Below are 57,488 nucleotides of genomic sequence, written 5' to 3' on the forward strand. Positions count from 1 at the left end.
GTGTCGACCATATGCTCCACCACGCGGGGGCCAGCGATCTGGCCTTCCTTGGTGACATGGCCCACGAGGATCACCGCGACCCCGCGGCGTTTGGCGAAGCTGGTCAACTCATGCGCCGCGGCGCGGACCTGACTGACCGATCCGGGCGCGCTTTCGACGTTGTCGGCCCACATGGTTTGGATCGAGTCGATGATGGCAAGCTGCGGGCGCTCGGCCTCGAGCGTGGTCAGGATGTCGCGCAGGTTGGTTTCCGCCGCGAGTTTCACCGGCGCTTCGGAAAGGCCAAGACGCTGCGCGCGCATGCGGACCTGCGCGCTGGCTTCTTCGCCGCTGACATAGATCGTCTTGAGGCCGGAGTTGGCGAAATGCGCGGCGGCTTGCAGCAGAAGGGTCGATTTCCCGATGCCGGGATCGCCGCCCACGAGGATCGCCGAGGCGGGCACCAGCCCGCCGCCCAACACGCGGTCCAACTCCGCAATGCCCGACTGTGCGCGCGGGGGCGGGGTTTCTTGTGTGGCAAGATCGGTGAGTTCAATGGCAGAGCCGCGCCTTGCGCCCAAGGATTTGTTGGGCGGCCCTGCGGAGATGCCTTTGTCTTCGACGATGGAGTTCCAAGCGCCGCAGGCGTCACAGCGCCCGGACCATTTGGAATGTTTCGCGCCGCATTCGGCGCAGGAAAAACTGGAGGAGGATTTGGCCATGGGCCCTTTTCGCGCAGGTGCCCGATGGCGTCAAAGGAAAAGCATCCGGCCCTTGGGTGATGATCCCGGGGGGGAACCCAATGGGCCGGATGCCGCCGCTGGAATTACTCAGCGGCTTTGGGCGGCAGGTCGATCACGATATTGTCGAGCGATGTCGTCTCAGGCTTGCGCTCAGGTGTTTCGGTCTGGACCACACGTTCAAGGCCAAGCTCAGGCATAATCTCACGCATTTCCTCGCGCAGACGCTCAAGCTGGGCCACGGCGACGCTTTCTTCGAGTTCGACTTCATGCAGCCAATGTTTCATCTCGGTCGAGATCGCTTTGGCCTGATCGAGGCGGCTGTTGAAGAGTTCGACCTCTTCCTGACGCTGCTTGAGGAAGCTGCGGGCGCGGGCCAGTTTCTCATCCGAATAGACTTCGGCCAGATCGCGGGCCACGTGGCTCATCTGAGCGGCCATTTCCAGCACGGCAGGCTCCAGCGTGGCGAGGTCGGGATGATCGCGCAGATAGGCCAGACGCTCGCGCACCGAATCGAATTCCGAGCTCATCTGAAAGGTTTCGGCCCGGTCGGCGGCGTGCACGGCGGCATAGGCGCGGGCCACGTCCTGCATGCCGACATTGAACTGACGGTGCGAGGTCTCAAGCTGCATGACACGGCGGTTGGTGGGCAGGAAAAAGCACAGGCCCACAGCAAGGACGGTCAGCGCCAGTTGGGCGTACATCCCGGCGTTTTCGACAGGCTCACCGCCGTATTGCAGATCAAGGCTGATCCAATTCCAAAGGCCAAGGGCCGCCATGATGCTGGCCCCCGTAAGGGCAAGCGCGGCGAGGGCAAAAACCACAACGGCGAGCCGCTGAAAGGCGAATTGAATGAGGTAGGCAAAGGAACGAAGCTGGGACATACTTTCTCCCCCCTGGAAGAGCTACTAAGCAAGTTTCTGCCGACCAACGCCTCCTTATCCTTCTTTGTTCCCATTCCCTGCGGGATTATGCTGAGGATTTAACGTAGTTTTGCCAAGATTATGGCACAACCGCAGGTTTTTCGGAAGTTATTTGCGCCTGCGCCGTGCAATTCGTGATCGGCAGCGCAGGGCAGGGGCGATGCGTACCGTGGGGGAACGCCAGTGAGTCGCGCAGCGACTCTCTCGGCGGCGTGCTGCGATGCGGGGGAAAATCGCCGACCTAACCGGCGTAGTTTCGCGCGTATCTTGCGCCCAATGAGGTGAGCACCTCATAGCCGATCGTGCCCGCCCAATCCGCCAAATCGTCAATGCCTTGGCTTTGCCCCAGCAGTTGCAGGGTCGCGGGCACCTCCTCCAATGCAGAGACATCCACCGTGATCAGGTCCATTGAGACGCGGCCAAGGATGGGCAGGGTAACACCCTCATGCTGGAAACAGGCGGTGCCGGTCGCATTGCCCATCGCGCGCAGAAGGCCGTCGGCGTAGCCCGCGGCCACGGTGGCGAGCTTCACGGTGCTCTCCGCAGTCCAAGTGTTGCCATAGCCCACAGTCTCCCCGGGGGTAACGCTGCGGGTCTGGATCACCGGCACGTCGAGGATGACCACGGGCCGCGCCTCTGTGAAAGGGCGCCCGCCGTAAAGACCGATGCCGGGCCGGGTGACGTCGAAATGATACTCCGGCCCCAGCAGAATGCCGCCCGTTGCGGAGAGCGAGCGCGGCACCTCGACCCCTTGGGTCATGTCGCTGAAACTGCGCAGTTGCGCATCGTTCATTTCATGATCCGGCGCGTCCGAGCAGGCCAGATGCGACATGATCAGCCTGGGGTTCTGGCTCAGCGCGATGTCGCGCAGGGCCGCCCATTCCGCGGGCTCCATCCCCAGCCGGTTCATCCCGCTGTCGAGTTGGATGCCGAAAGCATGGCCGGGCAGGGTCTCTAGCTGGCGCAGCAGTTGCTCGGTCGAATTGATCATCGGCGTCAGCGCGGCACCGGCAATCGCCTCCGCATCTCCCGCCATATGACCGGAAAAGACATTGATCACCGGGCCTTCGCCCAAGGCTTGGCGCAGGGCCACCCCCTCTTCGGTAAGGGCCACGAAGAACTGCCGCGCCCCGGCCTCGGCCAATGTCTTGGCCACACGGGCGGCGCCCAGCCCATAGCTGTCGGCTTTGACCACGGCGGCAGTCTCGGCCTTTGTCATACGGTCGAGAGCGCGCCAGTTGTCGGCGATGGCTTGAAGGTCGATGGTCAGGGTCGATTTCGTCATGCGCGGATGTGGGCCGGAATGAGGGGGGAGGTCAAGCGGCCAAGGGCACCTAACGTCATGCGCGACAGGGAGGCGGGGGATTTGTTACAGTTTTGCCTACCGGATGCGCAGGATGGGGAGGTCAGGCGGATGTCAAGGATCAAGATCATGTTCGGCCATGCGGGCGTGTCGCTCATGGCGCTGGCCGCTGTGGTGGCCTTTGTTGCGATGCTTTGGGGGGCGCCGCTGTGGTCTTGGCCGCTGGTGCCGCTGGGGGGCGCGGCGCAGATGCTTAATGAGTACAACCTGCACCGCCATGTCTTTCACCTTGCCCCGCCCAAGCGGCAGTGGGCCTTCGATCTGCTATACCGCGCGCATTATGGGCACCATGACTTCCCGACCAATCACGGGCTGTTCTTCGTGCCGCTCTGGGTCGCGCTGCCGATGCTCGTGGGGAATTTCCTTCTGGTCTGGGGCATCGCGGCGCTTTTGGGGGTCGAGGCGAGCATCTGGATCGCCACGGCGATCGTGCCTCTGGGTGGGGTGCTGACCTTTCTGGGCTATGAGTGGTTTCACATGACGGCGCATCTGACGGTGCCGAAAACGGCGGTGGAGCTGCATGTCACCCGGCTGCACAACCAGCATCACTTTCGCGACTTCAACAAGTGGTTCCACGTCAGCCCGGGCGGGGAGATCATTGACCGGGCCATGGGCACCGATATCGACACCGAGGCTTTGAAACAGCAGCAGCGGGTGGCTTTTATCCGCACCTTGGGGATGCAGCCCGACGATCCAAGACTGCTGGCCGCCCGAGCGAAATTCGCCGGGAAATACGGGCTGAACGAGGCCGAAGTGGCGCGCGCCGCGCGGGGATAGATGTGAAACTTCCGTAACGTTACCCGAAGGGCGCTTGCCTGTTCCCGTGGCCCGGGTAGGCTTGGCCCAATTCAAGGGAGGACGAACCATGCACCGACATATGACCACCACAGCCCTGCTTGCCGCGGGCCTTACCGCTGGCGCGGCGCAGGCGGAGAACCGGATCGACCGGCAATTGCCGAATGCGCCCGAACTTGCGGCCTATGGCGACTATGCCGTGGGGGTGCGGACACTGGAGATGGTCAACCCCGGCCAGATCGACATCCTCGCCATCGACCCCGCCGCCGACAAGCCTGAGGAGATGCCGCGCTATGACCGGCCGCTCACGGTCGAGATGTATTATCCCGCCGCCGAGGGGGCGGAGGGCGAGACCTCCTTCAAGGCTTATCTCCGCGACGGCACCACCGAGGTCACGCTCGAGGGACAGGCCATGCGCGACGTCGATCCGGCGGAGGGCGAGACCTTTCCGCTGGTACTGATCAGCCATGGCTATCCGGGCAACCGGTACCTCATGTCGCATCTGGCAGAGAACCTCGCCTCCAAAGGCTATGTCGTGGCCTCGATCGACCATACCGACAGCACCTACCGCACGCAGGCGGCTTTTGGCTCGACACTGGTGAACCGCTCGCTGGACCAGCTTTTCGTGCTGGAGCAGATGGCGCAGAAGGCCGCGGAGGGCGGTGACTTCGCGGGGCTCTATGATGCCGAGAACACAGGTCTGATCGGCTATTCCATGGGCGGCTACGGCGCGATCATCACCGCCGGGGGCGGGGTGACGGAGGCATCGGTCGGCTACACTTGGGGCGGGCCGCACGGGACGCTAGGCATTCATCAGGCGGGCTCCGAGACGCATGACGCGCTGCCCGGTCCGCGCATCAAGACCGCCGTGGCTTTCGGCCCTTGGGGCATGAACCGCGGCTTCTGGGATGCAGAGGGGCTGGCGGGGGTCCAGAACCCGATACTGTTCATCGCAGGTTCGCAGGACGATACCTCGCTCTACGAAAACGGCATCCGGGCGATCTGGGAGAACACCTCGAACGTGGACCGCGCGCTGCTGACCTACATGAATGCGGGCCACAACGCGGGCGCGCCCATGCCGGCGCCAGAGGAAGCCTATTACTTCAGCGAGGACAAGGGCTTCAACATTTCCGAGCATTACACCGACGCGGTCTGGGACACGGCGCGGATGAACAACATCGCGCAGCATTTCGTGACCGCGTGGATGGATAGTCATTTGAAGGGTGAGAGTAAGAAGGCGGCGTATCTCGATCTGGTAGAGAACTCGAACGACGGCGTCTGGTCGGTCGAGGAGGATGGGACCGAGAAGGAGGACCACAGCTACTGGAAGGGTTTTCCGGAAGGGACCGCGAAGGGGCTGATGTATGAGGTGAAGTCGGCGGCTGAGTGAGGCTGGGGCCCGGTAGCGTTGCCGGGCCCTTTTGCCACCGGGCCCGGAATCAGGCCGCAGGCGCCGGGCCATAGCCTGCTTGGCGAAAGGGGGGCCACTAGGTGAAGTTCGGCATGGCGTTCCTTAAGACCGATCATGGCGGCAAAAGCACCAGTCGAGGTTGCCACGCAGCCCGGAATCAAGCCGCAGGCGCCGGGCCATCGCCTGCCCGCCCGGACGGGTAGGCGATTTGGCTAGGCTGGGTGAGACCTCGCGGCACGCACATCATAGTTGAAAGATAAAGTGGTACCGAACTTTTGTTGCATCGCCCACCCGCAGGCAGGCGATGGCCCCAGGTTCTTTAAAATCGTTCCTCAGGGAAAACGGAAGGCTCTCCCCTCAAAACTCCTGATCGTCCCCGCCGCCCTGCTGCCAAGGCTGCACGAGGTTGCCGAAGCGGGTGAACTTGCCCTCGAAGCTGAGGTCTACCGTGCCGATGGGGCCGTGACGCTGCTTGCCGATCACCACCTCGGCGCGGCCGTGTAGACGCTCCATCTCTTCCTGCCAGACCGCCATCTTGTCGAGCTCGTGATCGCCGGGCTTCTCGCGTTCCTTGTAGTATTCCTCGCGGTACACGAACATCACCACGTCGGCGTCCTGTTCGATCGAGCCGGATTCCCGAAGGTCCGAGAGCTGCGGCCGTTTATCGTCGCGGCTCTCCACCTGACGCGAGAGCTGCGACAGGGCGATCACCGGAATGTCGAGTTCCTTGGCGATGGCCTTGAGGCCCATGGTGATCTCGGAAATCTCGTTCACCCGGTTCTCGGATTTGCCGGTGCCGCGCACGAGCTGGAGGTAGTCGATGATCAGCACGTCGAGCCCGTGGGTCCGCTTCAGGCGTCGCGCGCGCGCGGCAAGCTGGCTGATCGGCAGGGCAGGCGTGTCGTCGATGAAGAGCGGGCAGGCTTCGAGCGCCTTGGCGGCGTCGACAAAACGGCGGAACTCGGCCTCGGTCATGTCGCCCGAGCGGATCTGGTGGCTGGGGATCTCGGCGGCTTCCGAGAGAATCCGAGATGCAAGCTGTTCGGCGCTCATCTCGAGGCTGTAGAAGCCCACGACGCCGCCGTCGATGGCACCCTCGGTGCCATCGGGCTTCATCCCGCGCTTGTAGGCCTTGGCCACGTTGAAGGCGATGTTGGTGGCAAGCGAGGTCTTACCCATCGAAGGGCGCCCGGCGAGGATCAGAAGGTCCGAGCGGTGCAGACCGCCCAGTTTCTTGTCCATGTCGATAAGCCCGGTGGAGACGCCCGAAAGCCCCCCGTCACGCTGGTAGGCGGCATTTGCCACGTTCACCGCGTCGGTGACGGCCTTCAGGAAGGACTGGAAACCGCTTTCCACCTGACCCTGTTCGGCAAGCTTGTAAAGCTCCTGTTCGGCCTCGACGATCTGCTCGCGCGGCTCGGAGGAGACATCAACCTGTGCCGCCTTGGCCGAGATGTCGCGACCCAGCTGGATCAGATCGCGCCGCACGGCGAGGTCATAGATCATCTGTGCGTAGTCACGCACGGCGAAAGCGCTGATCGCCGCACCCGCGAGACGGGCGAGATAGGCCGGGCCGCCCAGCTCCTTCAGCCCCTCGTCGTCTTCCATGAAGGCCTTGAGCGTGACCGGGGAGGCGAGGTTGTTTTTGGCGATCCGCTGAGCCGCGATGTCGAAGATGCGGGCGTGGACCGGCTCGTAGAAATGCTTAGGCCCGATGACGGACGCGACACGGTCGTAGACGTCATTGTTGGTCAGGATCGCGCCCAAAAGCTGCTGTTCGGCCTCGATCGAATGCGGCATCGATTCCGGTGCCTGCACGGCCAATTGGTTCGCGTTCAGCGATGTAATCTCGTTCATGACCTCACCCATTTCTACCCAGATGGACCTCATAGCCAGTGGGTTCGCCCGGCGCAAATTGTATCTTTTGTGGATATCTTTACCGACAAAAGGCCCCACCACATTTTGCCTTGTGGTGGGGCCTTCGGTCAACATCTTGCGAAAATTCGGTTAACTTTTGCGGGATTCCTGCCAATCGCGCGGGGCGTTCAGGAAGGCTTCGACCTCCGTCAGCGTGGCCTCGTCAAAGGCCCCTTGGGCGCGGGCCTCGGCCAGCACGTCCCACCATGTGCAGAGCGCGTGGAGTGTAACGCCATGGTCGCCAAGGGTCTTTTCGGTCTGGGGGAAGATGCCATAGTGAAAGATCACCGCCGTATGGGCGCAGGTCGCCCCGGTTTCGCGAATCGCGTCGACGAAGCTGAGTTTCGAGCCGCCATCGGTGGTCAGGTCTTCGACCAGTAGCACGCGCTGGCCCGGCGTCATCTCACCTTCGATCCGCGCGTTGCGACCGTAGCCTTTGGGCTTTTTGCGCACATAGGTCATCGGCAGGGCCATGCGTTCGGCGACCATGGCGGCGAAGGGGATGCCCGCCGTCTCGCCCCCGGCGATATTGTCAAAAGCCTCGAAGCCCGCGTTGCGCATGACGGTGACGGTGAGGAAATCCATCAGCGTGGACCGGATGCGCGGGTGCGAGATCAGTTTGCGGCAGTCGATATAGGTGGGGGACGGCAGGCCGGAGGCCAGCGTGAAGGGCTCATCCGCGTTGAAATGCACCGCGCCGATCTCCAGCAACATGCGCGCGGTGAGGCGGGCCATTTCTTGGGGGCTTGGGTGGCTGGTGGGAATCATGGCAGGCGTCCTTGGGTGGGGAGAGGTCGGAGCGGTATTTAAGAAAGGATGAAGATCAGGTGGTCCAGTGCAGATCGAAACCGGGGTCGAAGACCGTGACCGGGCCGTCGGGCGTGTCGATTCTGTCGGGGTGCTGGGGCGCTTCGCGGCGCAGGGTGATCTGTGTTTCGTTCGGCGGCAGGCCGTAGAAGGCAGGGCCGTTGAGCGAGGTGAAGGCTTCGAGCTTGTCGAGCGCGCCGTCTTCTTCGAACACCTGAGCGAGGATCGCCATCGTGTTAGGCGCGGTGAAACAGCCCGCGCAGCCGCAGGGTTGCAGTTTCGCGCCGTCGGTATGGGGGGCGCTGTCGGTGCCGAGGAAAAAGCGCGCGTCGCCTGAGGTGGCGGCTTGGCGCAGGGCGAGGCGGTGGGTCTCGCGTTTGGCCACGGGCAGGCAATAGTAATGCGGGCGGATGCCACCGGCGAGGATGTGGTTGCGGTTGATCACCAGATGGTGCGTGGTGATCGTTGCGGCGAGGCCCGCCTCGGCGCTGCGGACGTAGTCCACGGCGTTTGAGGTGGTGATATGTTCCATGATGACGCGCAGCTTAGGGTGCGCGCGGCGGATCGGGTCGAGCACGCGGTCGATGAACACGGCTTCGCGGTCGAAGATGTCGACCTCGCTGTCGGTAACCTCGCCGTGGGTGCAAAGGGGCAGGCCGATTTCGGCCATGCGGTCGAGCACCGGGGCGACATTGTCGAAGTTCGACACGCCGCTAGCGGAGTTGGTGGTGGCGCCTGCGGGATAGAGTTTGACGGCGTGGATCAGCCCTTCAGCATGGGCGCGGGCGACATCGTCGGGGTCCGTCTCCTCGGTCAGGTAGAGGGTCATCAGGGGCGTGAAATCCGCGCCCTCGGGCAGGGCGGCCATGATCCGGTCGCGGTAAGCGGCGGCCTGAGCGCCTGTCACCACGGGGGGCACGAGATTGGGCATGATGATGGCGCGGGCAAAATCGCGGGCACTGTGCGGGACCACGGCGCGCAGCATATTGCCGTCGCGCAGGTGCAGGTGCCAGTCATCGGGACGGCGGATCGTGAGGCTTTGTGTCATGGGCGCGGGGCTAGCACAGAGCGAGGCCGCGCGCCAGATTGAAAACCTATCAGGTGGCGGTCGCGGCCTCGGCCACGCGCGCCTTGCGTCTGGCGCGGATGCGTTCTAGGCGGCGGGCAAAGCGGGGGGCTTTCATCCGGGCTGAGACATTGGCGCAGAGCGCTTCGAGCAGCAGTTCGCGCCCTTGGGTGTTGATCGCTTGGCTGAGGTTGCGCAGATAGGGCAGGTAATCGCGCCGCGCGCGGTAGAGAGCGGCGAAGCGGGCTGCGTCCAGCGTGCCTTCGGCGGCGGCTTGCAACAGCGGGTCTAGCTGGTCGATCTCAAGCAGGTCGGTTTGCAGCGCATCGCCCATGAAGGGCATCCGCAATTTGGTGACATTGGCGCGGGTGAAGAGCGCCGCATGCATCGCGTCGAGCCTCTCGCGCGGATCGTAGAGGACGAAGACCCGTTCGGCGGCGTCGAGCATATCGGGCGCATAGCCATAGCGGGAGGTGAAATCGAGGATGCGCATATCTGCGAAACGGTCATCCCATTCGGTGATGCGCGGGTTCAGCGTGGCCTGCGGTTGGATCGCCACCACTGCCGCGCCGGGCGCGGCCACGGAATAGGCGGCGGCAGCATAGGCGCAGGGGCCCGCGCCGTAGAAGAGCACTTGGTCGAATTCGTCGAAGAAGCCGTCGTCAATCAGCCGGTCGAAATAGGCATAGACCTCTTCGGCGCGGAACCATGTGTCACCGTCGCTGGCAAGGCACAGATGCGACCAGTCGTGATTGCGCACCATGTCCCAGCCCAAGGGCTGCGCCTTGTCAGAGAGCGCATGCATGCCCTGATAGGTCTCGAAGGTGACGAGCAGGGTCGTCTCACGCTCGATGAAGGCGGAGAAGTGGCTTTTGCCCAGAGATTGGAAATAGCCGTCTTCTTCGGCGACGGCCTCAATCGCGCGCAGCCATTTGCGTTTGGGCATATCGGCCAGTGAGCTTTCGATCGTGGGCGTCTCGCGCGGCATCGGGCATCCTCGGGCTTGTCGGGGCGGGGCAGAACCGCCGTTTCAGCTGGGTGTAGCCGGATATTAGGGCGAAAATGCGGAAAATCCGTGAGAAATTGAAGAGAATGTGACGGTTTTCCGGGGGCGCGACTAGGGAGGGGGCGTTACCACCTACGGCGGAAAGCCACGACTTTGTTGTGCGAGCCGCGGTGATAATAGGCCAAGCCCGCTTGCATGAAGGCGGCGAAGACCTTGTTGACGCCCTCGGGGCCGATCCATTGCGGGTGTAATTCGATGATCGCGGCGCGGAGGGTGTCGAGGGGCAGGGTGGGAATGAGATCGACCTCGGCCCCTTCGATGTCGCAAATCAATACGCTTGGGGTGAGATCGGCAAAGACTTGAGCCGCGTGGAGAACCTCGATCTGATGAGTCTCAGGTGGGTCTTCGTCTTTGAAACGGGTCAGGGAAGACGACAGGATGCGGTCGCGCACATAGAAATCCGCCTTGCCGGGGGCGGGGCCGAGGATCGCGTTGGTGACATGGGCGTTCGACAGTCCGTTGGCCGCGTGGACCCGCCGGATATAGGGGATGAGGTTGGGGTTCGCCTCAAAGCTATGGACCGAGGCGACATTGCGTTTGCTGGCCACCAGCGTCGACATATAGCCAACCCCGCCGCCCAGTTCGATCACCCTGTCGCCTTCGCGGACGACGCGCAGCGCGGCCTCACTCTCCTTGGCTTCATAGGCGTTCTGTCGCAGCAGCTTGCGGATCCGCCCGCGCAGGATCGCCGGATCGTCGGGAAACTTCATGCCGCGGGAGTGGATGAAATTGGGTTCAGACGGGGGCGCGGCCTGTGTCACGGGTCAGCTTTCCATATCGAGGGCAAGGGCATAGGCGGCGCGCTCTGTCGCGGTTAACTTGATGTTAAGCGCTTGGCGGTAGAGATCACGGAACTCCGGTGTCTGGCGCAGTTCTTCGGCCTTGGCGCGGTGCCAGTCGAGGCCCGCTTGGTGATGTTTGCGGAGTTGGGCGTCGGTGAGGAGGTGGTTCATCTCGGCGCGCAGGCGGGGCAAATTGCGCTGGATCGACAGGTCGCGGTGGTCGTTCCAGTCCATTCGGATCCAATAGTTGATCCCGATGGAGCGGTCGACGTGAAGGGCGCGCCCGCGCTGGCGTTTGATGAGGAAGGAGTCGGCTGACCGGAGGGCATAATGGTTCAACTGTAGCAGATCATAGCCGACGTTGCTGCGCGAGGACCGCCAGCCGTTGCGCAGCGCGTCGCGCGTCATGTCGCGGCCCGCGCCGTTGACCCATTTGATCTTGGACACCGCGGCCTCGTCCAATTTGTTTGGTCGGTGGCAGGATAGTTTGCCATAGGCGCCGAGGTTGCGGAACATCGTTTTAAACCCCCATGCGGTATGGGGTTTGGGGCAAAAGCTCGGTGCGCAGTGTTCGAATTGGCCGATCACGGGGGCCTCCGACAGGGCGGCCACGCCGTTGTGGCCGAAGAGGCGCCACGTCATCGCGATATTCGTGGCCTCGGGGGCGGCGGCGAAGAAGTCTTCGAGCCTGCCGTTGCCGGTGCGGATGTTGACGAATTCGTCAACGTCGATATGCGCGATCCATTCCGCTTGGCGGACGAGCGGTTCCTCCAGCGCTTGGTTCAGCGCGTGTTGTTGGGGGGAGTTGCCTTTCCAATTGTCGTTGTTGCGGTGCTGGAGAATGCCCATGTCTTGCAGACGCCCCAAAACGGCATCGGTGCCGTCGCTGCAATCATTGGTGTAGATCAGGAAGTTATCAAAACCCACGGCGCGGTGATAGGCCACCCATTCGACGATATAGGGCGCTTCGTTTTTCATGCAGGCGACGATGACATTGCCGCTGTTGCCGGACGGCAATGTGCGCGGGGGCACGGCGGTATAGGCGGGCGCGGGTTGGTCTTCGCCCGCAGGGGCTGCGCCGTTGTGGGGGCGGAAAGGGCCGCGCAGAATGGTTTCGTGGTTGACCTTTAGTCGGGTGAGGAGCCGATCATTGGCGGCGCGCGTCTCTTCGGGGGCGTCGGGATCGTGCAACAGCGCCTCGAACCTCGCGGCAGAGCGGCGGGCCTCCTCGGCATCTGCGCGTTTTTGCGCGAGCGGGGTCGCGGTGCTGCGGATGCGGTGGGCGAAGGCGGCGAGGTATTGGGTGGCGCGAAAGCCGAACTGGGGGTCGGCTTCTTGCCACGGGGCCTCGGGCGCGTCGGGGGTAAGCGCCTGATCCAGCGCTGGAAAACGGGTGATGAGTGCGGCGTTGTCGCGGGCGAAATGGACGGAGATCGCGGCGAGGCTTCCGGGTTTGATCACGGGGCCGCCGATTTGCAGCGCCTGCAACATCTGGCTCCATGTGCTGCGCGGACAGGCGAGGTCATGGGCCTGTTGGTAGCGGATCAGCACATCGTTGAACTGCCGCATCCGCGTCAGCCAAGGCGCGGGCAGGGCCGCGAGGGCGCGCCCGGGATCGACCGGGCCGAGGGGCGTGGAAAGGCCCAAGCTCTCGGTGATCTCCGTGGACCCGGACTTGGACATAAGATGGGGCAGGTCAAGCGGGCGAAACGTAATTTTCTCTGCGCCGAAGGCGGCGGCCCAATGGGCGTGCAGCGCTTGATAATCGAGCCAAAAGGGAGGGGCTTGCACCTCGGGGAAAAGGCCGAAGTCCGGCGCGGTCTCTCTCTGGGCAAGCGCGCCCTGCCACCAGTCGCCGCGCTCGGCCAAGGCCAGTTCCTGCGTCAGCGGATGACGGCGGCTTTCGGCCACGGCAAAGCCGTAATGCGCGACCAGCGTCCGTGCCTGTTCATCAAGATGCGCGATCACGCGGATGTCGTCGAAATAGGGGCGCAGCAGATCGTGCAGGGCGCGCAGCTCCTCGGGCTGCGACAGCAGGTTGCCCAGTTGCGCCGCGCTAAACACCACATGATCGGCGCGGGTCGCGGCCAGCTCATGGGGGATCAGCGCGTGAAATTCATCGCGCAGGGTGGTGCCGATCAGGGGGCTGTCCAAGCCGCGGCGGTGCCGTAGCAGCCCCACCGCTTCCGGGGCGGCGCAAGCGGCATAGAGGCGGACGTGGTTCCAGTCAGCGGCGAGAACCCCCTGCTTGAGCAACGCGTCCTTTTGCTGTTGCAGGATGTTGCGCAGCCGGGCGGCAGCGCGTTCGGTCGGACCGATGAAGAGGGTCAGCCGCATCACCCGGCCTCCGCCTTGCCGGTGTTGCTTTGGCCCCACCACGGCAAGTCGATCTCAAGATAATCCGCGATCTTGTCGCGCGCCTCGGGGTCTTCGATGTCGAACTCCAGAAAGTTGGCACAACCGGCGAAGACGCGGCGGCAGAAGGCGAAATGCCCTTCGATCCACCGGGCAAGCTCGGCCTCGTCGCGGCCAAAGCCGCGGGGCAGCCCCGGCACATCGGCCTGTGGCAAACGGCGGCGGCCCAGGTTGTTCCAGCGCATCATGCTGTTGGCCGTTCTGGCCGGATCACGGTGCGAGAGTAGAAACTTGACCTCGGGGTGGTGGTGCTGAATGGCGTTCAGCACGCCCCAATCCGTTTGTGGCCAAAGGCTGCGGTCATGGCGCACGGCGCTCATCTCATTGATCACGTCGAACTCATGCAGCCGCGCCAACGGGTCGCCGCTGGCGAAGTAGTCGGCATAGATGATCCGCCCTACATGCGCGCCGGTGATCTCGGTAGAGCTACTTTGGCCCTTGCGAATGCGCCAATCCGCGACCTTGAGCCCGGCGTGGCGCAGCGCATCCGTGAGCGTGGTGGTGCCGGTCTTGGGCAGGCCGAGGTTGACGATCCGCGGCCCCGTCATGTGAGGCCGATCTCGGCGCGGATCCGCGCCTCGGCGGCGCAGAACGGGCTGGCTGCGCGCAGTTGCGCCTGCATCGCGCGGTAGCTCGGATCGGTCAGCAGCGCGTCGCGGCGGGCGCGGTGGGCGGCCACGGAGGCGGCATGCAGATCGGCGACGCGGGGCAGCGCTTTTAGGCGGTCGATTTCTTCATTCAAGGCGGGCAGGTAGCGCTGGATCGAGCGATCCTCCCAAGCTGCATCGTTCCGGTCGCGCCAATAGCTGTCGTCAAAAGCGCGGTGTTCGCGGTTCACGTCGCCACGGTCGTTCTTGACCAGATAGCTGTCGAGGGAGCGCAGCGCGTAGTGGTTCAGCGTGGCAAAGCGCCGTGCGCCGCGGGCGGGAAAGGCGCGGATGCGCCGTTTGGTGGCGGCACTGCGAAAGGGCTTAGGCACCTGTCGGCCTGCGCCATCGGTCCAATGCGGCTGGTGCTTCGTGTCATGGTGGAAGGGCCGGTGCGCCCCGTAGTAGCCCAAGGGAAAGTCGTGCCGGACCAAGGTCTTAACCTCAATCGCCGTATCGGCGCACCAAATGTCGGGGTTATGGCTATGAGTGAATTGCGCGATGACGGGTGCGTCGGCAAAATCCTCGACCCTGCCATTGGCGAAGAACTGGAAATGCAGCGAAATCGCCTGCGGGTTGCCGCAGGCCGTGATCAGGGCGGGCAGTCGGTGGTCGCCGACATGAATGTTCAGAAACTCATCCACATCGGCGATCCAGACCCAATCGGCCTGCGTGACGATGGGGTGACGCCGCGCATCCTTGAGCGCCTGCATCTGGTAGTTTCGATTGGTGGCCGGGTTGGGCAGATGGGTGACGATACCGTGGCGGGCAAGCGCGTCGAGCAGCGCATCGGTGCCATCGCTGCAATCGTTGGAGTAGAATAGAAAATCCGTGACCCCGATCACCCGGTTGAAGGCGATCCATTCCAGCAAAAACGGGCCTTCGTTCTTGACGCAGGTGACAGCGGTGATGCGCATGTCAGACCCCGCCGCGCCGGATCGCGATGAAAATGCTCTGTCCCATATCCGCCCCTGTGACCCCCTTGTTGCCGGAAGCCGTCGTTTATTGCGCGGGACTATGCCAGCGCGGGGAAATCCCGTCAATCTGCCGCCGCGCGGTCTGCCCTCTTGACGGGGCGGGGCGGGAATGCACCACTGGGGCCATGAAAAACATTGATACGATCGACGCGGTCCAAGAGATGCTGAGCGCTGAGGGCTATGTCTGCGACCGCGCGCTTGGGGTCGTGGTGTTCCTGAGCCTCACGCTGGGGCGGCCCCTGTTTCTGGAGGGCGAGGCGGGCGTCGGCAAGACCGAGATCGCCAAGGCGCTGGCTGCCGGTCTGGGGCGGCGGTTGATCCGGTTGCAATGCTATGAGGGGCTCGACGCCTCCAGCGCGGTTTACGAATGGAATTTTCCTGCACAAATGGTGGCGATCCGCACGGCGGAGGCAGGCGGCGGCGCTGACCGGCGCGCACTGACGCAGGAGTTGTTCAGCGACGACTACCTGATCGAACGCCCGCTATTGCAGGCGCTGCGCCCGGATGAGAACGGCGCCCCGGTGCTGCTGATCGACGAGTTAGACCGCACCGATGCGCCTTTCGAGGCGTTCTTGTTGGAGGCGTTGAGCGATTTTCAGGTGACCATCCCCGAGCTTGGCACGATCCGTGCGCCCGAGCCGCCGATTGTGATCCTGACCTCGAACCGCACGCGTGAGGTGCATGACGCGCTGAAACGCCGCTGTCTTTACCACTGGGTCGATTACCCGGATGTCTCGCGCGAGATGGCGATCCTTGCCGCCCGCGCGCCCGAGGCGGCAGAGGCGCTTAGCCGCGAGGTGGTGGCCTTTGTCCAGCAATTGCGGACCGAGGATCTGTTCAAGAAGCCGGGCGTGGCGGAGACGATTGACTGGGCGAAATGCCTGCTGGCTTTGGATGTCACAACGCTCAGCCCCGAGGTTATCGCCGATACGCTGGGCGCCGTGCTGAAGTATCAAGATGACATCGCCAAGTTGCAAGGCTCCGAGGCGGCGCGCATTCTCGATCAGGCCCGCGCATCGCTGGCGCCTGGCTGAGCACGATGGCCGAAGACCTGCCTTTGGACCTGCCCGAGGACCCCAAGCTTGCGGGGAATATCACCCATTTCGCCCGCGCCCTGCGCCGGGCGGGGCTGTCAATCGGGCCGGGGCGGGTGGTAGAGGCGGTGGAGGCCGTCGCTGCCGTGGGCTTCACCAGCCGCCGCGATTTCTATTGGACGCTCCACGCCTGTTTCGTAAGCCGCCCCGAACAGGCGCGGGTCTTTGCGCAGATATTCCGGCTCTATTGGCGTGACCCGCGGTATTTGGAGCATATGATGGCCGCGATGCTGCCCGCGATCCGCGGCGTGCAAGAGGATCGCCCCGCCACGCCCGCCGAGAAACGCGCGGCAGAGGCCCTGTTGGACGGGGCCGAGGCGCCGGAGCGGGAGGACGCGCCTCAGCCCGAGGAGACCCTCGTCGAGGTGGATGCAAGCCTGAACATGTCCGCGCGGGAACGGTTGCGGACATTAGATTTCGAACAGATGAGCCTCGCGGAAATGGCCGAGGCGAAACGGATGTTGGCCAAGCTCGACCTGCCGGTGCCGCCGATGCCAAGCCGCCACAATGTGGCGGCGGCGCGGGGGCGGATCGACGTGGCGCGCACGATGAAAGCAGCGCTGCGGCGGGGTGGAGAGGCGGACCGGCTTTATCGGAAGACACCGCGCGCGCGCTATCCGAACCTCGTCGTGCTGTGCGATATTTCCGGGTCGATGAGCCAATACAGCCGAGTGATCCTGCATTTCCTGCACGCGGTGGCCAATCGCAAGGGCGAAGGCTGGTCGCAGGTGCATGGTTTTACCTTTGGCACCCGGTTGACCAATATCACGCGTCATCTCGCGACCCGCGATGTGGACGCGGCCCTCGCGGCGGCGGGGGCGCAGGCGCAGGACTGGGAGGGCGGCACGCGGATCGGCGCGGCACTGGCAGCCTTCAACCGCGACTGGTCGCGCCGCGTCATGGGGCAGGGCGCGGTGGTGCTCTTGATCACCGACGGGCTGGACCGGGACGATCCGGCGGAACTGGCGCGGCAGATGCAGCGGCTACATCTGACCGCGCGGCGGGTGATCTGGCTGAACCCGCTGCTTCGCTGGGACGGTTTCGCGCCCAAAGCGGCGGGCATCCGCGCGATGCTGCCCCATGTCGACAGTTTTCGCGCGGGGCATTCGATTGCGTCGCTGGAAGCGCTGGCCGAGGCGATCTCGCGTCCCGATGATCTGGGGGAAAAAGCGCGGATGTTGGCGGGGTTGAACGCAGAGGTTTAGGCGGTGAGGTGAGGGAAGCAGGCTGCGGGTCTCTCCAAAACCAGAAGGTTTCGCAGCCACCCTTGATTGATCCCGGCCTGTCACCCGCCTGTCGTCGGTTCAAGCGAAATAGCCGTATCCCCTGAAGGGGCCCCTCGGCGATTTAGCTTGTCCCGCCGCCCTGCGCGCGACCGTTTGGTCTCAAGCAAGGGCGGCTCCGAAACCAGAGGTTCAGGCGAAGGTCTGGGCGAAAGTGGTCCGGTAGACCTCGCGCAGGTCCGACAGGGGCGCGGAGGTATTGCCGAAGCTGATCTTGTCGCCGCCAAAGGCGCCGACGGCGGTGACCGCTACGCCCGCTTCCTTGCCCGCGGTGATCAGGGTTTCCGCGGCTTCAGCGGTGCAGGCGACGAGGTAGCGGGCTTGGTCTTCGCCAAAGAGGGTCGCGGTGTCATCGCTTTCGATCTCGACGCCGATGCCTGCGGTTTCGGCCAGTTCGAAGGCCGCGAGGGCGAGGCCGCCGTCGCCGAGGTCGGTGCAAGCGGAGATTTGGCTGGCTTGGGCGCGGATGAATTCGCCGTGGCGGCGTTCGGTGGCGAGGTCGACATGGGGGGCGTCGCCCTCGGCCCGGTCGAAGGCTTCGGCGAGGAGGGCGGATTGGCCGAGGTGGCTGCCAGTCGCGCCGATCAGCAGGGCCACATGGCCGTCGCGCAATTGGTTGCTGATGACTTGGTCGAGGCTGTCGATCAGGCCGACCGCGCCGATGGTGGGCGTGGGCAGGATGCCCTTGCCGTCGGTCTCGTTATAGAGCGAGACGTTGCCGGACACGATGGGCATGTCGAGCGCGCCCACGGCCTCGCCGATGCCTTTGATGGCGCCGACGAATTGGCCCATGATCTCGGGCTTTTCGGGGTTGCCGAAGTTGAGGTTGTCGGTGGTGGCCAAGGGTTTGGCGCCCACGGCGCAGAGGTTCCGATAGGCTTCGGCGACGGCCTGTTTGCCGCCTTCGGTGGGGTTGGCCTTGACGTAGCGCGGGGTCACGTCGGAGGTGAAGGCCAGCGCCTTGTCGGTGCCATGCACCCGCACGATGCCCGCGCCGAGGCCGGGCAGGCGGACCGTGTCGCCCATGACCATCGTGTCGTACTGTTCGTAAACCCAGTCTTTCGAGGCGTGGTTCACGGAGCCGATCAGGGCGCGCAGACCTTCGATCGGGTCGATGCTGGGCGCATCGGTCAGCGCGGCGGCGGCGGGTGTTTCCTCCCAAGGGCGGTCGTATTCGGGCGCGGTGGAGGCGAGTTTCGACAGCGGCAGGTCGGCTTTGACCTCACCATCGAGACAGATGAGGAAGCGGTCTTCGGGGAGGGTTTCGCCCACGATGGCGAAGTCGAGGTCCCATTTGTCGAAGACGGCTTTGGCCTCGGCCTCAAGCTCGGGGCGCAACACCATGAGCATGCGCTCTTGGCTTTCGCTGAGCATCATTTCATAGGCGGTCATATGCGGCTCGCGCGTCGGGACCTTTTCAAGGTCGAGACGCACGCCGAGGCCGCCTTTGTCGCCCATTTCCACGGCAGAGCAGGTCAGGCCCGCAGCGCCCATGTCTTGGATCGAAATCACGGCGCCGGTGGCCATCAGCTCAAGCGTGGCTTCCATCAGGCGCTTTTCGGTGAAGGGGTCGCCGACTTGAACGGTGGGGCGTTTCTCTTCGATGGTGTCATCGAATTCGGCGCTGGCCATGGTCGCACCGCCGACACCGTCGCGGCCTGTTTTGGCACCGAGGTAGACCACCGGCATGCCGACACCGGAGGCGGCGGAGTAGAAGATTTTGTCCGCATCCGCGAGGCCCGCCGCGAAAGCGTTGACCAAGCAGTTGCCGTCATAGGCTTTGTCGAAACGCACTTCGCCACCAACGGTCGGCACGCCGAAACAGTTGCCATAGCCGCCGACGCCTTCGACAACGCCGTGCACAAGCTGGCGTGTCTTGGGGTGGTCGGGGCGGCCGAAGCTCAGCGCGTTCATCGCGGCGATCGGGCGCGCGCCCATGGTGAAGACATCGCGCAGGATGCCGCCGACGCCCGTGGCCGCACCTTGGTAGGGTTCGATGTAGGAGGGGTGGTTGTGGCTTTCCATCTTGAAGACCAGCGCTTGGCCATCGCCGATGTCGACCACGCCCGCGTTCTCGCCGGGGCCGCAGATCACTTGGGGGCCGTCGGTGGGCAAAGTGCGGAGCCATTTCTTGGAGGATTTATAGGAGCAGTGCTCGTTCCACATGGCCGAGAAAATGCCCATCTCGGTGTAGTTCGGCTCGCGCCCGAGGATGTTGACGACCTCGGCGTATTCCTCGGGGGTGAACCCGTGGCTGGCGATAAGGTCGGGCGTGATGGCTGGATCTTGCATGGAAATTCCCCGGCTGGCGCGTTTGCGCCCTCATACAAGGGGAAGTGCCGGGGGGGAAGTGGCTTTGGCCGCCTGCGGGCTGAAAGAAGGCGATGGGCCAAAAAAAAGGCCGAGCTAAAAGCTCGGCCAAGTCCAACAGGGAGGTATGAAGCGACGCGCCCTCAGGCTGTCAATCTTCATGATGGTGAAATAGGAGGCAGGGCTGCTCAAATCAAGGCTAATTAACATGGCAAGTCATCATGGCCGATATGCACCTATTGCATGGCTGGCCATGGGCTGCGGTTCAGCCTTCGCCCTCCACCCGTTCGCGCCATTGCTTGCGGTAGGTAATGATCTCTTCTTGAACGAAATCCTTGAAGGCGGCGACGCGTTTGGATTGGCGCAGCTCTTCTGGATAGGCGAGGTAGACCGGCACCTCGGCGGATTCGATATCGGGCATGACCTGCACGATATGGGGGAAGTCTTGGATTAGGTAGTTGGGCAGCACGCCGAGGCCAAGGTGGTGCACCACGCCTTGGAGCACGCCGAAATAGTTGTTCACCGTCAAAAGCGAGCGCAGGTCGTACATCATTAGCTCTTTGACGAGTTGCAGTCCCGCGCCGACCTGATCGCTGTCGGTGTTCTGACAGATCAACCGATGATCGGTCATATCCTCCATACGTTCAGGCGTGCCGTGTTTTTCGAGGTACTCCGGGCTGGCGTAGAGGCCCATGCGCACCGACATCAGCCGTTTGCGGACCAGATCGGCCTGGCTCGGTTCCTTCATGCGGATCGCCACGTCGGCCTCGCGCATCGGCAGGTCGAGCACGCGTTCTTCGAGCATCAGGTCGACTTTGAGGTCGGGATATTGCTCGTAGAGTTTGGGCAGACGCGGGGCCAGCCAGAGGGTGCCGAAGCCGGTCGTCGTCGTGACGCGCAGCTCGCCAAAAACCTCTTCTTCGCTGTCGCGGATGCGCGCCGCGGCGGCGTCGAGGCGTTTGGCCATGGCGGAGGTTGCGTCGAACAAAAGCTCGCCTTGTTCGGTCAGGATCAGCCCGCGCGCATGCCGGTGAAAGAGGTTGGTGTTAAGCTGCTCTTCCAGCCCGCGAATCTGTCGGCTGACGGCGGATTGCGACAGGTTGAGCTTGTCCCCCGCATGGGTCAGCGACCCCGCATCGGCCACGGCGTGAAAAATTCTGAGTTTGTCCCAATCCATGGCCCGTACTTTCCTTGCCCAGCCTTTCTCCTACCTTAATAGCCGGGAGAAAACAGCACAAACCGTCGCCTGCGGGACCGCCGTTGCGGAATAACTGCTATACAGGTCAGCAACTGTGACCTATAATCCGGGCAATCATGCAAGACTGACGTGCTAGGGAGGGCCCGCCATGACGACGCAAAAGATTTCACTCAACGACCGTTTCGACCTCGACAAGAGCCCGGTGCTGCTGAACGGCACGCAGGCGCTTGTGCGCCTGATGATGATGCAATCGGCGCGCGACCGGGCGGCGGGGCTCAATACCGCGGGCTATGTGACCGGCTACCGCGGCAGCCCGCTGGGGGGCGTGGATCTGCAGATGCAGCGCGCACAGAAGTTCCTGACCGACTACAACGTGCGTTTCGAGCCGGGTCTGAACGAAGACCTCGCGGCGACCATGCTTTGGGGCAGCCAGCAGGCCGAACTGCGCGGAGAGGGTAAATACGACGGCGTCTTCGGCCTGTGGTACGGCAAGGGGCCGGGTGTGGACCGCACCGGCGACGTGATGCGCCATGCCAACATGGCGGGCACCTCGCCCCATGGTGGCGTGCTGATGGCCATGGGCGACGACCATACCGGCGAATCCTCTACCGTATTGCACCAGTCGGAATGGGCGATGGTCGATGCCTATATGCCCGTGGTCTCGCCCGCCGGCGTGCAGGAAATTCTCGACTACGGCATCTATGGTTGGGCGCTGAGCCGCTTCTCGGGCCTCTGGGTCGGGCTGAAGACCATGAAAGACACCGTTGAGGCCACCAGCGTGGTCGACGGCAATCCGAACCGCATGAAGCTGGTCATCCCGGAGTTCGACATGCCGGAAGGCGGGCTCAACATCCGTCTGAACGACACGCCGCACCTGCAAGAGGCGCGGATGATCGACTACAAGCGCTTCGCGGCTGAGGCGTTCTCTCATGCCAACAAGATGGACAAGCGGGTCTGGGGCAAACGCGGGGCCAAGATCGGCTTCGCCGCTGCTGGCAAGAACTGGCTCGACCTCGTGCATGCGCTGAACCTGCTGAACATCGATGCGAACGAGGCCGAGCGCCTTGGCATCACCACCTACAAGATCGGCCAGACCTTCCCGCTCGACATGCAGGGCTTCCATGATTGGGCCGATGGCCTCGATCTGGTGGTCGTGGTCGAAGAGAAGCGCAAGCTGATCGAGGTGCAGATCAAGGAAGCGCTGTTCAACGACACGCACCGCCGGGTCTACGGCTGGCACAAGGGTGGTGCGGGGATGGAACATGGCGAAGAGCTGTTCCCGACCCGCGGCGCGCTCGACCCCATCCTGATCGCCGAAAAGATCGGCGGCATCCTCTTGGAGGAAGGCCGCGAAACCGATGGCATTCGCGCAGGCCTTGAGGCGCTCAACGAAGCGCGCCGCTCGGACAATGCCGAGGATATCGCCGCACGCCTGCCGTATTACTGCGCAGGCTGCCCGCATAACTCCTCGACCAAGGTGCCCGTGGGATCCCGCGCCTATGCGGGCATTGGCTGTCACTACATGGTGCAATGGATGGACCGCGAGACGACGGGCTTCACCCATATGGGTGGCGAGGGCGCGAACTGGATCGGGGAGGCGCCGTTCTCGAATACCGAGCATGTGTTCCAGAACCTCGGCGACGGCACCTATAACCACTCCGGCGTGCTAGCCATCCGGGCGGCCATCGCGGCGGGGACGAACATCACCTACAAGATTCTCTACAACGATGCGGTTGCCATGACCGGCGGGCAGCACAACGAAGGCGACCTTGACGCCTACCGCATCGTCGAAGAGTTGAAGGCGATGGGCGTGAAGAACGTCGCGGTTGTCTACGACCAGAAGGAAGACGTGGACCTGTCACGCTTCAAGGGTGTCGAAATCCACGAACGTGCCGAAATGCCGAACGTGCAAAAGGCCTACCGCGAGCACAAGGGCGTGTCGGCCATCGTCTACATCCAGACCTGCGCCGCCGAAAAGCGCCGCCGCCGCAAGCGCGGGCTGTTCCCGGACCCCGACAAGCGCGTCTTCATCAACGAGGACGTCTGCGAGGGCTGCGGCGATTGCGGCGTGCAGTCGAACTGCGTGGCCGTGGTGCCGAACGAGACCGAACTGGGCCGCAAGCGCGCCATCGACCAGTCGCAGTGCAACAAGGATTTCTCCTGCCTCGACGGGTTCTGCCCCTCTTTCGTGACGCTGGAAGGCGCCAAGATCCGCAAAGATCCGACTACCGATCTCAGCATTCCCGACCTGCCGATGCCCGACCTGCCCAAGATCGACGGCACCCATAACGTCGTCATCACGGGCGTCGGCGGCACCGGCGTCGTGACCATCGGCGCGCTGCTGGCGCAGGCGGCACAGCTTGACGGCAAGGGCGCGGGCATGATGGAGATGGCGGGCCTCGCCCAGAAGGGCGGTGCGGTGCATATCCACTGCCGTCTGGCCGAACGCCCCGAAGACATCAGCGCGATCCGCGTGGCCACTGGCGAGGCACATGCCCTCATCGGCGGCGATCTGGTGGTCTCTGCCGGCCACAAGACGCTGGGTCTGACCCGTGCGGGCCAGACCGGGGCGGTGGTGAACTCGCACCAGATCATCACCGGGGACTTCACCCGCGATACTGAGTTCCAGATGCCCTATGACCGGCTGAGCCTCGCGCTTGAGGCGCGGCTGAAGGATGACGTGGCGATGTTCGACGCCTCGGATCTCGCTAAGGCGACTTTGGGCGACTCGATCTTTTCCAACATGATGATCTTCGGTGCCGCGTGGCAGCGTGGCCTGCTGCCGCTGACGTTCGAGAGCCTGATGCAGGCGATCGAGATGAACGGCGCGGCGGTGGAGCGCAACAAACGGGCCTTCGAGATCGGTCGCTGGGCCGTGCTCTACCCTGAGGACGCGCGGAAGGTGAGCCAGCCCGATAACGTGGTCGAACTGCCCAAATCGCTGGGGGAAAAGATCGCCTTCCGTGAGAACCACCTGACCGACTATCAGGGCAAGGGCTTGGCCAAACGCTATACCAAGATGCTCGACGGTATCGAGGATCGTGACGTCAAGGCGGCGGTGGCCTTGGGGTATCATAAACTCCTGAGGTACAAGGACGAATACGAGGTCGCCCGCCTGCTGATCACCAGCCGCGACAAGGCACGCGCGCAGTTCGATGGCGACTTCAACATGACCTTCCACATGGCGCCTCCGCTGATCTCGAAGATGGGGCCGAATGGCCGTCCGCAGAAGCGTGAGTTCGGCCAGTGGCTGGAAGGGCCGCTGCGGGTCATGGCGAAGTTCAAAGGGCTGCGCGGCACGCCGCTCGATCCCTTCGGCTATACCGCCGAGCGCAAGATGGAGCGTGCGTTGATCAAGCAATATGAGGCCGATATGGCCGAGGTGCTGCCAAAGCTGACCGACCAGACCCGCGACGCCATCGTGGCGCTGGCCGAACTGCCGCTGCAAATCCGCGGTTTCGGACCGGTCAAACAGGCCAATGAGGCGAAGGCCGCGAAACGGCGCGAAGAACTGCTGGCGGTGATCCGCGCAGGCGGCACGGCCACGGCCAAGGCGGCGGAGTAATACCGCTGTTACATCTTTGCCTTAAAGTGTCCGCCTAGACGATCCTGAGGCCGAGATGTGACCTACGCCCGTGACATAAGCTATGCCCATTCCGCCCGAACCCGGGGCGGGAGGGCGCTCATTCGATTGATGGAAAACACTACCGGGCGCGTGTCCTTGCTGAAACGGGCCGAAGGCTATGAAGACGATCTGGCCGCAGGGCTGGGATTTTTCGATGCGATGGTGCAGCGCTGTGGTTTGACGCTGGACGTGATGCGCGGCGCTTTGGCGGATATCCCGACGCGGGGGCCGGTCATTCTGATCGCCAATCACCCCTACGGCATTCTGGATGGGCTGATGCTGGGCCATATCCTGAGCCAGACGCGCGGCGATTTTCGCATCATGGCCAATGCGGTCTTTAGCCAAGCGCCGGATCTGGCGCATCACCTGCTGCCCATCAGCTTTGCCGAAGACCGCGCCGCACTGGCGCTCAACCTCGCCACCCGCCGGACCGCGTTAAACTATCTGGCGCAGGGCGGGGCGATTGGCATCTTTCCCGGGGGCACCGTCAGCACCGCCGCGCGGCCCTTTTCGCAGCCGTTGGACCCCGGCTGGCGCAGCTTCACGGCGCGGATGATCGCCAAGTCTGACGCCACGGTGGTGCCGATCTACTTTGACGGTCACACCAGCCGCTTGTTCCAGATCGCCAGTCACCTGCACGCAAACCTGCGCATGGGGCTGCTGATCAAAGAGTTCCGCGCACGTGTCGATACGCCCGTGCGCGTGGCCATCGGCGACCCGATCCCGCGCGCCATGCTTGACCCTCTGGCAGGGGACGCAAAAGCGATGATGGATTTCCTGCGCAAAGCCACCTATGAGTTGTCACCAAAGCCGAGCCAATATCTGGGCCTCGGTTACGAGTTTGAGGAACGGCATAGAGCCGACAGGTGACGACAGACCATGGCAGTTGGTATTTTCGATTCGGGGCTAGGCGGGCTGACCGTCTGGAACAAGGTGCAAGAACGGCTGCCGGAGGTGGATTTCGTCTATCTCGCCGACAGCGCCCATGCGCCCTATGGCGTGCGCAACGCCGATGATATCTATGAGCTGACCTGCGCCGCCGTGCAGCGGCTTTTCGATGCGGGCTGCGATCTGGTGATCCTTGCCTGCAACACCGCCTCTGCCGCCGCGCTGCGCCGGATGCAAGAGGGGTGGATCCCGCGCGACAAGCGGGTGCTGGGCGTTTTCGTGCCCCTGATCGAAGCGATGACCGAGCGGCAATGGGGCGACAACTCTCCGCCCCGCGAGGTGGCCGTCAACCATGTGGCGCTCTTCGCCACGCCTGCCACGGTGGCAAGCCGCGCGTTTCAGCGTGAACTGTCTTTCCGCGCCATCGGTGTGGATGTTGAGGCGCAGGCCTGCGGCGGGGTTGTCGATGCCATCGAAGAAGGCGACATGATCCTTGCCGAAGCGCTGGTGCGCAGCCATGTCGACGCGCTGAAACGCAAGATGCCCAACCCCGATGCGGCGATCCTTGGCTGCACCCATTACCCGCTGATGCAGGAGGCCTTTCAGGCGGCTTTGGGCGGGCAGGTCAAAGTCTTCAGTCAGGCCGAATTGGTGGCCGATTCCTTGGCCGATTACCTTGAGCGGCATCCCGATATGACAGGCACGGGTGAGGCGGCTTTTCTCACCACCGGTGATCCCGCCCGGGTAAGCGACCGCGCGACGCAGTTCCTGCGACGACAGATCACATTCACCGCCGCCTGAACTCCAATTACATTTCGTTCCGAACAAGGGGACAGACCATGACCCAGAACATCGCCATTCTTGGCGCCTCCGGCTATACCGGGGCAGAACTCATCCGGCTGATCGCTGGCCATTCTTCTATGCAGATCAAGGCTTTGGGCGCAAATTCCAAAGCGGGCCAGACCATGGCCGAGGTCTTTCCGCATCTGCGCCATCTCGATCTGCCCACATTGGTCACGATTGATGAAATCGACTTTTCCCAGATTGACCTGTGCTTTTGCGCATTGCCCCATAAGACCAGCCAAGAGGTGATCGCGGCGCTGCCGAAAGATCTGAAGATCGTCGACCTTTCCGCCGACTTCCGCCTGCGCGACCCTGAGGATTATGCCAAGTGGTACGGCAATGAACATGCTGCCCTTGAGCAGCAGAAAGAGGCGGTCTACGGCCTCACCGAATTCTACCGTCAAGAGATAGCCGCCGCGCGGCTGGTGGCGGGGACGGGCTGCAATGCGGCCACGGGGCAGTTTGCCCTGCGCCCGCTGATCGCGGCGGGGGTGATTGCCTTGGATGATATCATTTTGGACCTGAAATGCGCCGTTTCCGGCGCGGGGCGGTCGTTGAAGGAAAACCTGCTTCATGCGGAGTTGAGCGAGGGCTATCACGGCTATGCGCTTGGCAGTACGCATCGGCATCTGGGGGAGTTCGATCAGGAGTTCTCGGCCCTCGCCGGGCGGCCCGTGCAGGTGCAGTTCACCCCGCATCTGGTGCCTGCGAACCGCGGCATTCTGGCGACCTGCTATGTCAAAGGTGATGCGCAGGCGATCTATGAGACAATGCAAAAAGCCTATGCCGATGAACCCTTTATCGAGGTGCTGCCTCTCGGCGAAGCGCCCAGCACGCGGCATGTGCGCGGCTCGAACTTCTGTCATATCGGCGTGGTGGCAGACCGTCAGACTGGGCGGTCAACGGTGGTCGCGGCGCTCGATAACCTGACCAAAGGCTCCAGCGGGCAAGCCTTGCAAAACGCGAACCTGATGCTGGGTCTGCCGGAAACCGAGGGGCTGATGATGGCCCCGCTTTTCCCATGAAGAGCCTCAAAAAACAGCGCCGGATCCAGATCATCGCCGTGGCGGCGGTGGCCTTGGTCCTGTCGACCGCACTGATCGGCTATGCGCTGCGTGACGGGATCAACTATTTCCGCGCCCCGAGCCAAGTCATCGCCGAGCCGCCCGGCCCGACAGAGGTGTTCCGGATCGGCGGGCTGGTCGAGGAAGGGTCGCTCAAGCGCGGGCAGGGGGAGCAGATAAGCTTTGCCGTGACCGATGGCGGGGCCTCTGTCCCGGTGGTTTTCACCGGCGTTTTGCCGGATCTCTTTGAAGAGAACCAAGGCATGGTCGGCACCGGCAGCTATGTCGGCGGCGTGTTCGAAGCCACTGAAATCCTTGCAAAGCATGATGAGACCTACATGCCTAAGGAAGTGACGGACGCGCTGAAAGAGCAGGGCGTTTATCGCGAATCTGAGGGCTGACCGCTGCGCAACGCGCGGGGGCGTGAGCATCGGTTAACCAATCCGGCGGAGCCTGTTTGCATGCAAAACAGGAGAGCCGCGATGCAGTCCGTGCGTGAGATCGCCAGCGCCATCGTCGCCCGCGAGGGCGGCTTTGTGAATGACCCCGATGACCCCGGCGGGGCGACGAAATACGGGGTCACGATCCACACCATGCGCCGCTTGGGGATGGACCTGACCGGCGATGGGGCGGTCGATGTGGCGGATGTGCGCCGCCTTGGCCGCGCGCAGGCGGTCGATATCTTTGTCCGGCATTACTTCAATGCGCCGCGCATCGCCGAACTGCCCGCACCTTTGCAGCCGAGCGTTTTCGACATGTATGTCAACGCTGGCAGCAACGCGGTGAAAATCCTGCAAAGCCTGCTGTGCGAGATGGGGCAGGAGGTCGCGGTTGACGGAGCCATCGGGCCGCAGACGATCCGCGCTGCGCATACCGCATGGCAGGCCGCCCCCGAACATCTGGTCGACGCCTACGGCATCGCACGGCGCAACTATTACTTCCGCCTTGCTGACCGCCGCCCCGCCAGCCGGAAATACGCCCGCAGTCGCTCAGGCGGCAAGGGGGGGTGGATACGCAGGGCCGAAGAATTCATCTCGCCGCGGTATCACATGAGCGACGCCGATTTCGCACGGAGGGTGGCACAATGGGGCTGATCGAACGTATCTTCACGACAATCTTCGGCGGTGAGCGGAACGTCATCCGCGACACGGTCGAAGTGTTCCGCGAGAATGCCGAGGCCGGGGCGCAGCGCGCCCATGCGGTGCAGGGCCAAGCCATGGCGCAATATGGGGCCGAGTTCGCGCAAGCGCGGCAAGGTGGCTTTGACCGCTTCATGGATGGGGTCAACCGGCTGCCGCGCCCGATGCTGGCGCTCGGCACGCTCGGCCTGTTCGTCACCGCCATGGTCAATCCGCTATGGTTCGCCGAACGGATGCAGGGCATCGCCTTGGTGCCTGAGCCGCTTTGGTGGTTGTTGGGGGTGATCGTCTCTTTCTATTTCGGCGCGCGGCAGCAGGTGAAATCGCAGGAGTTTCAGCGTGCCATCGTTGGCACCATCGCGCGAGTGCCGCAGGTGGTCGAGAATATCGAAGCCTTGCGCGAGACGCGCGCCGACAGCCCTCAGGTGGCCGACACCGGTGCCGACAGCCGTCTGGCCCTCGCTGCGGTCGCGCCGTCGGAGAATGCGGCCCTAGATGCCTGGCGTCGCAGCCGGGGCTGACTGCGACCGATTGACCGTTTTTCACGTTTGATTTGCCATGGCTTAGGGGGCTTCGGCCCCCTATAGTCCGGCCCATGATTACAGAGCTTGGACATTTCGCGCTTGTGCTCGCCTTTGGCGTGGCACTTGTACAGATGGTGGTGCCGATGTGGGGCGCGTGGCGGGGCCGCGCAGGCTGGATGGCGGTGGCCGAGCCGGCGGCGGCGGCGCAATTCATCCTGATCGCCCTGTCCTTTGGCGCGCTGATGTGGGCATTCGTCACCTCGGATTTCAGCCTGCAACTGGTCGTGGCCAACAGCCATTCCGCCAAGCCGATGCTCTATAAAATCAGCGGCACATGGGGCAATCACGAAGGGTCGATGCTGCTTTGGGTGTTGATCGTGGCGCTTTTCGGGGCGATGGCCGCGTGGTTTGGCGGCAACCTGCCGCCGCGCCTGCGCGCGCGGGTGCTCTCGGTGCAGGCGGCGATTGGGGTGGCCTTTCTGGCGTTCATTCTTTTCACCTCGAACCCCTTTCTGCGCATGGGCACGCCGCCCTTTGACGGCCAAGACCTGAACCCGCTTTTGCAAGACCCCGGTTTGGCCTTCCACCCGCCGTTTCTCTACCTCGGCTATGTCGGGCTCAGCATGGCCTTTAGCTTTGCCGTGGCGGCGCTGATCGAAGGGCGCGTGGATGCGGCTTGGGGCCGGTGGGTGCGGCCTTGGACACTGGCGGCTTGGGTGTTTCTGACCATCGGCATCGCACTTGGGTCTTGGTGGGCCTATTATGAGCTTGGCTGGGGCGGTTTCTGGTTCTGGGATCCGGTCGAGAACGCGAGCTTCATGCCCTGGCTTTTGGCGGCGGCGCTCCTACATTCCGCCATCGTGGTCGAGAAACGCGAGAGCTTGAAAAGCTGGACCATCCTGCTGGCCATCCTCGCCTTCGGCTTTTCGCTAATCGGAACTTTCATCGTGCGCTCTGGCCTGCTGACTTCCGTCCATGCCTTCGCCAACGACCCTGAGCGCGGGGTCTTTATTCTGGCCATTCTGGGGGTCTTTACCGGTGGGGCGCTGGTGCTCTATTCGCTGCGCGCTTCGGCGCTGGAGGCGAAAGGCGTCTTTGGCCTGCTGAGCCGAGAGACGGCACTGGTGGTGAACAACCTGCTGCTCGCAGTGGCCTGTTTCGTGGTCTTCGTGGGCACCATGTGGCCGCTGGTGGCTGAGATGTTCCTCGACCGGAAGCTCAGCGTCGGGCCGCCGTTCTTTAACGCCGCGTTTACCCCTTTCATGGTAGCGCTCGGGCTGATCCTGCCGATCGGCAGCGCGATGCCATGGAAACGGGCCAAGATCATGCGCGCGCTCTACCCGTTGCGCTATGCCTTCCTGCTGGCGCTGGCGCTTGGGGGGCTGGCCTTTGCCATGCAGACCGGGCGCGGCCTGCTGGGGCCTGTGGGCCTGTTCCTTGGGGCGTGGCTGGTGATGGGCACCGTGGTGGATGTGATGCAGCGTCTTGGGCGTGGCTCGGGCAAGCTACGCCGTTTGCGCCGCCTGCCGCGTGCGGATTGGGGCAAGGCCACCGCGCATGGCGGGTTGGGCGTCACCATGGCCGGGATCGCGGGGTTGATGGCTTGGGCCGTGGATGACATCCGCGTGGCCCAGATCGACGCGCCTTTTGACGTGGGCAGCTACACGCTGACCCTGCGGGATGTGAGCGAGGTTCGGGGGCCGAACTACCTCAGCAGCATGGCCGAGATTACGCTGGCGGAGGACGGCACGGTGATCTCGACCCTGCGGCCTGAAAAGCGGTTCTACCCCGTGGCGCAGATGCCGACGACTGAGGCGGCGATCGACTATAACCTCGCGCGCGACATCTATGTGGTGATCGGCGATGCGCAAGACGGCGGCGGTTGGGCGGTGCGGACCTATATCAAGCCGATGACCAATTGGATTTGGATCGGCTGCGCGCTCATGGCGCTTGGCGGGGTGCTGAGCCTCAGCGACCGACGCTTTCGGGTCGCGGCGGGTGCGCGCAAGCAACCGGCGGGGGTGCCTGCGGAATGAAACGGCTGCTGCTGATCCTGACTCTGCTCGCCAGCCCCCTCTGGGCGGTGCAGCCTGATGAGATGCTGGACGACCCCGCATTGGAGGCCCGCGCGCGGGAGTTGAGCCAAGGTCTGCGCTGCCTCGTTTGCCGGAACGAAAGCATTGATGAGAGCAACGCGAGCCTTGCGCGTGATCTGCGCATCTTGCTGCGCGAGCGGCTGGTGGCGGGCGACAGCGATGAGGAGGCGGTGGAATTCATCGTCGACCGATACGGTGAATATGTCCTGCTGAACCCGCAGGCGACGGGGGCCAATTGGTTGCTTTGGGGGGCGGGGCCGCTGATGCTCTTGCTGGCCGGGGGGCTGGGCGTGATCTATCTGCGCGGCCGCGCCCGCAGCAAAACCCCAAGCGAAGCGCCCCTCTCGGCAGAGGAAGAAGCCCGCCTGCGCGATATTCTCGACCGCTGACGCCCCGTTGCACTGGCAGCGGCACATTGCTTTGATATGCTGCGGCCAAGCAATCGAGGATAGCAAGATGGACTATGAAACGATCACCTATGCGCTGACCGACGATGTCGCGCTGATCACGCTGAACCGCGCCGATAAGATGAACGCGCTCACCACCCAGATGCGGGCAGAGCTGACCCATGCGGTGACCGAGGGCGGGCGCGCGGCGCGGGTCGTGGTCCTGACGGGGGCGGGGCGTGCCTTTTGCTCGGGCCAAGACTTGGCCGACCGGGCGGGCGGCGTGGCCGATCTGGAGAAAACGCTGCGCGAAGAATATGCGCCGCTGCTGCGCGCCATCATCAACTGCCCGGTGCCGACCATCGCCGCCGTGAACGGCCCGGCGGCAGGGGCAGGGGCAAATATCGCACTGGCCGCCGATGTCGTCTTTGCGAGCGAGAGCGCCTATTTCATGCAGGCTTTCACCCGCATTGGCCTGATCCCCGACGCGGGCGGCACCTATGCGTTGCCGCGGCAGATGGGCATGGCCAAGGCAATGGGGGCGGCCCTCTTCGCCGATAAGATCACCGCCCGTCAGGCAGATGATTGGGGGATGATCTGGCAGGCCGTGCCGGATGCGGAATTCGATGCCCATTGGCGCGCCAAGGCCGCGCAATTGGCCGGCGGCCCCACGGCTGCCTATGCCGAGGCCAAGAAGGCGATCCGCGCGTCATGGGACAATGGGCTTGAGGATCAACTCTCGCTTGAGGCCCAAGCGCAGGGCCGCTGCGGCAAGTCGCAGGACTTCGCCGAGGGGGTTACGGCCTTTACCCAAAAGCGGAGCCCCAAGTTTCAGGGGCGCTGAGCGCTAGCAGCTTCGCTCAACCAGCAGCACATCGCTGGCCGAAGGCGCCGGGCCATTGGCCCGCGCCACCACCGCTACAGCGACGCCATCCGCCAAAACCGTATGGACCGAGTTCGAGACCTGCGCGATGGTGATGCGCGGCGGGGTCTGGCCCTTGTCATAGACCACGGCGATCTGGTCGCAGTCATGCAATGTATCGGGGACGAGCGCACCCTGAGGGCCGGGGACGTCTTCGGCCTTCGCAGGCGTCAGACCGGTGGCGCAGTCCCAGCGAAGCCCTTTGGTCCGGTCCGTTGCGGTCATCCTGCATCCTCTCGTCGCGGCCCGGCTGTACTGCTGGGCGTCTACAATGGGGTGAACGCCGGCCGGACTGCGAAAGAGCGAACCCCTTCGGCAGTGCCGCAATGATGCCCTTCCCACCCCGAAAAGACATCGTGAAGGGAGGCTACCGCCGCGGGGGGAATCCCGTCAAGCGGGGCGGGGGCATTGTCACGAGGTGCGAAACAGTGCCGCAATTTGGCCACATTTTCGGCTCCGGTGTTTCGCGTCCGGCAAAACGCTTGGAAACATTCACTGATTTTTCACGCCATTGCTGACAGTGCATAAAAGGGCACCGGTTTTCGCGATTCGGGTGCCCGGAATCAGTCGCCCCACCGGCGGCCCCATTGTTGCCCTAGGGTCAACAACCTCAATCATAGGTATTGCGGGCAGTGGCGGGCGAAACGCGAAACGCCCCGGAAATCCGGGGCGTTTGCATGGTCTTTGAAGGTTGCTTCAGCGGTTCTCGATATCGACATAATCGCGCTTGTCTTCGCCGAGGTACAGTTGACGCGGACGGCCGATTTTGAGCTGCGGATCGCTGATCTGCTCTTTCCACTGGGAGATCCAGCCCACGGTCCGCGCCAGCGCGAAGATCGGGGTGAACATCGACGTGGGGAAGCCCATCGCTTCGAGGATGATGCCGGAATAGAAATCAACGTTCGGGAAGAGCTTCTTTTCCGCGAAATACGGATCCTCCAGCGCGGCTTTCTCCAACTCCTTCGCAACCTGAAGGATCGGGTTGTTCTCCACGCCCAGCAGTTCGAGAACCTCGTCGGCGCTTTCCTTCATCACGGTCGCGCGGGGATCGTGGTTCTTGTAGACGCGGTGGCCAAAGCCCATCAGGCGGAAGGGGTCGTTCTTGTCCTTGGCGCGGGCGATGAACTCAGGGATGCGATCGGGCGTGCCGATTTCCTTGAGCATCTCAAGGCAAGCTTGGTTCGCACCACCATGCGCCGGACCCCAGAGGCAGGCGATACCAGCGGCGATACAGGCGAAGGGGTTCGCACCGGAAGACGACGCCAAACGCACGGTCGAGGTCGAGGCGTTTTGCTCGTGATCGGCGTGCAGGGTAAAGATCCGGTCCATCGCGCGGCTGAGGATCGGGTTGACCTCATGCTCTTCGGCCGGAACGGCAAAGCACATGCGCAGGAAGTTCGACGCATAGTCGAGATCGTTGCGCGGATAGACGAAGGGCTGGCCGATGGTGTATTTATAGGCCATCGCCGCGATCGTCGGCATCTTGGCGATCAGGCGGATCGTGGCGACCTCACGCTGGTGCTCATCGTTGATGTCGGTGCTGTCGTGATAGAAGGCCGACATCGCGCCAACCACGCCCACCATGATGGCCATCGGATGCGCATCGCGACGGAAGCCGCGGAAGAAATTCATCATCTGCTCGTGCAGCATGGTGTGGTTGGTCACCAGGCACTCGAAATCTTCCAGCGCCTTGGGAGAGGGCAGCTCACCATAAAGCAGCAGGTAGCAGACTTCGAGGTAATGCGACTTCGACGCCAGCTGCTCAATCGGGTAGCCCCGGTGCAGCAGCACGCCTTTGTCACCATCAATGAAAGTGATCGTGCTGTCGCAAGCCGCGGTCGAGGTGAAGCCCGGGTCATAGGTAAAGACACCCGCCTGCCCATAGAGCTTGCGGATATCGACAACATCGGGCCCGTCAGTGGGGCTGTGAATCGGCAGATCGAAGCTTTGATCGTCGATCGTCAGCGTTGCGGTTTTATTGTTATTGGTCATGAAATCCCTTCCCGAATGTAGGCTGCGGAGATGCCCCCGCCGTCTGGGCCTAGCCCCATATGGGGCTGTCCCGTTCAGTTATACCTGCCGCCCAAAGAAGTGGTGAACCAAAACTTAGGCCGCGGCGTCCGTCAGTCGGGCAAGGGTCTCATCGCGCCCCAGCACCAACATCATGTCAAAAACCGATGGGGTGACTGCCCTGCCAGCCAACGCCGCCCGAAGCGGCCCCGCCAGCTTGCCAAATTTGGTGTCATGCGCGGCAGCAAAGCCGTTCAGTACCTCCTCCAGCGTTTCTTTGTTCCAGCTAGCATTTTGCAATTGCGGCGTCAATTCCGACAGTATGCCACGGGATACCGTATCGAGATTCTTTGCCGCTTTCTCATCTGGGGTGATCGGGCGATCGGCCAAGACAAAGGACGCTTTTTCAAGCAGTTCGGGGAATTTCTTCGCGCGATCTTTGAGGCAGTACATCGCCCGCTCCAACCCCTCGGCCTGACCTTCGGTCAGCGCGGGCTCTCCTGCCGCTTCAAGATAGGCTTCGATCTCGCGCCGCAGCGCGGCATCATCGGCCTGTGCGATATGCTGACCGCAGAGGTTTTCCAGCTTTTTCAGGTCAAACTGCGCGGGGCTTTTGCGGATCCCGTCCAGATCGAACCATTCCTGCGCCTGTGCGTCGGTAAAGAATTCGTCATCCCCATGGCTCCAGCCCAGACGGGCGAGGTAGTTGCGCATGCCCGCCGCGGGATAGCCCATCACCTGATATTCCTGCGCACCCAAGGCGCCGTGACGTTTCGACAGCTTCTTGCCATCCGCGCCGTGAATCAGCGGGATGTGCGCCCAAACCGGCACGTCCCAGCCCATCGCCTCATAGATCATCATCTGGCGAGCGGCGTTGTTGAGGTGATCGTCGCCGCGCACCACATGGGTCACGCCCATGTCGTGATCGTCCACCACCACGGCCAGCATATAGACCGGCGTGCCGTCCGAGCGCAGCAGGATCATATCGTCGAGCTGGTCGTTGCGGATGGTGACATCACCCTGCACATGATCGCGGATTACGGTGGTGCCTTCCAGCGGCGCCTTGATACGGATGACGTAGGGTGCGTCCGGGTGGCTCGCCGGATCGGCATCCCGCCAAGGGGAGCGATAGAGCGTGCTGCGCCCTTCGGCCTTGGCCGCCTCGCGAAAGGCGGTGATTTCTTCTTGGCTGGCGAAGCACTTATAGGCTTTGCCGGCGGCCAGCAGTTCCTGCGCGACTTCCGCGTGGCGCGGGGCATTCTCGAACTGGCTGACGATCTCGCCATCGTGGTCGAGGCCGAGCCACGACATGCCCTGCAGAATCGCCTCCGTCGCTTCGGGGGTGGAACGCGCGCGGTCGGTGTCTTCGATGCGCAGCAGGAATTTACCCCCCCGGCCACGCGCATAGAGCCAGTTGAACAGGGCGGTCCGCGCCCCGCCGATATGCAGGAACCCGGTGGGAGAAGGGGCGAAACGGGTCACAACAGAGGCGTTCATGGCGGAGGGCCTTTCGGTCAGAGATATGGTGTTCGGAGCGGCGTTTACCAATTGGTAACCATCCCGGTCCTAGGATTTGACGCCTATCTACCCAGTGCGATCCGCGGGGGCAAGCATGGGCCTTTGGAACCAGTTCAGCGCCGTGATGCTGCGCCAGCGCGGGCATCTGTTTTGCTGGGTGCCGGTCTGCCTCGCCTTGGGGATGGGCTGGTATTTTTCGCTGCGGGCGGAGCCTACGGGGGGGGTGCTGGCGGCGGTGGCATGTGTCGTGGTCGTGCTGGCGGTCGTCGCGCGGGCGCTGCCTGAGATCACGGCCCCCTTTGCTGTCGGCGCGGCTTTGGTCCTGCTGGGACTGCTGCTGGCGGCGTTTCGGGCGCATTCGGTGGCGGCCCCAGTTCTCGGCTGGCGTTACTATGGCCCGCTCGAGGGGCGTGTCATGGCGCTTGACCGAAGCCAGTCCGACGCGCCGCGCGTGACACTCGATCAGGTGCGGTTGGATCGGGTGCCGCCCGCGCGCACGCCGCCCCGGGTTCGCGTTTCACTCCATTCGACGCTCCCCGGCGCGATCACGCCAACCCCCGGCATGCAGGTGATGACCACGGCGCATCTGTCACCCCCCGCAGGCCCGGTCGAGCCAGGCGGCTTTGATTTTCAGCGCTATGCTTGGTTTGCCGAGTTGGGCGCGGTGGGCTACAGCCGCGTGCCGCTCCTAGGCATGGCGGAGCCTGTGGAAGGGGGCATCGCGCTGATCCTCTTCCGATTGCGCATGGCCGCCTCCGCGCGGGTACGCGCCCATCTTCCGGGCGATATCGGCGGTTTCGCCGCCGCCATCACCACCGGCGACCGCAGCGCCATTTCGCAAGATGCCCTGCAAGACCTGCGCAGCAGCAATTTGGCGCATCTATTGGCGATCTCGGGCCTGCATATGGGCTTGCTCAGCGGAGTTGTCTTCGGTGCAACGCGCCTGCTTCTCGCGTTGCATCCGGTCACCGCCACCCGCTGGCCAAGCCGAAGCATCGCCGCGGGGGCCGCACTGATTGCCGCCACCGGATACCTCGCGCTGTCGGGCGGAAATGTCGCGACCGAGCGGGCCTATGTCATGTGCGCCGTGGCGCTATGCGCGCTGATGATCGGGCGGCGGGCGATCTCTCTGCGCGCGGTCGCCATGGCGGGCATCATCGTGCTGACCCTGCGGCCCGAGGCGCTGATGGGGCCGGGGTTTCAAATGTCATTCGCCGCGACCACGGCGCTTGTCGCCGTCTTTGGCTGGATCCGCGATTTCGAAGGCGAGGTCATTCCCAAACGCCTCCGCCCCGTCGCCGCGGTGGTGATTTCTTCGACCGTCGCAGGCATCGCTACAGCGCCCATATCCGCCGCGCATTTCAACACGATCGCGCATTACGGATTGGTCGCGAACCTGCTCTCGGTCCCCTTGATGGGGGTCTTGGTCATCCCCGCCGCCGTGCTGGCGGCGATCCTTGCGCCCTTCGGCGGTGAAGGGATACCGCTTTGGGCGATGGGTCTGGGCCTTGAATGGATCCTAACGGTCGCGGATGTGGTGGCGCATCTGCCCGGCGCGCGCAGCTTCGTGCCGGGGCCGGGGGGATGGGTGCTGCCGCTCTTGTCGCTCGGGTTTCTCTGGCTCGTCCTGTGGCAAGGTCATCTACGTTGGTTCGGCTTGCCCGCGATCATGCTGTCTTTCGCCCTCTGGCAAGGAACCACACGCCCTGACGTGCTCATCGCCGACACGGGAACGCTTGTGGGTGTCATGACGCCGGCGGGCCGGGCGCTCAGCAAAGACAAAGCCGCAGGTTTCGTCGCGCGCAATTGGCTGGAGAATGATGGCGACGGAGCGGATCAAGCCGTGGCTGCCCAAAGATGGGCGGGCCAAGAGAAGGGTATCATCCATCTGTCAGGAAAACGGGCGGTCGCCGCCTTCAGCGGCTGCCAGCCCGAGAAGGTCGTGGTTGCATCCGTCGATATGACGACCGCCCGAGATTGGGGCTGCCAAGTCTACGATCCCTTGCGGCTGCGGGAAACCGGCGCAATCGCGCTGAACAAATCGGCGCAGGGTTGGGAAGTCACCACCGCGAAAGACCGCGCCGGGACGCGTTTATGGAACAGCCGCCAGCAGCGTCAGTAAGTGCGGATCAACCCGACCAGTCGCCCCTGAACCTTCACCTTGTCCGAGGGCAGGACCCGCGTTTCATAGGCGGCATTGGCGGCTTCCAAGGCGACTGACGACCCTTGTCTGCGGAAACGCTTCAGCGTCGCTTCCTGATCTTCGACCAAGGCCACCACGATATCACCATTATCGGCGACGGAGGTTTCACGGATCACCACGATATCGCCATCGTTGATACCCGCCTCAATCATCGAGTCGCCGCGCACTTCAAGGGCGTAATGCTCCCCCTGACCTGCGATCATTCCGCCGGGCACCGTGACGCTATGGGAAACTTGGGAGATCGCCTCGATCGGGACACCGGCAGCAATCCGGCCCATGACCGGCACATCGAACGCATGATGCGCTGTGACCGGTTGCGCCGCGGGCGGGGGCGGGGCGTCGGGCCGGTCCCCGTCGATCACGCGGGGGGCGAAACCGGGCGCGCCGCCAAGGCTTTCGGGCAATTTGACCACTTCGATCGCACGGGCACGATGGGCAAGGCGCCGGATAAAGCCACGCTCCTCCAACGCCGTGATCAGCCGGTGGATGCCGGATTTCGACCGCAAGTCGAGCGCCAATTTCATCTCATCAAAGCTGGGCGGGACGCCGTCGCGCTGCACGCGCTGGTGGATGAAAGAAAGCAGATCGAGTTGTTTTTTGGTCAGCATCGCGCGGCCCCTGAAGCTTTTATTGCTTTTGTTCTAGGGATGTTCTTGTTTTGTGTCAACCGTGGGTTGGCGTTAAATCAAGATGTACTTTTGCAAATCGCCCGCCTTGCGCGCCGGTTCATTAGGCGGGCGGATCATCAGTGCATCGGCCTGCGCGAGCACGGATAGAAGTGACGAATCCTGCCGGTCGTCCGGGTAGAGCGCGCCATCGCGAAGATGGGCACGCATGTAATGCGCACGCGGCCCATTCGGGCCAATCTCGCGTCCAAGGGCGGCTTCGCGTATGACAGCATGGACTTCGGTCAGCCCAAGCATGCGCCGCAGCATCGGCAACACGAAGATCGCACCGCAAACCATTGCAGAAACGGGGTTTCCCGGCAGCCCGATCATCGCGGCATCACCGATCTTGCCTGCCATCAACGGCTTGCCGGGGCGCATCGCGACCTTGTAAAAAGACTGCTCCATGCCAAGCTCAGCCGCCACGGGCGCGATGAGGTCATGATCGCCCACCGAGGCGCCGCCGATGGTGACGATCAAATCCGCGCCGCGGGCTAAGGCGAAGGCCTGTTTGAGCGATGCTGTCGTGTCCCGCGCGATGGGCAGCATGCGCACTTCGGCGCCCGCTTCTTCGAACATCGCGGCGAGGCCGTAGCTGTTGGAGGCGATGATCTGGTCGGGGCCGGGGCTTTCTCCGGGCTGCACCAATTCATCCCCCGTGGCGAGGATCGCGATGATGGGTTTGCGGGTGACCGGCACCTGCGCCACGTTCATCGCAGCGAGCAGCGCCACATCGGCGGGGCGCAAAATGCGCGGGGCGGTTAGGTATTCGCCTTTGGTGAAGTCTCCGCCAGCGGGGCGAATATTGTCTTTGTCATCAATACTGTGGCCGAGGGTGATAAGGTCACCCCGCCGGGTCACATCTTCTTGGATCACCACGAAATCGGCGCCTTCCGGCACCGGCGCGCCGGTGAAAATGCGCACGGCTTGTCCGGCCCGCAGGCTGCCCGCGTAGCCATGGCCAGCCGCGGCTTCGCCGACGACTTTGAACATCGCGTCCGCTTCGACTTCGGCGCGGCGCAGGGCGTAGCCGTCCATAGAGGAGGCGGCGAAGGGCGGCTGGCTGCGCTGCGCGCGCACGGGCTGCGACAAGACACGGCCATTGGCGGCCCGCAGCGCAACTTCTTCGGTTTCCAAAGGAGCGACAAGGTTCAGGACGGCTTCCAAAGCCGCTTCGACGCTGATCATGTCGCCTCGTAACGGCCTGATTTACCGCCATCTTTCAGAACGACCCGCGTGCCGCCAATCTCCATCGCCTTATCCACGGCTTTGGCCATGTCATAGACGGTGAGGGCGGTGACGGAGGCCGCAGTGAGGGCCTCCATCTCAACCCCAGTTTGGCCGGTGGTTTTGACGGTGGCGAGAATTCGGATGCCGGGCAGTGCGGCGTCGGCAGTCAGATCGACCTTGACCTTGGTGATCGGCAAAGGATGGCAAAGCGGGATCAGGTCTGCCGTCCGTTTGGCCGCCATGATCCCGGCGAGCCTTGCGACACCCAGAACATCACCCTTCTCAGCACGCCCTTCAGTAATGATATCAAGGGTTTCCGGCGCCATCTTGATGTAGCTTTCAGCCTTGGCTACCCGCGAAGTAACGGCTTTCTCCGAGACATCGACCATATGGGCGTCGCCCTCGGCGTCGAAATGGGTGAGCGCCATTACATCCCTCCGGGAACGAGCGGGTTGGCGAGCAGATCGCGGGTGGCCTGTTCGACATCTTGCTGCCGCATCAGGCTTTCGCCGATGAGGAAACAGCGCGCGCCGTAGACAGCCATATCGGCGAGGTCCGCGGGGGTGTAGAGGCCGGATTCACAGACCAGCATACGGTCGTGAGGGACGGCCTCTGACAGTTGGCGCGTCACATCAAGAGAGGTCTCGAAGGTGTTGAGATTGCGGTTATTAATCCCGATCATGCGGCTGTTGAGCTTTTCGGCCCGGGCGAGTTCCTCTGCGTCATGAACCTCAATCAGCGCGTCCATGCCCCATTCATCAGCGGCTTGCTCAAGTTCCGCGGCCTGCGCGTCAGAGACGGAGGCCATGATGATCAGGATGCAGTCGGCACCAAGGCTGCGCGCTTCGGCGACCTGATAGGGATCGTAAAGGAAATCCTTGCGCAGTACCGGTAGATCGCATTCGGCGCGGGCCTCGACGAGGAATTCCTTCGCGCCTTGAAAACTCGGGGTGTCGGTAAGGACCGAGAGGCAGGTCGCGCCGCCTGCGGCATAGGCGCGGGCGAGGGCGGCGGGTTCGAAATCTTCGCGGATCAAACCTTTGGAAGGGCTGGCTTTCTTGATCTCGGCGATCAGGCCATAGCCTTCGCGGGATGCTTTGTGCAAGCTCTGCGCGAAGGGGCGGACTGGCGGGGCCGCGCGGGCCGCGGCTTCGACCTCTGCCTGCGATTTTTCGGCCTTGGCAGCGGCAATTTCGTCCAGCTTATAGGCTTTGATTTTTTCAAGAATTGTGGCGGTCATGGCTTCCTCACGGCTTTGTCCAATGTATGCCGGGCTTGCCTTGGCCCTGCAACCAGTCATTCACGCGGCTGAAGGGGCGTGAGCCGAAGAAGCCGCGCCTTGCAGATAGCGGTGAAGGGTGCGGCGTCTCTATCTTCAGGTTGCGCGCCGGATCGACCTCTGCCGCCGCCTTTTGCGCATGCGCCCCCCAAAGCAGGTAGGCGCGGGGGCGATCAGAAAGACGGTTGAGCACCTGAGCGGTCAACTTTTGCCATCCGAGCCTCGCATGACCATGCGCGCAGCCCGCCGGAACGGTCAGCACGTTGTTGAGCAGCAGAACCCCTTGATCGGCCCAGAACCGCAGGTCTGGGTCTTGCGGTGATGCGCCAAGATCGGCGTCTAACTCCTTGAAGATATTGACAAGGGAGCGGGGAATGGGACGCACATCCGGCTCGGCCGAAAAGGCATAGCCATGGGCGTGGCCGGGTGTCGGATAGGGGTCTTGGCCAAGGATCACCACCTCCACAGCCGCTGGTTGCAGATGCTCAAGTGCGGCGAATATCTGCGGGGCGTGCGGTAGGACGACCCTCGTTTCCGCGGCAAGCTGTTCGGCGATACGCGGCCAATCCTCGGCAAAAAAGGGCAGCTCAGCCCATGCGCCAAGGGCGCTCAGGTTCGGCGGTGTCATGCCGACTGGCTGATCCGCGCCACTTTTTCGATCCGCTCACGCGCCGCGCCGCTGTCGATGCTTTCGCGGGCCATCTCGACACCGGTTTTCAGATCCGGGGCCACATCGGCCACCACCAAAGCAGAGGCCGCGTTCAGCAACACCGCGTCGCGGTAGCCTGATGGAACTCCGTCAAGGAGCGCCTTGAAATGTTTGGTATTTTCGGCGGGCTCACCCCCGGCGATGGCTTCGAACGGATGGACCGGGAGGCCCGCGTCTTCGGGGTGCAATTCGCGCAGGTTGACGACACCGTCTTCCAGTGCTGCGACCCAGCTGACACCGGTGATGGTCAGCTCATCCGTGCCATCGGAGCCATGCACCAGCCATGCTTTTTCCGATCCGAGCTGCTTGAGTGTCAGCGCCATCGGTTCAATCAGATCGCGGGTATAGGCGCCGGTTAGCTGCCGTTTGACGCCTGCCGGATTGGTCAGCGGCCCGAGGATGTTAAAAATCGTGCGGGTGCCAAGCTCGGACCGGGTCGGCATGACATGGGCGACGGCGGGGTGATGCATGGGCGCCATCATGAAACCGATACCGGCCTCGGCCAATTCACGCTCGACCACCGCGGGGCCGACCATGACGTTGATCCCCAGCTGCGACAGCGCGTCGGAAGCACCTGATTTCGAACTGAGGTTGCGGTTGCCATGTTTCGCCACGACAGCGCCTGCGCCTGCGGCCACGAAGGCGGCCGCGGTTGAGATGTTCAGCGTACCCTTGCCGTCACCGCCGGTGCCAACGATGTCGATCGCGCCTTCGGGCGCGCGCACGGCGTTGCATTTGCTGCGCATGACCTGTGCCGCGGCGGCATATTCGGTGACCGTCTCGCCGCGCGTGCGCAGCGCCATGAGGAACCCGCCTATCTGGCTGGGGGTCGCTTCGCCCTCGAACAGAATTTCAAAGGCTTCAACGGCCTGATCCGAGGTCAGCGGCCCGTTCGCGGCGGCATCCAGCAGGGGTTTCAGCGCGCTACTCATGCCGGGACCTTCATCTCGTTCAGGAAGTTTTGCAGCAGGGCGTGGCCATGCTCGGACCGGATCGATTCCGGGTGGAATTGCACGCCGTGCAGGGGCAACTCCCGGTGTTGCAGGCCCATGATGGTGCCGTCTTCAAGCGCTGCGGTGACTTCAAGGCAATCGGGCAGGCTCGCGCGTTCGACCACCAGCGAGTGATAGCGCGTGGCCCCGAAGGGCGAGGGGAGCCCGGCGAAAACGCCGCGCCCGTCGTGCTGCATCTGGCCCAGTTTACCATGCACGATATCATCCGCGCGCACGACCTTGCCGCCGAAGGCTTGGCCAAGGGTCTGATGGCCAAGGCAGACCCCCAGAAGCGGCACGCGCGCGGCAGCAGCGGCATGGGTCAACTCTAGGCAAATTCCCGCTTGGTCGGGGTCGCAGGGGCCGGGAGACAGCAGGATACCGGCGGGGTTCATGGCCATCGCTTCGTCCACGCTGAGCGCGTCGTTGCGGTGCACCTGCACATCCGCCCCGAGGCTGCCCAGATAGTGGACCAAGTTATAGGTAAAGCTGTCGTAGTTATCGATGAGCAGCAGCACAGGCAGGCATTTCTTTGTATTAGGACTGGAGAAACCGCGCCGGAGCGCGGTATAGGTTTTCGCATACATGTTCAGGCTTGAACCCCATCGTCAAGAGTTTGGGGCAAGCCAATTGAGGGGAACGCCGGGCTTTCTGGCCATGGCGCAGACAGCAGGAGTAGCGCAGATGGCACGCGGAGTTCTGAGCGGGCTGATTTGGGGTGGTGTGGCAAGCATCGGTGTGGCCGGTGCCGTGTCGCTGATGATGCCTTTGCCGCTGCCACCGCAAGTGGGCGATGCGCCCGGATCCGGTCCCGCGCCGGCGCGGATCAATGTGACGGATGCGGGCGAGCAGGGGCGCAGCCGCGATAGCGCGCCGGTGTTGAACGCCCCGGCACCGCGCGCGGATGTGCCGCAGCAAGACAGCCTCGCCGCGCTTGACCCCGACACGCAGACCTCGGCCAGCCTGCCTGAAACCGGTGGTGCGGAGGGGCTCAGCACCCCCGCGGCCCCCGAGGGGCAGACGCCGATGTCGCCTGGCGCGGAAGAGCCTGTCATGCCCAATCCGCAGGCCACAGCGCCGGATGCGCCGCCCGCGGCGGATGAGCTTTCGATCAGCACCGAACCCGCGCAGCCGCCCGCGCCGGATGTGGCGGGTATCGAAGGGGCCTTTGACGCGCCGCAGGGCATGGCCGCGCCGGAGGTCGAAGAGGAGGAGGAGGCGATCACTCTGCCGGCGGAAGAGGTCGTGGTTGAAGAGCCGGAGGCCGAAGCCGATGCGCTCGAAGACGCGCCTCGCGGTGAGGCGGAGGCCGCTGAAGCTGACCTGTCTTCCCCGATGCCTGAGCCGGATAAGATCGAGGAGGCGCGCCCCGCGCCGCTGGAAGAGACGGAGGTTGCCGAAGCCACTCCAGAGCCTGCTGAAACTGAAGCCGACAGCCGCCCGGCCATCGGCACACCAGCGACCAGCCTGACCGAGCGAGACACAGGCGTCGTGATTAACCGCCCCGGTGCAGAGGTGGTGGCAGAGCCCGCTGAAGCTGACGAAATCGTGAACGAGGACCCTCGCCCTGTGGTGGTCAACAGCCTCCCGAGCGACCTGCCTGAGGGCAAGCCGCTGATGAGCGTGGTGCTGATCGACGATGGCACCTCGGTCACCGCCGGCAGCGCCGGGCTGGCCGCATTGCGCAGCTTTCCCTATCCGCTGAGTTTCGCCGTCGATAGCACCTTGCCGGATGCCGCCGAGCGGGTGGAAACCTACCGCGAGGCTGGGTTCGAGGTCTTGGCCATGGTCGACCTGCCGCAGGGCGCGCAGCCCAGCGATGCCGAGACCGCATTTGGCGCCACGCTCGACCAGATTGGCCCGGTGGTGGGGGTGTTGGAAGGCACCGAAAGCGGCTTTCAAGGCAGCCGCGCGCTGGCCGATCAGGTGACCGATATCCTCGCGCAATCAGGCCACGGGTTGGTCACGCAGGACAAGGGGCTTAACACCATGCCCAAGCTGGCGCGCAAGGCGGGTGTGCCTGCCGATCCGGTGTTTCGCGATTTTGACAGCAAGGACCAGTCGGCGCGGGTGATCCGGCGTTTTCTGGATCAAGCGGCCTTCAAAGCGGGGCAGGAGGGCGCGGTGATTATGCTGGGCCGCCTGCGGCCCGATACCGTCTCCGCCCTGCTGCTCTGGGGGCTGCAAGACCGCGCGAGCGATGTGGCTTTGGTCCCGATCTCGGCGGTGCTGCTGCGCGAAGAGTGACCCCGCGCGGGGCGGGGTTTGACGTTAAATAATCTCGTCCTCGTCGAAGAGCGGGTCTTCCTCCAACTGGCTGGCGAGTTCATCTACCGTCGCCTCCGCCGCGCGGGGGCTAAGTTTGGCAAGGTGAAAGACCGCATCGCCCTCGTTAACGATGGGCAGCATCGCCCGCCCGATGAGGATGCCGGGCGCATCGGCCAGAAGCTCGGCCTCCTCCTTGCCGAAAGGGTCTGAGACGATGGCCAGAAGATCGCCTTCGGCGACAGTTTCGCCCTCGGCCCGGAAGGTGCGCAGCAGGCCGCCTGCGGGGGCGCGCAGCCAATGGGAAGCGGTGCAGATATAGGGCGCGCTGCGGGCGCGGGCGATGCCCTTGGCGGGCAGCATGTCTTGCCCGCGCAACACCCGCAAGATGCCCGCTAGACCCGCCCGCACGGCCATCTCGTCAAAGCGCAGCCCTTCGCCCGCCTCGTAGAGCAGGATCGGCGTGCCCTGTTTCGCGGCGACCGCGCGCATCGATCCGTCGCGCAGGGGGGAGGTCAGCACCACCGGCGCGCCGAAATCCAGCGCCATTTTCTGGGTCACCTTATCCGCCGGAGAGACGCGCACCTGCGGCAGGTTCGTGCGGTGGATCGCCGCCGAATGCAGGTCGATGCCGAAGTCGCAGCGCAGCACCACCTCTTGCAAAAAGATATGCGCCAGTCGCGCGCCGAGGCTGCCGGTGGGCGAGCCGGGGAAGCAGCGATTCAGATCACGGCGGTCGGGCAGGTAGCGCGAGCGGTTCAGGAAGCCGAAGGAGTTCACGACAGGCACGACTATGAGCGTGCCGCGCAGCGCCGAGAGTTGCGGCGCGCGCAACAGGCGGCGCAGGATCTCCACGCCGATCACCTCATCCCCATGCACCGCGGCCGAGACGAACATCGTCGGCCCGGGCCGTTTGCCCTGGAAGATTTCCAGCGACAGATGCACCGGCGTGTGGTCCGGCAGGATCGAGACGGGCAGATCCACGGCAAGGCTGCTGCCGGGGGCGACGGAATGCCCCGCGATCTGGAACGGCGCGCGGGGGGCCATGGTTAGCCGTTGCCCTTACCGCCGAAACGCGACGCATCCGCAGCCGCGCGGCGGATCGCGCCGGATTTATGCACGGTTTCCATGAACTCGGCCTCGGGGTCGCTGTCATAGACCACGCCGCCGCCTGCTTGGATATAGAGCGTCTCGTCCTTCACCACGGCGGTGCGCAGGGCGATGCACATGTCCATGTCGCCGCCCGCGCTGAAATAGCCCACGCCGCCGCCATAGACGCCACGTTTCTCGGGCTCCAACTCGTCGATGATCTCCATCGCGCGAACCTTTGGCGCGCCGGAAACGGTGCCCGCAGGCATGCCCGCGAAGAAGGCGTCGAGTGCGTCCTTGCCCTCTTTCAACTCGCCCACCACGTTTGAGACGATGTGCATCACGTGGCTGTAGCGCTCGACGATGAACTCTTCCGTCGGGCGCACGCTGCCGATCTTGGCAACCCGGCCCACGTCGTTGCGGCCCAGATCCAGAAGCATCAGATGTTCTGCCAACTCCTTGGGGTCGCTGAGCAAATCGGCTTCCAGCGCGCGATCCTCCTCCGGCGTGGCGCCGCGTTTGCGGGTGCCTGCGATGGGTCGGATGGTCACCTCGTTGCCGAAGACCCGCACAAGGATCTCGGGGCTGGCGCCCACCACATGGAAACCGCCGAAGTTGAAATAGAACATGAAGGGCGAGGGGTTGGTGCGCCGCAAGCTGCGGTAGAGCGCGAAGGGCGGTTGGGTGAAACCTTGGGCCCACCGCTGGCTTGGCACCACCTGAAAGATATCGCCCGCCTTGATATAGTCGCGCGCCTTTTCCACGGCGGATTTATAGCCCTCGCGGGTGAAATTGCTGACCGGCTCCGGCGCGTCCTCGGCCTCTCCCAAATCGCGGGAGGTCTGCGGCATGGCGCGTTCCAGATCGCGCACGGCGTCCATCACCCGCTCGGCGGCTTGGGCATAGGCCGCACGGGCGGTTTGGCCCTCGGATACCCAAGCGGGGGAGACGATGGTTACCTCGCCTTTCACCCCGTCGAGCACAGCGACGACCGAAGGCCGCACCATCACGGCGTCGGGCAGGCCCAGAGGGTCGGGGTTCACATTGGGCAGATGTTCCACCAGCCGGATCATGTCATAGCCGAGGTAGCCGAAAAGCCCGGCGGCGGCTTGCGGCAGATCGTCGGGCAGTGTGATCCGCGATTCCGCGATCACGTCGCGCAGACGGTCCAGCGGATCACCGGGCATTTCCTGAAAGGCATCGGCATCATAGCGCGCCGCACGGTTGAGCGCAGAGGTCTCGCCCCGGCAGCGCCAGATCAGGTCGGGCTTCATGCCGATGATCGAATACCGCCCGCGCACATCGCCGCCGGTGACGGATTCCAGCACAAAGGCATTCTCTGCCGCGCCGGTGAGTTTCAGCATCAATGACACGGGCGTGTCGAGGTCGGCGGCAAGGCGGGTGTAGACGATCTGATTCTCGCCCGCCTCATAGGCGCGGGCGAAACTATCGAAATCCGGGGTCAGGGCCATCAAAATTGCCTATCAGGGGAAGTTCACATGCACGGCATTGATCGCGCGCTGGTCGATCTGGGGATCGGCGTCGCGCATGACGGCATTGCTGTAGATATCGAAAAGACCTTGGGCCAGCGCCTGATCCAACTGCTGCGAGAGGCGGTCCATCAGCGCTTGGGTCTGGTCGTCTTCGCCTGCCGGTGTCACGGCATCAAGGCGCAATACCACGACGCTATCGCCCGCAGGCAGGACGGCCACGCCGCCTTCGTCGAGGTCAAAGACCTGATCCATGAAATCGTTTGGCGTGCCGTCGACATAGGAGCTGCGGGTCAGCCCTTCGCCAAGCTGCGGCGAAAGACCGGCGGCTTCAAAACCACCTTCTTCGGCCAGCGTCTCGGTTAGGCTTTCGGCCTTTTCAGTCAGCGCCTTGACGATCTGAGCGTTGCGCCATGCAGTCTCAACGGCGTCGCGGGCCTCTTCGAAAGGTTCGGGGCGCGCGTCTTTGGTCTCATCCAGACGCATGGCAAAGATGCCGCCGTCTTCGAGTTGATCGATCTGCGGGAAGTCATTGGCACTCAGCCCCGCAGCGGCTTCGCGGAAGGCACCATAGGCGGCGATGCCCTCGCTGCTGTCTTGGGTCCAATCGATGGTGCCGAGGCGCATCTTGGTTTCTTGGGCCAAGTCTTCGAGCGTGGCACCCCCGGCAAGCTGATCGTCAATCTCTTGCGCGCGGGCTTCGACGGCACGGGTGGCGCGGGTGATGGCGAGGGTCTCTTCCAGCACGTCACGGGCCTCTTCGAAAGGCACATGTTGCGCGGGGAGGATGGCGTTTACGCGGAACAGGGCCGGCCCGAGCGAGCTGGCCAGCGGGCCTACGATGTCACCGCTTTCGGCGTCAAAGACCGCATCGCCTGCATCATCAAGGTCGGATTTCGCGACATCGCCCAGATCGACATCCGCCAGAGCAAGGCCGCGCTCTTCGACCAGCGCCTCGAAAGTGGTGCCGTCGACCTCAAGCGCTGCGGCGGCGCGGTCTGCGGCCTCCTGATCGGCAAAGACCAGACGTTCGACCAAACGCCGCTCGGGCTGGTCGTATTCGTCGCTGCGGGCGTCATATTCGGCCCGCAGCTCTTCTTCGGGCACTTCGACTTCGTCCAGCAGATCTTCGGGGGCGAGCCAAGCGTAGGTGATGCTTTTGCTGGCGGGCAGCATGAAGTCATCGGTGTTGGCGTCGTAATAAGCGCGCAATTCGTCTTCGGTGGCGGCGGGCAGGGGCGCGTCGAGGTCATCCTCGCTGAGCCGGGCCCAAGTGAAGCTGCGCTCTTCGGCAACATAGTCGACCAGCGTGCGGGCATAGGTGTCGGGCATGGAGACGCCGCCCAGAATGGCGCGTTGGAGCAGGCCACGCGCGGCTTCTTCGCGGATCGAGCGTTCGAACTCGGCCTCGCTCATCCCGCTTTGCTGAAGGGCAAAGCGATAGCCTTCGCGGTCGAAATTGCCGTCGATCCCTTGGAAGGCCGAGATTGCCACGATCTCATCGCGCAGGGTGGCGTCACCGATGGAGATGCCCATTTCGTCGGCTTCGTGGTCCAGCGCGCGGTTGCGCACGATCCGTTGCAGCACGGCGCGGTCCAGCCCCATCTCTTGGGCGCGGGCGAAGGGCAGACTCTCACCGGTTTGCGCTTCGATCGCGCGGATTTCCTGCTGCAACTGGCGGGCATATTGATCGACCGAGATCGACTTGTCGCCCACGGTGCCGATGCTGCGCAGATTGCCGCTGAGGTTGATCGCGCCAAAGCCGCCCAGACCCAAGATCAAAAGGGCCATCAAGGCCCAGACGGCGGTTTTCGAAAAGCTGAAGCCCTTTTTGGCCATGACACGGTCCCTCGTTAATTTCGGACCTGTCTATGCGTTGCGTGGCAGGGCTGCAAGCCTGTCGAAAAGCACCTTCAGACCGGCGGCGTCGAGGTTGGCAAAGGCGATGCGCAGCTGGCTTTCGCCGCGGGCGTCACCTTCGGGCTGGAACATCGTGCCGGGAAGGCAGAGCACGCCTGCGTCGCGCACCAGATCGCGCGCCAGATCAGCCGAAGAGACGCTGAAAGGCTGGCGCATATAGGCGAAGTAGCCACCCAGCCCCAGAAGCTCCCAGCCCAGCGGTTCGAGCTTGGGCATAAGGTCGGCAATCGCGGCGCGGCGGGCGAGGATTTCCTCACGCTCTTCGGCAAGCCATGGGCCGAGGTTCTGCATTCCCCAAAGCGCGCCGTGCTGGCCGATCTGCGCGGGGCAGATGGCGACGGTGTCGAGGAACTTCTCGACCTCGGCCAACCGTGCGCGGCTGGCGATCAGCGCGCCGACGCGGTGGCCGGTCAGGCGGTAGGCCTTGGAGAAGGAATAGAGGTGAATGAGCGTGTCATGCCAATCGGGGTCGCGGAACAGCGCATGCGGCGGGCCGGGGCGGCTGTGGAAGTCGCGGTAGGTCTCATCAAGGATCAGCGCGATGCCGTGGCGGCGGGCCAGTTCGAAAAATTCCTGCACGAGGGCGGCAGGATATTCCACGCCGCCGGGATTGTTCGGCGTGACCAGCGCGATGGCACGGGTGCGCGGGGTGATGGAGGCCGCGGCCTTCTCGGGGTCGGGCAGCATGTCGGCCTCAACGGGCAGCGGCACCGCGGTGACGCCGCTCATATCAAGCCACATCTTGTGATTGAAGTACCACGGCGTCGGGATGATGACCTCGTCGCCCTCGCCGCAGAGCGTGGCGATGGCGGCGGCGAAGGCTTGGTTGCAGCCGGAGGTGATGCAGACCTGTTCGTCGGTCACCACGCCCGCGTATTTCTCGGCTGTTTGCCGCGCCAGTTCGGCGCGCAGTTCCGGCAGGCCCAGCACCGGCCCGTAGAGATGCGCCTCATCGTTGTTCAGCGTGACCTCGGCCATCGCACGGCGCAGCCCTTCGGGGGGCGGATCGACGGGCGCGGCTTGGCTCACGTTAATAAGCGGACGGTCAGGCGGGAAGTCGACGCCATCGAGCCAGCGCCGCGCCTCCATCACCGGGGGGAAGAACGTGGTGGCGGTGCGCGGAAGCGTCATGGGGGTATCCGGTCAGATAGGGGCAGGGCAGGTGGCGCGGGGCCGGTCAGTCCTTGCCGCGGTAGGGTTCGACATATTGCAGGGCCATGTCCCACGGGAAGAAGATCCATGTGTCCTGGCTCACGCCGGTGATGAAAGTATCGACCTGCGGCTCGCCCTCGGGCTTGGCATAGACGGTGGCGAAATGCGCCTGCGGGTAAAGCTCGCGCACCAGTTCGATGGTCTTGCCGCTATCGACAAGGTCGTCGACGATCAGGATGCCGGTGCCGTCGCCCATCATCTCGGCATCGGGGGATTTCAGCACTTTTGCCTCGCGGCGCTGGTCGGCGGCCCCGCCGCCCGAGTGGTAGGACATGACCGAGATCGTGTCGACGGTGCGGATGTCGAGTTCGCGCGCGACGATCATCGCGGGCGCCATGCCGCCACGGGTGATCGCCACCACGGCACGCCACGCGCCATCGTCGGGGCCCAGACCGTCGAGCCGCCACGCCAGCGCGCGGCTGTCGCGGTGGATCTGATCCCAAGAGATGTGAAAGCCCTTTTCATGGGGCAGGCGCGAGGCGTCCTTGGATTTGGTCATGGTGGTCCTTTGCAGCAGCTGGCGCGGGCACCCGCGCGAATTAATTTGGGCGGCTTATTCCTTGGACATGTCGGGCGCGTCAACCGCCTTCATGCCGACGACGTGATAGCCCGCGTCGACATGGAGGTTCTCGCCCGTGGTGCCGCTGCCCAGATCCGACAGCAGGAACAGCGCGGCCTTGCCCACGTCCTCTGTGGTGACGTTGCGGCGCAGGGGCGAGTTATACTCGTTCCATTTCATGATGTAGCGGAAGTCGCCGATGCCGGAAGCCGCCAGCGTCTTGATCGGCCCCGCCGAGACCGCGTTGACGCGGATGCCGTCCTTGCCCAGATCTTCGGCGAGGTATTTTACGCTCGCTTCCAGCGCCGCCTTGGCCACGCCCATGACATTGTAATGCGGCATCACCTTCTCGGCGCCGTAGTAGGTGAGCGTCAGCGCGCTTGCCCCGGGCGACATCATCTTCTCGGCGCGCTGCATCACGGCGGTGAAGGAATAGACCGAGATGTCCATCGACATGGCGAAATTGCCGCGGCTGGTGTCAACATAGCGGCCCCGCAGCTCGCCCTTGTCGGAAAAGCCGATGGCGTGCACGATGAAATCCAACTCACCCCAGCGTTCTTTCAGGCTCTCGAACAACGCATCAATCGACGCTTCATCGCCCACGTCGCAGGGCAGAACGATGTCGCTGCCAAGCTGCTCGGCCAGCGGGCCGACGCGTTTCTTCAGCGCTTCGCCTTGGTAGGAAAAAGCAAGTTCCGCCCCCGCATCGGCCAGTGCCTTGGCCACGCCCCATGCGATGGATTTGTCATTCGCCAGCCCCATGATGAGCCCGCGCTTGCCCTGCATCAGTTCGTTTCCCATTCCGCCGCCTTGTCTATGTTCTTGTCTATGTTCCGTTGAGGTTGTCTTGGTCTAGGCGATTGCAGCGCTACCATCAAGACTGCACAGGCGCCTTCACCCCCGAGATTGGCCATAAGATCGGCGGCTAACTGTCGGAAATCGGGTGAGGTTGTCCTTTGAGTTGCCGATTGTTAACAAATGCCATACCGAAGAGATCGGACCCCGGCGTAGAACCGGTGACAGGCAAAGCACTCTGAAGGAGATGCCGAATGGAGACGCGGACTGGTATTTTTGCGGGGGATGATCCCTTTGCAATTGCGCAGCGTTGGCTTTCCGAAGCAGAGGCGACCGAGCCTAATGATCCCAATGCCATCGCGCTCAGCACGGTAGATTCGCAAGGGCAGCCCAACGCCCGCATGGTGCTGCTGAAAGAGATCGAGCCAGAGGCTTTTGTCTTTTACACCAATTACGAAAGCCAGAAGGCGCAGGAACTTGACGGCGCGGGCAAAGCGGCCTTTGTCATGCATTGGAAATCCTTGCGCCGCCAATTGCGGGTGCGCGGCTTGATCAGCCGAGAGGACGGGCCGCAGGCCGATGCCTATTACGCCTCGCGCTCGCTCAAAAGCCGTCTGGGGGCTTGGGCCTCGCGCCAATCGCAGCCGCTCTCGGGCCGCGGTGCGCTGATGGCCGAGGTGGCCAAGGTGACGGCGCAGAAAGGGGTGAACCCTGAGCGCCCCCCGTTCTGGGGCGGCTACCGGATCACCCCGCTGGAAATCGAATTCTGGGCCGATGGCGAGTTTCGCCTGCATGACCGTTTCCAATGGCGGCGCGCAGATGTCGCGGCACCCTGGGCCGTGACCCGGCTCAACCCCTGATCTGACGGCGCGATACCCCATGAAAGATGTGTCTGAAACCCAAGCGGAACCAGCGGCGATAGATGACCCCCTCGAAGGCGTGGTCAAATGGTTCGACCCGGTCAAGGGTTTCGGCTTTGTCGTCGCGGATGCGGGCGGGGCGGACATCCTGCTGCACGTCAATGTCCTGCGCAATTACGGCCAAAGCTCTGTCGCGGATGGGGCGCGGGTGGCGGTGCGCGTCCAACAGACCGAGCGCGGGGCGCAGGCGGTCGAATTGCTTTCCGTCGAGGCGCCCAGTGAATTGCCCGCCGCCGTGGTGGAATTCGCCGGTTTCGATCCTGAGCAACTGGCCACCGCCGAGTTTGAGCCCGCCCGTGTCAAATGGTTCGACAAGGCCAAGGGATTCGGGTTTGCAAATGTCTTTGGCTGCGCGGAAGATGTGTTTTTGCATATCGACGTGCTGCGCCAATCCGGACTTTGTGATTTGCAACCGGGCGAAGCACTTGCCATGCGTGTGATTGTTGGCGATCGGGGTCATCTGGCGGCGGAGGTAAGCTCATGGGACGCGGTGATAGACGGCTAAAGGTCGGGCGACTGGCAAGGCATATGGCAGGGGCGGCACTGGCTGGCTTGCTGCTGACCGGCGCGGCGGTGGCCGAGGTTTGCCGTATCGATTCCGTGACGCTCCGCGGGGAGTGGGGGAAGGCCCGCTTCTCTGTCGAAGTGGCCGATGACACGGCGGAACGCGCCAAGGGGCTGATGCATCGGCGTTCGCTGCCCCTGAGCGCGGGCATGCTCTTTATCTACGAAAGACCTCAGCCCCTGAATTTCTGGATGCGCAACACGTTGATCCCGCTGGACTTGCTGTTCATAGACGAAAGGGGTGTGGTGCAGAAGATCCACCACTCCGCCAAACCGCTGGACGAAACACCGATCCCGGGCGGCGACGATTTGCTGTCGGTGCTGGAGATCAACGGCGGCCTGTCGAAACGCCTTGGGATCACCGAAGGCAGCGAAATCCGCCATCCGGCCTTTGCCGGGAACGCTCCGGCTTGGCCCTGCTAAAGACTTCGCGGATTTTCCAATTTTAAGGTCAATCGGGGCTTTTCAATTGGCGGGCTTATGGCTAAAGAAGCCCCAGTCGGAGCGTGGCGCAGCCTGGTAGCGCACCTGTTTTGGGTACAGGGGGTCGGAGGTTCGAATCCTCTCGCTCCGACCACTTTCTTACAACATCGCTGGTGTAGCGCTTCCCGCTTTGGTTGAGGCGCGCCCGTTGTCCTATCCTCATTCTGCACAAGATATAGTAGCTATCGCCGCCGCATTGGCAGGTTTGCGCCTGTGCGCGCCCAGATCGTGATGATTCTGCCGCGGTTCTTGACGCGGACATGGGGCAGGGGGCTTGGGCCGGGTGATCGTGGCACAGGGTTCACTTTCGGCGGCCTGTCGCCCGGCGGGTGATCTTGGGCTGTGGATGAATTCAACTAATCTCTCAAACACCTCCGCTAACCCGGCCCCGGCAATGGATTATTTCAAAGCCGCCCACCAATCGGACTTGCGGGTATCTTTGGGGATATCCTGAGGCTGAATCACTGGGGTAGGGCGCGGGGCAAATCGGGGGGCTTCGGTCAACTACCCGCCCCGAAATAATTCCGAAAAAAACCGTTGACCAATTAGTGTGATCTACGTCAGTTTGTGGGGGTCAAGTAAAGCGCCACAATATGTTGTGGTTAACGCAACGGGGCGCTTGGGCGGCGGGGACAGAGCATAGAGCCAGTGTTTCAATCGGTTTCGGGCCGCTTGCGTCAGCAGGTGGCGCGGGGAAGCTTTGTTCAAACTGCCAGCACATAGGGGTGAGACGGCCTGCCGTGGGCAGGTCGGCTCCAAATTTTGAGAGTTTGAAAAAGGGCAGCGACGATGAAGATTGAACGGAATTTCACCAAGGCCGGGCAGGATGCCTATGCGGATTTGGACTTTGTCACCACGGTGTCAGAGATCCGCAACCCTGACGGTTCGGTGGTGTTCAAGCTCGACAACGTCGAAGTGCCCAAATCCTGGAGCCAGGTCGCCAGCGACGTGATCGCGCAGAAGTATTTCCGCAAGGCGGGCGTGCCCAGCGAGACCCGCAAGGTCAAAGAAAAGGACGTGCCTGAGTTCCTGTGGCGTTCCGAACCCGCCGAAGGGGCCGAGATGGGCGGGGAGACTTCCTCCAAGCAGGTTTTCGACCGTCTGGCGGGCGCTTGGGCCTACTGGGGCTGGAAGGGCGGCTATTTCACCACCGAGGAAGACGCCCGCGCGTATTACGATGAGATGCGCCACATGCTGGCCAGCCAGCGCGCGGCCCCGAACAGCCCGCAGTGGTTCAACACCGGTCTGCACTGGGCTTACGGCATCGATGGCCCGGCGCAGGGGCATTACTACGTCGACTACAAAACCGGTAAGCTGACCCGGTCGAAATCCTCCTATGAGCACCCGCAGCCGCATGCCTGCTTCATCCAGTCTGTGGGCGACGATCTGGTGGGCGACGGTGGCATCATGGACCTCTGGGTTCGCGAGGCACGTCTGTTCAAATACGGCTCGGGCACGGGCACCAACTTTTCATCGCTCCGCGGAGAGGGCGAGAAGCTGTCGGGCGGCGGCAAGTCGTCGGGTTTGATGGGGTTCCTCAAGATCGGGGACCGCGCCGCTGGCGCCATCAAATCCGGCGGCACCACCCGCCGCGCTGCCAAGATGGTGATCGTCGACGCCGACCATCCCGATATCGAGGATTTCATCAACTGGAAGGTGCTCGAAGAGCAGAAGGTGGCCTCCATCGTCGCCGGCTCCAAGATGCACGAGCAGAAGCTCAACCTTTTGTTCGACGCGATCAAGGCATGGGACGGGGCCGAGGCGGATGCCTATGACCCCGCCAAGAACGCCGCGCTGAAACAGGCGATCCGCGAGGCCAAGAAGGTCGCGATCCCCGAAACTTACGTCAAACGCGTGCTGGACTATGCCAAGCAGGGCCACACCGGCATCGAGTTCCCGACCTATGACACCGACTGGGATAGCGAGGCCTACAACTCCGTCTCCGGCCAGAACTCCAACAACTCGATCCGCGTCACCAATGCCTTTCTGAAGGCCGTGGAGAAGGATGCCGACTGGGAGTTGATCAGCCGCACCGAGAACCGGGTTGTCAAGACCGTCCGCGCCCGCGACCTGTGGGATCAGGTCGGCCATGCCGCATGGGCCTGCGCCGATCCAGGGATCCAGTACCACGACACTGTGAACGACTGGCACACCTGCCCCGAGGACGGGGCGATCCGCGGCTCGAACCCCTGTTCGGAGTACATGTTCCTTGACGATACGGCGTGCAATCTGGCTTCGATGAACCTGCTGACCTTCCTTCAGGACGGGGTCTTTCAGGTCGAGGACTACATGCACGCTTCGCGCCTCTGGACCGTGACACTGGAAATCAGCGTGATGATGGCGCAGTTTCCTTCCAAGGAAATCGCGCAGCGGTCTTTTGACTTCCGCACGCTGGGTCTGGGCTATGCCAATATCGGCGGCTTGCTGATGAACATGGGCTATTCCTATGACAGCGACGAAGGCCGCGCTTTGGGCGGTGCCCTGACCGCGATCATGACCGGCGTCGCCTATGCGACCTCCGCTGAGATGGCGGGCGAATTGGGCGCCTTCCCGGGCTATGCCAAGAACGCCGAGCACATGCTGCGCGTCATCCGCAACCACCGCACCGCCGCCTATGGGAAGGCGGACGGCTATGAGCAACTCTCGGTCAAACCGGTGCCGCTGGATCACGCCAATTGCCCGCAGGCAGGGCTGGTCGACATCGCCAAATCCTGCTGGGACGAGGCGCTGAAACTGGGCGAAGCCCATGGCTACCGCAACGCGCAGACCTCCGTCATCGCGCCCACCGGCACCATCGGTCTGGTCATGGACTGCGATACCACCGGCATTGAGCCCGACTTCGCGCTGGTGAAGTTCAAGAAGCTCGCAGGGGGTGGATACTTCAAAATCATCAACCAATCCGTGCCTGCCGCGCTGGAAAAACTCGGCTACGGGTCGGCCCAGATCGAAGAGATCGTCAGCTATGCCGTCGGCCACGGCACCATCGGCAATGCGCCCGCGATCAACCACACCACGCTGGCAGGGCACGGCTTTGGCGCCAATGAATTGGCCAAGATCGACGCCGCGCTGAAACAGGCTTTCGACATCCGCTTTGTCTTCAATCAATGGACGCTAGGCGAAGCCTTCTGCACGCAGGTGCTGGGCATTCCGACCGAAAAGCTGAACGACCCGACCTTCGACCTGCTCCGCTCCCTCGGTTTCAGCAAGGCCGATATCGAAGCGGCCAATGACCACGTCTGCGGGACCATGACGCTCGAAGGCGCGCCGCATCTGCGCGAGGAGCATTACGACATCTTCGACTGTGCCAACCCCTGCGGCAAGAAGG

General features: G+C 63.5%; 49 protein-coding genes and 1 tRNA gene (2 of these 50 only partly in view). 21 read left to right on the top strand and 29 right to left on the bottom strand.

Features of this window, described 5'->3' with window-relative positions; genetic code table 11:
- The 3 genes from radA to alr form a co-directional block, all read right to left on the bottom strand.
- Positions 1–701: the 5' portion of a DNA repair protein RadA gene (gene radA, locus ACGYLD_RS01910; protein WP_271691478.1), read on the bottom strand. 667 nt of this gene lie to the left of the window's left edge; 701 of the gene's 1,368 nt are visible here — the first part of the coding sequence; it begins with the start codon at positions 699–701; its stop codon lies beyond the left edge, outside the window.
- Between the two features lie 104 nt (positions 702–805).
- Complete coding sequence (locus ACGYLD_RS01915; protein WP_209217646.1) at positions 806–1,603, bottom strand: DNA repair protein; 798 nt, start codon at positions 1,601–1,603, stop codon at positions 806–808.
- Positions 1,604–1,883: 280 nt separating this feature from the next.
- Positions 1,884–2,927 (bottom strand): alanine racemase, encoded by a 1,044-nt coding sequence (gene alr / locus ACGYLD_RS01920; RefSeq protein ID WP_271691477.1) that lies wholly within the window; start codon positions 2,925–2,927, stop codon positions 1,884–1,886.
- A 147-nt stretch (positions 2,928–3,074) separates the two neighbouring features.
- On the opposite strand from alr, the gene ACGYLD_RS01925 reads away from it, so the two are divergent.
- Positions 3,075–3,782 (top strand): sterol desaturase family protein, encoded by a 708-nt coding sequence (locus ACGYLD_RS01925; RefSeq protein WP_276153892.1) that lies wholly within the window; start codon positions 3,075–3,077, stop codon positions 3,780–3,782.
- Between the two features lie 100 nt (positions 3,783–3,882).
- Positions 3,883–5,190, top strand: a complete 1,308-nt coding sequence (locus tag ACGYLD_RS01930; RefSeq protein ID WP_394400853.1) for an alpha/beta hydrolase family protein — start codon at positions 3,883–3,885, stop codon at positions 5,188–5,190.
- A 378-nt stretch (positions 5,191–5,568) separates the two neighbouring features.
- Here the strand turns inward: ACGYLD_RS01930 and ACGYLD_RS01935 are convergent, their stop codons facing one another.
- The 8 genes from ACGYLD_RS01935 to ACGYLD_RS01970 all read right to left on the bottom strand — a co-directional run bounded on the left by ACGYLD_RS01935 (position 5,569) and on the right by ACGYLD_RS01970 (position 14,828).
- A complete protein-coding gene (locus ACGYLD_RS01935; protein ID WP_067268251.1) occupies positions 5,569–7,068 on the bottom strand; it encodes a replicative DNA helicase in 1,500 nt (499 codons plus the stop codon).
- Between the two features lie 150 nt (positions 7,069–7,218).
- The gene (locus tag ACGYLD_RS01940; protein ID WP_271691472.1) at positions 7,219–7,896 is read right to left on the bottom strand and encodes an orotate phosphoribosyltransferase; all 678 of its coding nucleotides are present in this window, start codon (positions 7,894–7,896) and stop codon (positions 7,219–7,221) included.
- 55 nt (positions 7,897–7,951) lie between these two features.
- Complete coding sequence (gene pyrC / locus ACGYLD_RS01945) at positions 7,952–8,983, bottom strand: dihydroorotase (RefSeq protein WP_271691471.1); 1,032 nt, start codon at positions 8,981–8,983, stop codon at positions 7,952–7,954.
- 49 nt (positions 8,984–9,032) lie between these two features.
- On the bottom strand, positions 9,033–9,989 hold the full coding sequence (locus tag ACGYLD_RS01950; RefSeq protein WP_271691469.1) for a phosphoadenosine phosphosulfate reductase: 957 nt from the start codon (positions 9,987–9,989) through the stop codon (positions 9,033–9,035).
- Between the two features lie 143 nt (positions 9,990–10,132).
- Positions 10,133–10,777, bottom strand: coding sequence for an FkbM family methyltransferase (locus tag ACGYLD_RS01955; RefSeq protein WP_271691468.1), 645 nt, complete (start codon positions 10,775–10,777; stop codon positions 10,133–10,135).
- 54 nt (positions 10,778–10,831) lie between these two features.
- Entirely contained in the window at positions 10,832–13,186 is a 2,355-nt protein-coding gene (locus ACGYLD_RS01960; protein WP_271691467.1) for a glycosyltransferase family 2 protein, read from the bottom strand.
- Entirely contained in the window at positions 13,186–13,812 is a 627-nt protein-coding gene (locus ACGYLD_RS01965) for a sulfotransferase (protein ID WP_271691466.1), read from the bottom strand. The genes ACGYLD_RS01960 and ACGYLD_RS01965 overlap by 1 nt, the downstream gene beginning before the upstream one ends.
- Entirely contained in the window at positions 13,809–14,828 is a 1,020-nt protein-coding gene (locus tag ACGYLD_RS01970; protein ID WP_276153891.1) for a glycosyltransferase family 2 protein, read from the bottom strand. Before ACGYLD_RS01970 ends, ACGYLD_RS01965 begins: the two co-directional genes overlap by 4 nt.
- Positions 14,829–15,013: 185 nt before the next feature.
- Here ACGYLD_RS01970 and ACGYLD_RS01975 point away from each other — a divergent pair, with 185 nt between their 5' ends.
- Positions 15,014–15,922, top strand: coding sequence for a MoxR family ATPase (locus tag ACGYLD_RS01975; protein WP_168613237.1), 909 nt, complete (start codon positions 15,014–15,016; stop codon positions 15,920–15,922).
- Positions 15,923–15,927: 5 nt separating this feature from the next.
- A complete protein-coding gene (locus ACGYLD_RS01980; protein WP_394400860.1) occupies positions 15,928–17,187 on the top strand; it encodes a VWA domain-containing protein in 1,260 nt (419 codons plus the stop codon).
- A 210-nt stretch (positions 17,188–17,397) separates the two neighbouring features.
- Here ACGYLD_RS01980 and purL read toward each other — a convergent pair whose 3' ends face one another.
- Complete coding sequence (gene purL / locus ACGYLD_RS01985) at positions 17,398–19,557, bottom strand: phosphoribosylformylglycinamidine synthase subunit PurL (RefSeq protein ID WP_271691463.1); 2,160 nt, start codon at positions 19,555–19,557, stop codon at positions 17,398–17,400.
- A 283-nt stretch (positions 19,558–19,840) separates the two neighbouring features.
- A complete protein-coding gene (locus tag ACGYLD_RS01990) occupies positions 19,841–20,752 on the bottom strand; it encodes a LysR family transcriptional regulator (RefSeq protein WP_209217657.1) in 912 nt (303 codons plus the stop codon).
- A gap of 169 nt (positions 20,753–20,921) precedes the next feature.
- Here ACGYLD_RS01990 and ACGYLD_RS01995 point away from each other — a divergent pair, with 169 nt between their 5' ends.
- From ACGYLD_RS01995 to ACGYLD_RS02040, 10 genes are all read left to right on the top strand, one after another.
- Positions 20,922–24,338, top strand: coding sequence for an indolepyruvate ferredoxin oxidoreductase family protein (locus ACGYLD_RS01995; RefSeq protein ID WP_394400864.1), 3,417 nt, complete (start codon positions 20,922–20,924; stop codon positions 24,336–24,338).
- 57 nt (positions 24,339–24,395) lie between these two features.
- Positions 24,396–25,268, top strand: coding sequence for a lysophospholipid acyltransferase family protein (locus tag ACGYLD_RS02000; protein ID WP_271691461.1), 873 nt, complete (start codon positions 24,396–24,398; stop codon positions 25,266–25,268).
- A 9-nt stretch (positions 25,269–25,277) separates the two neighbouring features.
- Positions 25,278–26,087, top strand: a complete 810-nt coding sequence (locus ACGYLD_RS02005) for a glutamate racemase (RefSeq protein ID WP_271691460.1) — start codon at positions 25,278–25,280, stop codon at positions 26,085–26,087.
- 38 nt (positions 26,088–26,125) lie between these two features.
- Positions 26,126–27,154 carry an N-acetyl-gamma-glutamyl-phosphate reductase gene (gene argC / locus ACGYLD_RS02010; protein WP_394400867.1) on the top strand — a complete coding sequence of 343 codons (1,029 nt, stop codon included), beginning with the start codon at positions 26,126–26,128 and terminating at the stop codon, positions 27,152–27,154.
- Entirely contained in the window at positions 27,151–27,594 is a 444-nt protein-coding gene (gene ccmE, locus ACGYLD_RS02015; RefSeq protein WP_067260705.1) for a cytochrome c maturation protein CcmE, read from the top strand. The genes argC and ccmE overlap by 4 nt, the downstream gene beginning before the upstream one ends.
- An 81-nt stretch (positions 27,595–27,675) precedes the next feature.
- Positions 27,676–28,287, top strand: a complete 612-nt coding sequence (locus ACGYLD_RS02020) for a holin-associated N-acetylmuramidase (RefSeq protein ID WP_271691458.1) — start codon at positions 27,676–27,678, stop codon at positions 28,285–28,287.
- On the top strand, positions 28,278–28,853 hold the full coding sequence (locus tag ACGYLD_RS02025; RefSeq protein WP_394400870.1) for a holin family protein: 576 nt from the start codon (positions 28,278–28,280) through the stop codon (positions 28,851–28,853). Before ACGYLD_RS02020 ends, ACGYLD_RS02025 begins: the two co-directional genes overlap by 10 nt.
- A 74-nt stretch (positions 28,854–28,927) precedes the next feature.
- Positions 28,928–30,892: a heme lyase CcmF/NrfE family subunit gene (locus ACGYLD_RS02030; RefSeq protein WP_271691455.1), complete on the top strand. Its 1,965-nt coding sequence runs from the start codon at positions 28,928–28,930 to the stop codon at positions 30,890–30,892.
- Positions 30,889–31,341 carry a cytochrome c-type biogenesis protein gene (locus ACGYLD_RS02035; RefSeq protein ID WP_271691453.1) on the top strand — a complete coding sequence of 151 codons (453 nt, stop codon included), beginning with the start codon at positions 30,889–30,891 and terminating at the stop codon, positions 31,339–31,341. Before ACGYLD_RS02030 ends, ACGYLD_RS02035 begins: the two co-directional genes overlap by 4 nt.
- A gap of 67 nt (positions 31,342–31,408) precedes the next feature.
- The gene (locus ACGYLD_RS02040; protein WP_271687125.1) at positions 31,409–32,182 is read left to right on the top strand and encodes an enoyl-CoA hydratase-related protein; all 774 of its coding nucleotides are present in this window, start codon (positions 31,409–31,411) and stop codon (positions 32,180–32,182) included.
- A 3-nt stretch (positions 32,183–32,185) separates the two neighbouring features.
- Here the strand turns inward: ACGYLD_RS02040 and ACGYLD_RS02045 are convergent, their stop codons facing one another.
- From ACGYLD_RS02045 to gltX, 3 genes are all read right to left on the bottom strand, one after another.
- Positions 32,186–32,485, bottom strand: coding sequence for a hypothetical protein (locus ACGYLD_RS02045; RefSeq protein ID WP_271691451.1), 300 nt, complete (start codon positions 32,483–32,485; stop codon positions 32,186–32,188).
- Positions 32,486–32,956: 471 nt separating this feature from the next.
- Positions 32,957–34,252 (bottom strand): citrate synthase, encoded by a 1,296-nt coding sequence (locus tag ACGYLD_RS02050; protein ID WP_271691449.1) that lies wholly within the window; start codon positions 34,250–34,252, stop codon positions 32,957–32,959.
- 114 nt (positions 34,253–34,366) lie between these two features.
- On the bottom strand, positions 34,367–35,767 hold the full coding sequence (gltX, locus tag ACGYLD_RS02055) for a glutamate--tRNA ligase (protein WP_271691448.1): 1,401 nt from the start codon (positions 35,765–35,767) through the stop codon (positions 34,367–34,369).
- A 115-nt stretch (positions 35,768–35,882) separates the two neighbouring features.
- On the opposite strand from gltX, the gene ACGYLD_RS02060 reads away from it, so the two are divergent.
- Positions 35,883–37,910 carry a ComEC/Rec2 family competence protein gene (locus ACGYLD_RS02060; RefSeq protein WP_394400876.1) on the top strand — a complete coding sequence of 676 codons (2,028 nt, stop codon included), beginning with the start codon at positions 35,883–35,885 and terminating at the stop codon, positions 37,908–37,910.
- Here ACGYLD_RS02060 and lexA read toward each other — a convergent pair.
- The 7 genes from lexA to ACGYLD_RS02095 form a co-directional block, all read right to left on the bottom strand.
- A complete protein-coding gene (gene lexA, locus ACGYLD_RS02065; protein WP_067260680.1) occupies positions 37,904–38,599 on the bottom strand; it encodes a transcriptional repressor LexA in 696 nt (231 codons plus the stop codon). The genes ACGYLD_RS02060 and lexA overlap by 7 nt on opposite strands.
- A 72-nt stretch (positions 38,600–38,671) precedes the next feature.
- On the bottom strand, positions 38,672–39,844 hold the full coding sequence (gene glp, locus ACGYLD_RS02070) for a gephyrin-like molybdotransferase Glp (protein WP_394400879.1): 1,173 nt from the start codon (positions 39,842–39,844) through the stop codon (positions 38,672–38,674).
- Positions 39,841–40,314: a cyclic pyranopterin monophosphate synthase MoaC gene (moaC, locus tag ACGYLD_RS02075; protein ID WP_394400882.1), complete on the bottom strand. Its 474-nt coding sequence runs from the start codon at positions 40,312–40,314 to the stop codon at positions 39,841–39,843. Before moaC ends, glp begins: the two co-directional genes overlap by 4 nt.
- Complete coding sequence (gene trpC, locus ACGYLD_RS02080; protein ID WP_271687133.1) at positions 40,314–41,126, bottom strand: indole-3-glycerol phosphate synthase TrpC; 813 nt, start codon at positions 41,124–41,126, stop codon at positions 40,314–40,316. The genes moaC and trpC overlap by 1 nt, the downstream gene beginning before the upstream one ends.
- Positions 41,127–41,133: 7 nt before the next feature.
- Complete coding sequence (locus tag ACGYLD_RS02085) at positions 41,134–41,793, bottom strand: uracil-DNA glycosylase (RefSeq protein WP_394400885.1); 660 nt, start codon at positions 41,791–41,793, stop codon at positions 41,134–41,136.
- Positions 41,790–42,806: an anthranilate phosphoribosyltransferase gene (gene trpD, locus ACGYLD_RS02090; protein WP_271687135.1), complete on the bottom strand. Its 1,017-nt coding sequence runs from the start codon at positions 42,804–42,806 to the stop codon at positions 41,790–41,792. The genes ACGYLD_RS02085 and trpD overlap by 4 nt, the downstream gene beginning before the upstream one ends.
- Positions 42,803–43,384, bottom strand: coding sequence for an anthranilate synthase component II (locus tag ACGYLD_RS02095; protein ID WP_394400888.1), 582 nt, complete (start codon positions 43,382–43,384; stop codon positions 42,803–42,805). Before ACGYLD_RS02095 ends, trpD begins: the two co-directional genes overlap by 4 nt.
- 166 nt (positions 43,385–43,550) lie before the next feature.
- On the opposite strand from ACGYLD_RS02095, the gene ACGYLD_RS02100 reads away from it, so the two are divergent.
- Positions 43,551–45,113 (top strand): polysaccharide deacteylase family 2 protein, encoded by a 1,563-nt coding sequence (locus ACGYLD_RS02100; protein ID WP_271691438.1) that lies wholly within the window; start codon positions 43,551–43,553, stop codon positions 45,111–45,113.
- 24 nt (positions 45,114–45,137) lie between these two features.
- Here the strand turns inward: ACGYLD_RS02100 and ACGYLD_RS02105 are convergent, their stop codons facing one another.
- The 6 genes from ACGYLD_RS02105 to fabI are packed head-to-tail and all read right to left on the bottom strand — an operon-like array spanning position 45,138 to position 52,202.
- Positions 45,138–46,178, bottom strand: a complete 1,041-nt coding sequence (locus ACGYLD_RS02105) for a succinylglutamate desuccinylase/aspartoacylase family protein (protein ID WP_394400891.1) — start codon at positions 46,176–46,178, stop codon at positions 45,138–45,140.
- A 2-nt stretch (positions 46,179–46,180) separates the two neighbouring features.
- A complete protein-coding gene (gene trpE / locus ACGYLD_RS02110) occupies positions 46,181–47,692 on the bottom strand; it encodes an anthranilate synthase component I (RefSeq protein ID WP_394400894.1) in 1,512 nt (503 codons plus the stop codon).
- A gap of 12 nt (positions 47,693–47,704) precedes the next feature.
- Positions 47,705–49,549, bottom strand: coding sequence for a peptidyl-prolyl cis-trans isomerase (locus tag ACGYLD_RS02115; RefSeq protein WP_394400897.1), 1,845 nt, complete (start codon positions 49,547–49,549; stop codon positions 47,705–47,707).
- A gap of 30 nt (positions 49,550–49,579) precedes the next feature.
- Positions 49,580–50,761, bottom strand: coding sequence for an aminotransferase (locus tag ACGYLD_RS02120; RefSeq protein ID WP_394400899.1), 1,182 nt, complete (start codon positions 50,759–50,761; stop codon positions 49,580–49,582).
- 46 nt (positions 50,762–50,807) lie between these two features.
- Positions 50,808–51,341: a xanthine phosphoribosyltransferase gene (gene gpt / locus ACGYLD_RS02125; RefSeq protein WP_067261592.1), complete on the bottom strand. Its 534-nt coding sequence runs from the start codon at positions 51,339–51,341 to the stop codon at positions 50,808–50,810.
- Between the two features lie 54 nt (positions 51,342–51,395).
- The gene (gene fabI / locus ACGYLD_RS02130; RefSeq protein WP_271691433.1) at positions 51,396–52,202 is read right to left on the bottom strand and encodes an enoyl-ACP reductase FabI; all 807 of its coding nucleotides are present in this window, start codon (positions 52,200–52,202) and stop codon (positions 51,396–51,398) included.
- Positions 52,203–52,450: 248 nt separating this feature from the next.
- Here fabI and pdxH point away from each other — a divergent pair, with 248 nt between their 5' ends.
- The 5 genes from pdxH to ACGYLD_RS02155 form a co-directional block, all read left to right on the top strand.
- A complete protein-coding gene (gene pdxH / locus ACGYLD_RS02135; RefSeq protein WP_394400901.1) occupies positions 52,451–53,056 on the top strand; it encodes a pyridoxamine 5'-phosphate oxidase in 606 nt (201 codons plus the stop codon).
- 19 nt (positions 53,057–53,075) lie between these two features.
- Positions 53,076–53,621: a cold shock domain-containing protein gene (locus tag ACGYLD_RS02140; protein ID WP_271691431.1), complete on the top strand. Its 546-nt coding sequence runs from the start codon at positions 53,076–53,078 to the stop codon at positions 53,619–53,621.
- A gap of 23 nt (positions 53,622–53,644) precedes the next feature.
- Complete coding sequence (locus ACGYLD_RS02145) at positions 53,645–54,103, top strand: DUF192 domain-containing protein (protein ID WP_271693828.1); 459 nt, start codon at positions 53,645–53,647, stop codon at positions 54,101–54,103.
- A 77-nt stretch (positions 54,104–54,180) separates the two neighbouring features.
- Positions 54,181–54,257: transfer RNA gene (locus ACGYLD_RS02150), tRNA-Pro, on the top strand.
- Between the two features lie 695 nt (positions 54,258–54,952).
- On the top strand, positions 54,953–57,488 hold the 5' portion of the coding sequence (locus ACGYLD_RS02155; RefSeq protein WP_394400903.1) for a vitamin B12-dependent ribonucleotide reductase. It continues 1,109 nt past the right edge of the window; only the first 2,536 of its 3,645 coding nucleotides appear in the window; its start codon is at positions 54,953–54,955; its stop codon lies beyond the right edge, outside the window.

Origin of the sequence: Sulfitobacter sp. 1A12056, from assembly GCF_043558125.1 — a bacterium.
In the GTDB taxonomy this organism is placed as follows: Bacteria; Pseudomonadota; Alphaproteobacteria; order Rhodobacterales; family Rhodobacteraceae; genus Sulfitobacter; species Sulfitobacter faviae.

Coding starts and splice junctions, on each gene's coding strand:
- ACGYLD_RS01975 (WP_168613237.1), top strand. CDS start 15,014: ATGAAAAACATTGATACGATCGACGCGGTCCAAGAGATGCTGAGCGCT.
- moaC (WP_394400882.1), bottom strand. CDS start 40,314: ATGGCGCTCACCCATTTCGACGCCGAGGGCGACGCCCATATGGTCGAT.
- ACGYLD_RS01965 (WP_271691466.1), bottom strand. CDS start 13,812: ATGACGGGGCCGCGGATCGTCAACCTCGGCCTGCCCAAGACCGGCACC.
- ACGYLD_RS01915 (WP_209217646.1), bottom strand. CDS start 1,603: ATGTCCCAGCTTCGTTCCTTTGCCTACCTCATTCAATTCGCCTTTCAG.
- ACGYLD_RS01980 (WP_394400860.1), top strand. CDS start 15,928: ATGGCCGAAGACCTGCCTTTGGACCTGCCCGAGGACCCCAAGCTTGCG.
- ACGYLD_RS02060 (WP_394400876.1), top strand. CDS start 35,883: ATGGGCCTTTGGAACCAGTTCAGCGCCGTGATGCTGCGCCAGCGCGGG.
- ACGYLD_RS01970 (WP_276153891.1), bottom strand. CDS start 14,828: ATGCGCATCACCGCTGTCACCTGCGTCAAGAACGAAGGCCCGTTTTTG.
- ACGYLD_RS01930 (WP_394400853.1), top strand. CDS start 3,883: ATGACCACCACAGCCCTGCTTGCCGCGGGCCTTACCGCTGGCGCGGCG.
- ACGYLD_RS02030 (WP_271691455.1), top strand. CDS start 28,928: ATGATTACAGAGCTTGGACATTTCGCGCTTGTGCTCGCCTTTGGCGTG.
- trpD (WP_271687135.1), bottom strand. CDS start 42,806: ATGAGTAGCGCGCTGAAACCCCTGCTGGATGCCGCCGCGAACGGGCCG.
- ACGYLD_RS02040 (WP_271687125.1), top strand. CDS start 31,409: ATGGACTATGAAACGATCACCTATGCGCTGACCGACGATGTCGCGCTG.
- ACGYLD_RS01950 (WP_271691469.1), bottom strand. CDS start 9,989: ATGCCGCGCGAGACGCCCACGATCGAAAGCTCACTGGCCGATATGCCC.
- ACGYLD_RS01940 (WP_271691472.1), bottom strand. CDS start 7,896: ATGATTCCCACCAGCCACCCAAGCCCCCAAGAAATGGCCCGCCTCACC.
- ACGYLD_RS02005 (WP_271691460.1), top strand. CDS start 25,278: ATGGCAGTTGGTATTTTCGATTCGGGGCTAGGCGGGCTGACCGTCTGG.
- ACGYLD_RS01995 (WP_394400864.1), top strand. CDS start 20,922: ATGACGACGCAAAAGATTTCACTCAACGACCGTTTCGACCTCGACAAG.
- ACGYLD_RS01925 (WP_276153892.1), top strand. CDS start 3,075: ATGTTCGGCCATGCGGGCGTGTCGCTCATGGCGCTGGCCGCTGTGGTG.
- alr (WP_271691477.1), bottom strand. CDS start 2,927: ATGACGAAATCGACCCTGACCATCGACCTTCAAGCCATCGCCGACAAC.
- ACGYLD_RS02100 (WP_271691438.1), top strand. CDS start 43,551: ATGGCACGCGGAGTTCTGAGCGGGCTGATTTGGGGTGGTGTGGCAAGC.
- ACGYLD_RS01960 (WP_271691467.1), bottom strand. CDS start 13,186: ATGCGGCTGACCCTCTTCATCGGTCCGACCGAACGCGCTGCCGCCCGG.
- fabI (WP_271691433.1), bottom strand. CDS start 52,202: ATGGGAAACGAACTGATGCAGGGCAAGCGCGGGCTCATCATGGGGCTG.
- gpt (WP_067261592.1), bottom strand. CDS start 51,341: ATGACCAAATCCAAGGACGCCTCGCGCCTGCCCCATGAAAAGGGCTTT.
- ACGYLD_RS01955 (WP_271691468.1), bottom strand. CDS start 10,777: ATGAAGTTTCCCGACGATCCGGCGATCCTGCGCGGGCGGATCCGCAAG.
- lexA (WP_067260680.1), bottom strand. CDS start 38,599: ATGCTGACCAAAAAACAACTCGATCTGCTTTCTTTCATCCACCAGCGC.
- ACGYLD_RS02120 (WP_394400899.1), bottom strand. CDS start 50,761: ATGACGCTTCCGCGCACCGCCACCACGTTCTTCCCCCCGGTGATGGAG.
- argC (WP_394400867.1), top strand. CDS start 26,126: ATGACCCAGAACATCGCCATTCTTGGCGCCTCCGGCTATACCGGGGCA.
- purL (WP_271691463.1), bottom strand. CDS start 19,557: ATGCAAGATCCAGCCATCACGCCCGACCTTATCGCCAGCCACGGGTTC.
- pyrC (WP_271691471.1), bottom strand. CDS start 8,983: ATGACACAAAGCCTCACGATCCGCCGTCCCGATGACTGGCACCTGCAC.
- ACGYLD_RS02020 (WP_271691458.1), top strand. CDS start 27,676: ATGCAGTCCGTGCGTGAGATCGCCAGCGCCATCGTCGCCCGCGAGGGC.
- ACGYLD_RS02105 (WP_394400891.1), bottom strand. CDS start 46,178: ATGGCCCCCCGCGCGCCGTTCCAGATCGCGGGGCATTCCGTCGCCCCC.
- ccmE (WP_067260705.1), top strand. CDS start 27,151: ATGAAGAGCCTCAAAAAACAGCGCCGGATCCAGATCATCGCCGTGGCG.
- ACGYLD_RS02035 (WP_271691453.1), top strand. CDS start 30,889: ATGAAACGGCTGCTGCTGATCCTGACTCTGCTCGCCAGCCCCCTCTGG.
- ACGYLD_RS02115 (WP_394400897.1), bottom strand. CDS start 49,549: ATGGCCAAAAAGGGCTTCAGCTTTTCGAAAACCGCCGTCTGGGCCTTG.
- trpE (WP_394400894.1), bottom strand. CDS start 47,692: ATGGCCCTGACCCCGGATTTCGATAGTTTCGCCCGCGCCTATGAGGCG.
- gltX (WP_271691448.1), bottom strand. CDS start 35,767: ATGAACGCCTCTGTTGTGACCCGTTTCGCCCCTTCTCCCACCGGGTTC.
- glp (WP_394400879.1), bottom strand. CDS start 39,844: ATGATCAGCGTCGAAGCGGCTTTGGAAGCCGTCCTGAACCTTGTCGCT.
- ACGYLD_RS02140 (WP_271691431.1), top strand. CDS start 53,076: ATGAAAGATGTGTCTGAAACCCAAGCGGAACCAGCGGCGATAGATGAC.
- ACGYLD_RS02145 (WP_271693828.1), top strand. CDS start 53,645: ATGGCAGGGGCGGCACTGGCTGGCTTGCTGCTGACCGGCGCGGCGGTG.
- ACGYLD_RS02085 (WP_394400885.1), bottom strand. CDS start 41,793: ATGACACCGCCGAACCTGAGCGCCCTTGGCGCATGGGCTGAGCTGCCC.
- ACGYLD_RS02045 (WP_271691451.1), bottom strand. CDS start 32,485: ATGACCGCAACGGACCGGACCAAAGGGCTTCGCTGGGACTGCGCCACC.
- pdxH (WP_394400901.1), top strand. CDS start 52,451: ATGGAGACGCGGACTGGTATTTTTGCGGGGGATGATCCCTTTGCAATT.
- ACGYLD_RS02050 (WP_271691449.1), bottom strand. CDS start 34,252: ATGACCAATAACAATAAAACCGCAACGCTGACGATCGACGATCAAAGC.
- ACGYLD_RS02025 (WP_394400870.1), top strand. CDS start 28,278: ATGGGGCTGATCGAACGTATCTTCACGACAATCTTCGGCGGTGAGCGG.
- ACGYLD_RS01935 (WP_067268251.1), bottom strand. CDS start 7,068: ATGAACGAGATTACATCGCTGAACGCGAACCAATTGGCCGTGCAGGCA.
- ACGYLD_RS01990 (WP_209217657.1), bottom strand. CDS start 20,752: ATGGATTGGGACAAACTCAGAATTTTTCACGCCGTGGCCGATGCGGGG.
- trpC (WP_271687133.1), bottom strand. CDS start 41,126: ATGACCGCCACAATTCTTGAAAAAATCAAAGCCTATAAGCTGGACGAA.